The sequence below is a fragment of the Aequorivita lipolytica genome (genome assembly GCF_007997135.1).
Classification (GTDB): Bacteria; Bacteroidota; Bacteroidia; order Flavobacteriales; family Flavobacteriaceae; genus Aequorivita; species Aequorivita lipolytica.
Window position 1 is genome coordinate 115,344 of sequence record NZ_VORU01000001.1, and the last position, 57,671, is coordinate 173,014.

The window sequence follows — 57,671 nt, forward strand, 5'->3', positions numbered from 1 at the left end:
GGTTTTTCATCAAACGGAGAGCATATATCAACCCCAAACATTGACGGTCCTGCAAGAGCCATGAAAATGGCGTTGAAACAAGCAAATGTTAAAGCTTCAGAAATAGATTATGTAAATGCACATGCCACATCCACGCCAGTTGGCGATACAAACGAAGCCCTTGCAATCACCGAGGTTTTTGGAGAAAATGGCCCTTATGTTAGCTCAACTAAATCTATGACGGGCCACGAATGCTGGATGGCAGGCGCAAGTGAGGTAATTTACTCCATGTTGATGATGGAAAACTCTTTCATCGCACCAAATATTAACCTTGAAACACCAGACGAAGCTGCTTCAAAATTAAACCTTGTTAACAAAACGTTAAATAGAAAAATTGATGTATTTTTGTCGAATTCTTTTGGCTTTGGGGGAACCAATTCCGCATTAATTATTAAAAAATGCAAACATTAAAAATGAACAAAGAAGTTATAGTAGAAAAGATAAACTACTTTTTGGTAGATGAGTTTGAGGTAGAATCCGATGACATTTCACCAAGGGCCAATCTTAAGGAAACTTTGGAACTGGACAGCTTGGACTTTGTAGATTTGGTAGTTGCCATTGAAGCTAACTTTGGCGTGAAATTGACTGGTGAGGATTTCATTAATGTTATAACACTCCAAGATTTTTACGATCTAATTGAAAAGAAAGTTGCCTGAAAATTGTAATAATTATTTATGGCAGGTGAATGGGAGGGCAAAAGCAAAGGAACCGTTTTAGGGTATAAAATATTTATATTCTTTATACAAAAATTAGGTGTTCGTGCGGCATACGGTCTGCTTTATTTTGTTGCACTATATTACGTTTTCTTTGCAGGAAAGAGCACTCGCTCCATTCATTATTATTTTAAAAAAAGACTTAAATACTCCGCTTCAAAAAGTCTTATTAGCATCTTTAAAAGTTATTATACATTCGGGAAAACAATTATTGATAAGGCTGCAATTTCCTCTGGGCTTAAAAATAGGTTTACCCAAGAATGTGATGGGGTTGAAAACATTATTGACCTTTTAGATAAAAAGCAGGGCGGTATTTTAATTAGCGCACACGTGGGTAACTTTGAAATTGCTGAATTCTTTTTTGAAGAGATAGATACCCGCTCACAAATAAGTCTGGTGACTACAGATGTGGAACACCAAAACATTAAGGAATATATGGAAAAAGTAACCATACGTTCCAAAGTGAAGTTTATTTTGGTGAAGGACGACATGTCGCATATTTTTGAAATCAATAACGCCTTGACCAACGGGGAATTGGTTTGTTTCACCGGAGATAGATATATGAAGGGACAAAAAGTTATGACCGAATCGCTAATGGGCAAGGAGGCAAATTTTCCAGCAGGTCCTTTTTTATTGGCAAGCAGACTAAACGTACCAGTTTTGTTTGTTTATGTTATGAAACAAACAAACAAACATTATCATTTATACGCCCGCCGTGCCGAAGTAAAAAATCGCGACGCGCAAGGCTTACTAAAAAAATATACCGAGAGCGTTGAGTGGATGCTGAAAAAATATCCGTTACAGTGGTTTAACTATTTTGATTTTTGGGATACAAACGATTAAGAAATGAAGGAAGTACTAGTAATTTACTATTCACAAACTGGGCAACTTTTTGATATTCTGAAGAATATTTCATCATCCATTTCAGATGCAAACGTAAATATTTCCTATTACGAAATTGTTCCGAAGAAAAAATTCCCTTTCCCTTGGACAGAGACAGAATTTTATAACGCCTTCCCCGAAACTTTTCTTCAAATACCAGCACCCTTTGAAACTATTCCTGCTGAAATTCTTCACAAAAAATACGACTTGATTATTTTGGGTTATACCACATGGTACTTAACACCTTCCATACCAATCAATTCGTTTTTAAAGTCTCAAGAATCAAATAATTTACTCGCAAATACACCAGTTATAACAGTTTCAGCTAACCGGAATATGTGGATAATGGCACAGGAAAAAATAAAGAAATTACTGGTGGCAAAAAATGCACGACTAGTTGGGAATATTGCTTTGGTTGATAGAAACATCAATCACATTAGCGTTATAACCATTGTTCATTGGCTTATGGGAGGTGAAAAAACAAAAATGCTCGGCATCTTTCCAAAACCAGGAGTTTCCGATGAGGATATAGATACCGCATCTCGATTTGGGATTCCTATTAAAAACGCGTTACTTCAAAATAAGTATTCAAACCTTCAAGATAATCTTTTAGAAATAGGCGCCGTAAATGTGGAGCCGTCTTTAATTGCAACCGATATTCGAGGCAATATTGTTTTCACAAAATGGGCCAATCATTTAATAAAAAAAGAAGGCGAAGAAAGAAAGAAATGGCTCGTTTTTTTTAAATATTATTTGTTATTTGCAATATGGCTTATAGCCCCAATAGTATTTATTGTATTTTTGCTCACTTATATCCCAATGTACCGTAGAATACAGAAAGATAAAGCCTATTATTCATCAGTTGCATTAAAGCAAGATTAATGAAGAACGTATACATAACAAGGATTGCGAAGTTTTTACCTAACGAACCCGTAGATAACGAATCTATGGAAGAAAAACTTGGTGTTATCAATGGCAAAACTTCAAAGGCACGTCGTATTATCCTTCGAAACAATCAAATTACAACACGTTATTACGCCATTGATAAAGATGGAAATGTAACACACAATAACGCACAACTTGCGGCAAAAGCTGTGGAAGCATTGTGCGATGAAACTTTCAACAAAAACGAAATTGAGTTACTATCCTGCGGCACCTCCAGCCCGGACCAAATCTTACCGAGCCACGCTGCTATGGTTCATGGCTTTCTAAAGAATGGAAATCTTGAAATAAACTCCCCATCGGGAGCATGTTGCAGCGGAATGAACGCTCTAAAATACGGCTTTATGGCCATAAAATCTGAACAAGTAAATAATGCCGTTTGCACAGGTTCCGAAAGAACATCTTCTTGGATGAAGTCTGATATTTTTGAAGACGAAGTAGCGCATTTACAAGAAATAGATGAAAACCCAATATTGGCCTTCAATAAAGAATTTCTGAGATGGATGCTTTCTGACGGAGCGGGAGCATTTCTTTTGGAAAGTGAGCCAAACGGAGAAACACCATTGAAAATTGAGTGGATGGAGGGCTATAGTTACGCCTTTGAGCTTGAAACTTGTATGTATGCCGGCGGTGATAAACTTGAAGACGGCAGCCTAAAACCTTGGAGCGAGTACCCAGCGGATGTTTGGGGTAAAAAATCGCTTTTTGCAATGAAGCAGGATGTGAAATTACTTGGAGAAAACATCCTTCAAAAAGGAGTTGCAAGTATGAAGCTGGCTATGGAAAAGCACAACATAACCGAAGACGATATTGATTATTATTTGCCACATATATCTTCCTATTATTTCAAGGAAAATCTTTACAACGAAATTGAACGCCAAGGCCTTCATCTGCCTTGGGAAAAATGGTTTTTAAATCTCGAAAAAGTGGGAAATGTTGGCGCCGGTTCCATCTATTTAATGTTGGAAGAATTAGTGCATTCCGGAAAACTTAAAAAAGGCGATAGAATTTTTCTTCAAGTACCCGAGAGCGCACGTTTTGCATATTCTTACGCTTATTTGACGGTTGTGTAAATGAATACTTTCACCGAAAAAATAACGGACAAAGATTTCATCGGAAAACTGATTCCGCAGAAATTTCCTTTCGTTATGGTGGACAAACTGCTTCATTTTGAAGAAAAAAAAGTAGTTGCTGGTTTGACCATTTCCGAAGAAAATATTTTCACACAAAACAATAAATTCACTGCGCCAGGCTTGATTGAGCATATGGCACAAACCGTTGCACTTTACACAGGCTACCAATTTTTTCTAAAAAAAGAAGATCCCCCAACTGGCTACATTGGTGCAATTAAAAAGGCTGAAATCTTTGAATTTCCTTCAGTCGGAAAAGAGTTGAAAACCACGGTAATAATTCTTCACGATATTATGGGGGTTACTTTGGTAACCGCTGAAACCGAGTGCGATGGAAAGATAATTGCTTCCGGTGAAATGAAAACCGTATTGGCCAATTAAGGATGAAAGCAATGGATATTTCAAGTCTCGATATTTCCAACTTTCTACCGCATCGTGAACCAATGCTGATGGTTACTTCGGTACTGGAAATTGACGAAGATTCAGTTGCCACCCAATTTTATATTTCTGAGAATTGTGTTTTTTTGAAAGAGAGAAAACTTTCTGAAACAGGATTGATTGAAAATGCTGCCCAAGCCGCTTCCGCGGTGGTGGGACAAAGTTTTTTTGAAAAGGATGATTTGGAAGGAAAGGGAAACAAACTTGTTGGTTATATAAGCGCCATTAAAAAGGTTGAAATTTTTCAACAGCCAAAAGCTGGTGAAACTATTATTACAAAAGCAAAACTCCTGTCACGATTTGACACAGGCGGAATGACAATGTGTAGCTTAGAAACCGAAACATTCCTCGCTGAAATATTAATTGTATCTTCTACGATGAATTTTTTAATCCATGAAGTCTGATTATGAAGAAAAAAGAAGTGCCACAGGACAAAAGCAACCTAGAGTCCGCAAATTTCCGCGAGCTCTGTTACGCCGTTGATGAAAATGGCGAATATATCACTGAAAACAGCAGCGGTTGGGAACCAAAAACTGTAGCATTAAACAATGCAATCGAAGAAATAAACGAACGTATTGAAGACGCAAAAAAACGTGTAATCGCAGGCGAAACAAGCCCCATTGAATATTATATGGAACTCCACAAAATGGACGTTGGCATCTTGGCAAGTTATGTAGGTTTTTGGCAATGGAAAGTGAAACGACATTTCAAACCTTCCGTTTTTAAAAAATTGAGCGATAAAAAATTGAGTAAGTACGCTGAGGTTTTTGAGATTTCAATTAATGAACTTCAGAACATTTCAAAATAAAGAATGGAAATAGACTTCACCCACCACCAATCAGCCCACTGCGAAAACGGCGTGGTTTCAAACTTGATGAAACACAATGGTTTCAGCGTTAGTGAACCTATGGTTTTTGGTATTGGCAGTGGCTTGTTGTTTTGCTATATTCCGCTGCTGAAAGTGAATCACGCACCCGTTATTACCTATCGCGCGTTGCCAGGACATATTTTTAAGAAGTTCGCGAAGCGCACTGGCGTTAAAATGAAACGCGAAAAATTCAGTAATCCAAAAGAAGCAAAAGCACGTTTGGATGAAAATCTTGAGAAAAATAATCCTGTTGGATTACAAGTTGGAGTTTATAACTTGGTGTATTTCCCGGATGAGTATCGTTTCCATTTCAATGCGCACAATATGGTGGTTTACGGGAAAGAAGGCAATCGTTATTTAATCAGTGATCCGGTAATGGAAAATGTTACTTCTCTTTCTGATAAAGAACTGGAAAAAGTGCGATTTGCAAAAGGTGCCTTCGCACCAAAAGGGCATATGTATTATCCAATCGCTTTTCCAGAAAAACTGGAACTTGAAAAAGCAATTGTAAAAGGAATTAAAGATACTTGCAAAGCAATGTTAGCGCCAGTTTCATTTGTTGGAGTGAGAGGAATTCATAAAATAGCTGGTCTAATTAGAAAATGGCCAAAGCAAAAAGGCATTAAAACCGCTAATCATTATTTGGGACAAGTGGTTCGGATGCAGGAAGAAATTGGCACCGGCGGTGGAGGTTTCCGTTATATTTATGCAGCATTTTTACAAGAGGCTGGGAAGTTGCTCGTGAACGAAAAGTTAATTGAACTTTCCAAAGAAATGACCGAGATTGGCGATTTGTGGCGCGATTTCGCTCTTGAAGCATCACGAATCTACAAAAATAGAAGCGCCCAAACTGATAGTTATAATAAAGTAGCAGATCAACTTGACCGTATTGCAGATTTGGAAAAAGTGTTTTTTAAGAAGCTAAAGAAGGCAATTTGAAAAAGGGTTAATGGTTATTGAGTTATTAGTTAATATGAAAAACAATTATATAGTACTGAATCTGAAGGATTCAAATATTTATAGAAATAAAATTTAGCAAAAGATACGACCCCGTCGGGGTAGAACACGCTTTTTTGAAATCCTTTCTATAAATATTAAATCGCATCGGGATTAAAATAAATAATAAAGTCCCCCTTTGGGGGATTGAGGGGGACAATGATAGAAATAAACCAACTTTCAAAAAAATACAAAGGCGCCGAATACTTTTCGGTTAAAGACCTTAATTTGAAAGTTGAAGATGGCGAAATATACGGCTTGCTCGGCCCGAATGGTGCGGGTAAAACCACGCTAATTTCAATGTTGACTTCACTTTTAAAACCTACTTCGGGTTCTTTTACTATAAACGGATCAAATTTTAAGGAAAACAAAAATCAATTAAAACAATTGATTGGTATTGTTCCTCAGGAATATGCACTTTACCCGACGCTTACTGCTTTTGAAAATTTACAATATTTCGGAAGTATGTATGGGATTAAGGGCGAAATTCTTAAAGAATCCATCAATGAGCATCTCGAAGTAATGGGTCTTTCAAAATTTGCCCATAAAAAAACCGATACGTTTTCCGGCGGAATGAAACGGCGCGTAAACTTGATTGCTGGAATTCTTCACCAACCAAAAGTTTTATTTCTTGATGAGCCAACGGTTGGTGTTGACGTACAATCAAAAAACGTGATTATTGACCATTTGAAACTACTGAACAAACAAGGAACAACAATAGTTTACACTTCACACCATTTAAACGAAGCGGAATTTTTCTGCACCCACGTCGCCATAATTGATAATGGAGAAATCATTATAAAAGGTGTCCCTTCAGATTTGATAAAAAACCAAAGCGGAGCCCATAACCTTGAAGATGTATTTTTGGCAAAAACTGGCAAAGCCCTTCGCGATCATGCATAAACTTTGGGCGTCAACATATAAAGAATTACTGCTGCTGATACGCGATTTGGGCGGAATTGCAATTCTTTTTATTATGCCAATCTTGCTTTTAATTGTCATCACTTTAGTGCAGGATAGTACTTTCAAAACCATCAGTGACGTAAAAATTCCGGTGCTTTTGGTTGATAATGACAAAGGCGAAGTTTCAAAAAATATAATTGAAAATCTTTCCGAATCCAATTCGTTCGAAATTCTTCAGAAATCTTCCGAAGAAGAGGCCAAAGAAGCTGTTTTCTCTGGAGAATACCAACTTGCAATTGTGATTCCGGAAAATCTTTCCGCATCACTTCAAAAGAAAGTGGATCAAAATGTAGAGGGTATTTTGTCAAAATTCGGCTTGGAAGAAGATACTTTGGTAGTTACAAAAGAAACGATTCCGCAAAAAGAAGTTCGATTATATTTTGATCCCGCAACGCAGGTTAGTTTTAAATCTTCGGTTAAAAACGGCATTGATAAAATGATTTCAAAAATTGAAACCCAAAGCATTTACAAAGCATTTCAAACCGAATTGGGCGAAGATGATGCAGAACCTATTTTTGATACCGAAAACTTTATCGCTTTCAAAGAAATTCTACCCACAAGAAACAACGAAGAAATCATCCCAAACTCAGCCCAGCACAACGTTCCGGCGTGGACGCTGTTTGCTATTTTCTTCATTATTGTTCCGCTTTCCATTAATTTGGTAAAGGAAAAAAATCAGGGAACTTTTGTGAGGCTTCGGACCAATCCCGTGAGTTACGCCACAGTTTTAGGCGGAAAAACTATTGTTTATTTGTGTGTTTGCTTGATACAATTTACGTTGATGCTGCTTGTTGGAATTTATCTTTTCCCAGCCATCGGCCTTCCGGGAGTTGATGTTTCGGGAAAATTACCGATGCTTTATGTAGTCGCGCTTTTCTCTGGTTTGGCCGCAATAGGTTTGGGATTGCTTATGGGTACAATCGCAAAAACACAGGAACAGGCCGCGCCATTTGGAGCAACTTCGGTCGTTATTTTGGCGGCACTCGGTGGTGTTTGGGTTCCCGTTTTTGTTATGCCGAAATTTATGCAATTGGTTTCCAAAATTTCCCCGATGAATTGGGGCTTGGAAGCGTTTTACGATGTATTTTTAAGAAATGTGGATTTTGCTAAAATCCTTCCTGAAATTTCGTTATTATTGTTGTTCTTCCTCGCAACAACCGCAATAGCAATAATTTATAATAGAAGAAAAAATGCCGTCTGAAAATAAAAATGAAATAAGCTTTACTTCTGAAATTCGCGTTCGGTTTACCGAAACAGATCCTTTGGGAATTGTATGGCACGGCAATTATATTCAGTATTTTGAAGATGGTCGCGAGGCTTTTGGACGTGAGCACGGTATTTCCTATTTAGAACAAAAGGCAAACGGATACACTTCGCCAATTGTGAAATCTTCCTGCGAGCACAAGTTACCGTTGCGTTATGGCGATGTGGCAACGATTAAAACAACATTTATTCCTTCGCCGGCGGCAAAAATGATTTTTCATTATCGAATTTTTGACCCAAAAGGTAGACTTGTTTGCTTAGGTGAAACCATCCAAGTTTTTTTAAATGAACAAGGCGAGCTTTCACTTACAAAACCTGAGTTTTTTGCTAATTGGAAGAAGAAAATGGGACTGTAGAAAATGGCCAAAACATTCGTTTCATATAACAATATTTTAAGCAGTCTTGGTTTTGACAGCGAAACGGTAGTTGAAAATATTTCTAAAGGCATTTCGGGGCTTGAAAAATATGAAGACACTTCGTTGTTGCCCGAACCTTTTTGTGCTTCCTTAATTTCTTCGGAAAAAATAGAGAGCGAATTCAATAAAATTGGAGATACTTCAAAATTTACGAAGCTGGAGCAAATGATGATCCTTTCGTTGAAAAAAGTAATAACTGCTTCAAATATTCCTTTAAATGAAAGAGTAGGATTGCTGATTTCAACAACAAAAGGAAATATCGATGTACTTGAAAAAGATAGCAATTTTCCCGAAAGCCGCGCCTATCTAAGTGAACTTGGGAAAACAATCCAAAACTTTTTCGGCTTTAATAATGAAGCAATTGTACTCTCAAACGCCTGTGTTTCGGGTGTTTTGGTAATTTCAGTAGCGAAGCGATTTATTTCTGAAGGAAAATACGATCACGTTTTTATAACCAGCGGCGATTTGGTGACCCAGTTTATACTTTCGGGTTTCAATTCATTTCAAGCTTTATCGGCAGAACCTTGCAAACCGTACGATAAAAATAGGATTGGAATAAATCTCGGGGAAGTTGCTGCCAGTGTACTGGTTACTTCTTCAAAAGAAAACCTTTCGAAAGAAGCCGTTGAAATTTTGGGTGATGCAACCTGCAACGACGCGAACCACATTTCAGGGCCATCCCGAACGGGCGAAGGACTTTTCCGAAGCGTAAAAGCTGCGTTGAAAGAGGCAAATATCACTTCTGCAGAAATAGATTATATTTCGGCACACGGCACCGCCACGCCATTTAATGATGAAATGGAGGCAATAGCGTTCAACAGATTGGGAATGGAAAATGTGCCGCTCAATAGTTTAAAAGGGTTTTTTGGGCATACTTTGGGCGCTTCAGGATTGTTGGAAACCATTGTGGGAATGCATTCTATGGAAAAAAACACGCTTTTTATATCCAAAGGATTTGACGAACTTGGCGTTTCTAAAAAAATTAATATCGTCAAAACCAATACGCCAAAAAAGTTGAACATATTCCTTAAAACTGCATCGGGTTTTGGAGGCTGCAACTCGGCTGTGATTTTTAGCAAAACAACCAACTAACCAACCATAAATGCAAACAACAACCAAAAAAATGAGTGCTATTGAGGCTTTGGAAGAAGCGCATCGGATTGCTTTTGCGCCATTTGTTTTTCAGGCATCAGTGTCACTTCGGAAACTTGGGATTCTCGATTATATTTTCGATAACCGGGAAACGGGCGGTCCTACAATTGCAGAGATTTCCGAAAAATTAATGTTAAGCCCATATGGCGTTGGCGTATTATTGGAAATTGCGGAAACCTCGAATATCATCTCTAAAAATGAGGATGAACAGTACGAGCTGACCAAAGTGGGTTATTTTCTCAACTACAATACCACGGCTAGCGTGAACCTGAATTTTACAAATGATGTTTGTTATAAAGGTTTGTTCTATTTAAATGACTCAATTAAAAGCGGGAAACCCGAAGGGCTTAAAGAACTTGGGCAGTGGCCAACTATTTATGAAGGACTTTCACAGTTAAAACCTGCGGAACAAAAATCTTGGTTTGATTTTGACCACCACTATTCTGACGGTATTTTTGAGGATGCACTTGAAAAAATATTTCAGAAGAAGCCAAAAACACTCTTTGATATTGGCGGAAACACTGGCAAATTTTCTATTAAATGCTGTAATTTCAATGACGAAGTTAATGTGAAAATCGTCGATTTGCCTGGCCAACTGAATATTGCGTTGGCAAATGCTGAAAGCAATGGATTTAAAGATAGAATTACGGGCCATCCCATAGATTGGCTCTCTGAAAATCCACAGATTCCAAAAGATGCTGATACTATATGGATGTGCCAATTTTTAGACTGCTTTTCGGAAGATGAAATATTGAAAGTCTTGAGCACTTGCGCCGAATCAATGGATGAAAATGCTGAGTTGATTATCGTTGAAACCTTTACCGATAGACAAAATTTTAAATCAACACAATTTATTTTGGAAGCTACTTCGCTGTATTTTACGGTACTTGCTAACGGAAACAGCAAAATGTATCCGTCAAGTGTATTTTTAAAATTGATTGAAAAAGCAGGACTGCAAGTTCAGGAAGACATAAAACTTGGGGAATACCACACTATGTTAGTTTGCAAAAAGAATGTCTTAAGATCCCCCAAGGAGACTTTATGAAAAATTTGAATAAATAATATTCGTGTTGCTTCAAGAATTTCACATAAAAAGCTATTGTCATATAAAAAGCCAAACTGTTTCGGTCAATGGGCAAACTATTTTTAATGATGATTCCGAAGATTTTTCAGCTTTTATAAAGAATGCATACAAGTTTTTGAAAACGGATTATCCCAAGTTTTTTAAAATGGACAACCTAAGCAAATTGGCTTTTTTAGCGGCAGATGTATTGTTGAAAAATGAAAACCTGAACGAAGAAGAAAACAACATCGCACTCATTTTTTCAAACAAAGCTTCCAGTTTGGACACAGACCGAAAGCACCAAGCAGCGATTGAAAACGATGCTGAATATTTTCCCAGTCCTGCACTTTTTGTTTACACTTTGCCCAATATTTGTTTGGGAGAGATAAGTATAAAACACAGACTGCATTCTGAAAATAGTTTTTTTATCTTTGACCGCTTTAACGCAGAGCATTTGCAACTTTACGCCAATAGTTTATTGCGAAGTGGAAAGGCCGAAAAAGTACTCTGCGGCTGGGTAGATTTAGATGAAAACAGCTACGATGCTTTTCTCTATTTAGTTGAAAATGAAGGCGAAATTGAACATAACACTGAAGAAATAAACAGATTATATAACATATTATGAGCGACTTAAAACTAGAATTGAAAGAAAAAATCATTGAACAATTAAATCTCGAAGATGTTTCAGTTGCAGAGATTGCAGACGACGATTCGCTTTTTGGTGACGGTCTAGGCTTAGATTCCATTGACGCATTGGAACTTATTGTGATGCTGGACAAAGATTACGGCATCCGCTTGAGCGACCCAAAAGAGGGTAGAAAGATTTTTGAATCTGTACAGGTAATGGCAGATTATATTGAAGAACACCGCACGAAGTAATTTTGAATGTCAGGCTGAGCGCAGTCGAAGCCTATTTAACTTTTACAAAACCTCTTATTTTAAATGAGCAAAGGCGTAGCCATAACCGGAATGGGCATTATTTCTGCCATTGGCAACAATGTTGAAGAAAACTATAACGCGCTCATAAATGGCAAAAAAGGCATCACCCGAGTTGACAATATTGAAACCATCCAGCGCAGTGAAATTATGGTGGGTGAAGTAAAATTCACCAATGATGAATTGATTGCCCAATTAAATCTTCCGCCAGAAAATAACTATTCCCGAACCGCAATGCTCGGCGCCATAGCCGCAAAGGAAGCATTTGCAGATGCTGGAATTACCGATATAAAAAAATACAAAACAGGCATCGTTTCCGGCACCAGCGTGGGCGGAATGGATATGACCGAAAAATATTATTACGAATATCTTACCGAAAAAGCTCCCCAAAAATACATTGAAAGCCACCACGCAGGCGATTCCACACAGAAAATTGCTGAGCAATTAGGGATTGAAGAAAGCCTGGTGACAACAATTAGTACTGCTTGTTCTTCCGCAGCAAATGCAATAATGTTGGGCGCACGTTTGATTAAATCTGGAAAGCTGGACAGAGTTTTGGTCGGGGGTGCAGACTGTCTTTCAAAATTTACAATCAATGGTTTCAAAACATTAATGATTTTAAGTGATACCTACAACACTCCTTTTGATGAAAACCGAAAAGGTTTGAATTTGGGTGAAGCAGCAGCGTTTTTGGTTTTGGAAAGTGACAAAGTGGTTAAAGCCGAAAACAGAAAAGTACTTGCCTACGTAAAAGGCTACGGAAATGCCAACGACGCCTTTCATCAAACCGCTTCTTCGGATAACGGTGATGGTGCAACTTTGGCGATGGAAAAAGCATTGAAAGTTGCAGGTTTAAAAGCTTCGGAAATTGACTATATAAATGCCCACGGCACTGCGACTGGCAATAATGACCTCTCGGAAGGCAGAGCGATACTTCGCGTTTTTGGCGAAGATTTGCTGGAATTCAGTTCAACAAAAGCGTATACAGGTCACACGTTGGCTGCTGCTGGAGCCATTGAAGCGGTCTATTCAGTTTTGGCATTACAGCACAATGTTATTTTCCCAAACCTGAATTTTAAAACTCCGATGAAGGAATTTTCAATAATTCCGCAAACGGAATTGAAGCAAAAAGAATTGAATACGGTCCTTTCAAATTCGCTTGGTTTTGGGGGGAATTGTTCCACTGTAATATTTTCGAAGAAATCTTAGCTAAAAAAAAACTTGACATTAGTCTATCTTTATAGTCCAGCAATTTCCGATGAAAAGACTTTTTATTATTGCGGGTTGCAACGGAGCCGGAAAAACAACGGCATCTTATACAATTTTGCCCGACATCTTAGATTGCAACGAGTTTGTAAATGCAGATGAAATAGCAAAAGGCTTATCTCCATTCAATCCCGATAAAAGTTCATTTCAAGCTGGTAGGCTTATGTTGGAAAGAATTAGGGAGTTGATAAAAACACGAGGTAATTTCGCCTTCGAAACCACCCTGTCAACCAAAAGTTATAAAAATTTTGTCATTGAAGCTCAAAAAAGCGGATTTGAAGTAACCTTGCTTTTTTTCTATTTGCAGTCGCCAGAATTAGCCCTTAAAAGAGTTAAAACCCGGGTTGAGGAAGGTGGGCACAATATTCCTCCAAACGTAATTAAAAGACGCTATGAAAACGGTTTGAAAAACTTTTTCGGTATCTTTAAACCGATTGTTGATAAATGGATTTTTATCGATAATTCGGAGAACGGATTTAAAAAAACGATTGCAAAAGGAGATATAAAAGAAGAGCGAATCGAGAATTTAGAAACGTGGAATTTTTTAAAAGAAAAATATGATGAAGGAAAAAGATGAATTGACCGAACTGAGCCAAAAAATAGAAAAAGGTTTGAAAATTTCTTTTCAAAAGCTCATCGCATTCAAAAAATACAAAAACACACCATTTGTTTTTCAGCGAAAGGGTAAAATCGTGGAAATATCTGCTGATGAAGTGGAAAGAGAACTGAAGGAATCAAAAAAAGCCAAGTCGTATAAAACAGAAGAAAAAATCCAATTGGTAAACGAACCCGCCGAAAAAACCCACAAGAAAGAAAAAAAATAGAGATGTAAAAATAAGAATGAAGAAAGTATACATAAACAGCATCGCTTCCATTTCGCCCCAAAAAACTTTTGATAACAGTACATTTTTGGATGAAATAACCCATTACAACGATACAGTTATTTTCGCAGTTGATCCAGATTACAAACAATACATTCCGCCCGCCGCTGCCCGCCGAATGGCAAAAGGCATAAAAATGGGCGTGGTTGCTTCAAAAATCGCGATGAATGAAGCAGGAATTGAAACCGTTGACGCTATTATTACAGGTACTGGAATGGGCTGTATGATAGATTCCGAAAAATTTGTCGGCGCCATTATTGACAACAACGAACAATATTTAACGCCAACCTCTTTTATCCAAAGTACGCACAACACTGTTGCAGGACAGATTGCTTTGGGGATGGAATGCAAAGCTTACAACTTTACATACGTGCATTCGGCCATTTCCTTTGAATCTGCTTTGTTGGATGCAAAAATGCAACTTGAAACCAACGAAGCGCAGCATATTTTGGTTGGAGGTGTTGAAGAATTGGGAGAACATACTACAAAGGTTCACCGAGTAATCAATCACATAAAACCTGAGCCAGTTACTATTTCTGAAGTGTTAAATTCAAAAACCGAAGGTGCCGTTTTTAGCGAAGGAGCCAATTTTTTTGTTGTTTCCAACGAAAAAAAGCAAAGTTGTTATGCAGAATTAGTTGCTTTGGAAACATTCAATACCCTGAAAAAAGAAAGGGTTTCCAAGACCATTGAAAACTTTTTGGAAGAAAACAATTTGATGATTAGCGATATTGATGTTGTTGTTTTTGGAAACAACGGCGATGTGGATTTTGACAATTATTACAACCAACTTTCTGAAGGAATATTCAGTAAAACCCAACAGGTTTTTTACAAACATTTGGTTGGCGAAAACAATACTATTTCTGCTTTTGGGGTTTGGTTGGCATCAAAAATGCTGAAGACCCAAACCATTCCAAAAATTGTAAAAATCAACGAAATAGATTCTACAAAAATAAAAATGGTTCTTTGCTACAATCAATACCGAGGTCAAAACCACAGCCTAGTTTTACTAAAAAAATGTTGAGATTTTATACCATAAACGCCCTGGCTTTAGTAGTCTTTTTTGGACTACTGCTCGCAGGTTTCTTCGGCGATGTTCCTGCTTGGCTTTACATTCTGTTTGTTTTTATTTGGGTTTTGATTACTGTAATTGGTTCTTTTCAAATTAAATTGAACTATCACTTTAATTCTTTTAATCACAATTATAAAATTTCTGAAGACCACATTTCAATCACTTTTGACGATGGCCCACACCTAGATTTTACACCAAAAGTTTTATCACTTTTAAAAACTCACAACGCCAAAGCAACTTTTTTCTTGATTGGAAAAAACGCCGAAAAGAATCCGGAAATAGTTCGCCAAATTATTGAGGAAGGCCATACTATCGGGAACCATTCGTATTCACATTCCAAGAATTTCGGATTTTTTTCTTCCGAAAAAGTAGTTGCTGAATTGAACCGAACAAATTCAGTTTTGAAAGAAATTACTGGAAAGGAATTGAAAATGTTTCGTCCACCTTTCGGTGTAACCAATCCAAATATTAAAAAAGCGTTGAAAAACACGGAACATTTTTCAATTGGTTGGAGCAAACGTAGCTTGGACACGACAAACCTTTCCGAAGAAAAAATTTTCAAACGAATTACTTCCAACTTAAAAAAGGGAGATATAATTTTACTTCACGACAGCAGCGCAAAAACCGTTGCCGTATTGGAACAGTTATTGTTAACTTTGCCCTCGCACAAACTGCAGTCGGTTCCGGTGGACCGCTTACTAGAAATTGAAGCTTATGCGTAATTATTTTTTATTTTTATTTTTTATTTTTATTGGCAGCTCAATTCAAGCGCAGGAAACTGCAATGAGTGCTTCTGAAATTACCTCTTTCAAAGAAAAAGTAATCGCTTCCGCGAAAACAACCCAAACCATTAAAACTGATTTTACACAATACAAGCACCTCGATTTTTTGGCGGATGATGTGAAAACTTCTGGAAAAATGGTTTTTAAAGCACCTAATTTAGTAAAATGGGAATACACAAATCCCTACCAATACAGCGTGATTTTTAAGGAAGACCAACTGCTCATTAACGATGGAGGCACAAAAAGTAAAGTAGATATTGGAAACAGCAAACTTTTCAAAAAACTGAACCAATTAATTGTGAGCAGTGTGAAAGGAAATATGTTTAACGATGCAGATTTTACGGTTTCGTTTTTTAAATCTTCAAAATATTATAAAGCTGTTTTTATACCGAAAGACAAGAAAATAGCGGGTTATATAGCTTCGTTTGAGTTACTTTTCAATAAAGATGACGCACAAGTTTATGAAGTGAAAATGGTAGAACCATCGCAGGATTTCACCAAAATAGTCTTCAATAATCGCACATTAAATACAGCAGTAAATGATTCGATTTTTAGCAATTAGTCTTTTAATTATAGCTGTTCTGACTTCATGTTCACTTAAAACAACTGAGGGATTAAGACAGGTACACTTCAATCGAATGGAGGTTGAAAACCCTTATTTTTCGAATGCCAATATTGATTATGTGTACAAGGCGAAAATTGAAGTTTATAAAAAGAATTTTGGCGGAATATTAATCATAAAAAAAATTGGACCAGCAAACCATCGTGTTGTTTTTACTACTGAATTCGGCAGCAAGCTGTTTGATTTTGAGTTTGAAGGTGAAACTTTTACGAAGCATTTTATAGTAGAAGATTTAGACAAAAAACTAATTATCGATATTTTGCAGGATGATTTTAGGGTATTGGTAAACGAAAGCGCTAAGGTTTTGTCGGTTTATGAATCGAAAAATCAAAGGATATACAAAACAGAATCTAATGAAAGATTCAATTTTTATTTCTTGGAAGACGAGTCCGAAAAATTGGAAAAGATTGTAAATACGACAGAATCAAGGGAAAAAGTAACAATAGATTTTACTTCTGCCGAAGCGGGTATAGCCCAAACTATTGCTATAAAACACAACAATATCAAGCTAACAATTGACTTGGAAAAATTCAAAAAAGAATAATATGCTCATCGAAGGATTATATAAAGTTATTTCCACCGAAAAGACAGCCGAAGGCATTTTGGTAAAAGTCCATTTAAACAAAGATCACGCTATTTTTAAAGGGCATTTCCCCGGAAACCCTGTAATGCCAGGTGTTTGTATGATTCAAATTATAAAGGAACTGACTGAGGAAGCAACGGGAAAAAATTTGTTTTTGTCCGTTTCTTCAAACATAAAATTTATGGCGATTATCAACCCTGAAAAAAATCCCGATTTGCAGATTGTTATTGATATTACTGAAGAAAATGGCGAAGTGAAAGTAAAAAACACATCTTCTTTCGATGAAACCGTAGCGCTTAAGTTGAGCGCTACTTTTGAAATTGTTTAAGAAATAAACGGCTTCTAAACCTGACGGGTTTTTAAAACCTGTCAGGTTTGGGTTAAAAGATAAAATGTATGTTTAAGGAATTATTTATTTTCTGTGCGCTTTTATTTTCAATTATAGGAAGCGCGCAAGAGTTAAAAGAAATCCGCACGCTATATCCAAAAGCAGTGGAAAGTACTGAAATCACTAATAAACTTGATGGAGAGCTTGCAAAAGTAACTTCTTCAAACAAATCCGTTTTGCTGGCTTATAAAGGCGCGGTTTTAACGCTGAAAGCAAAATTTGCCAAATCAAAAAAAGACAAAAAAGAGTTTTTTAAAGAAGGAGTTTTTTTAATTGAAAGTGCAGTAAAAGCGGAGTCTTCAAATATTGAAATCCGTTACCTTCGTTTAAGTGTGCAAGAAAATTCGCCTCGGTTTTTGGGTTATCATAAAAATATTGAGGATGACAAACAGTTTGTTTTGAAAAATTACGCATCAATTTCTTCCGCGGAATTAAAGCAAATTGTGAAAGATTTTGTGATGACGTCTGAAAATTTTGATGAATCTGAAAAAAATTTGCAATAAATCATGAAATATTTTTACATTATTTTTTTATTATTCTTTACAAATGCATTTTCCCAAGATATAATTGTAATGAATGATGGAGATAAAATAGAAGCAAAAGTTAAAGAAATTACGGATTCCGAAATATCTTATCTACGATTCGATAATCTCGAAGGACCTGTTTTTATTGCAAAAATCAACAAACTAAAAGAGGTCGTTTTTGAAAATGGTACTTCTCTTAATTTTTCAGATAAAGAAAATATAGAAGCAATGTCAATAGAAGAAACGAAAACTTTTATTGTTCAAAGCATAAATGATTTTGCATTCGAAAGAGACGGTGATAATGCATATCAATCAAGTTTTGAAGATAAATATTTAAAATTATCGCGTAGAGATATTGAGACAAATGAAATATCAGAGAAGTATAGATTGTTTGATTTTACAGCCGAATGTGAATTCCACAATCTATCAAAAAGAGGAAATGAAATATGCTATATTAATGTATATGTTCCGCGAGTCTTATATGGAGAAAATAGAGATGGAATAAAATTAGTTATACTTGTAAAAGGCCATGACAATGGACGATTATTGTTGGATGCTTTAAAGAGATACAATCAATTTTTCCAAAAAGATAAATAATATATTTGCTCTGTACCCTCTTTGCCTCTGTGGTGCAAATTTAACCACAGAGGCACAGAGAACACAGAGAACCAAATTCCCAAATGAACCAAAAACTAATTTCAGAAAAATTCAAAACCCTGAAATGTTGCGTAATTATTCCTACCTATAATAATTACAAGACCTTGCAGCAGGTAATTGAAGGCGTTTTGGTTTACACCGAAAATGTGATTGTGGTGAACGATGGTTCCACAGATTCCACTGCTGAAATTCTAGTTCGGTTTCCACAAATTCAGCAAATTCATCTTTCAAAAAATAAAGGCAAGGGCAACGCCCTACGACAAGGTTTTCAGCACGCCGATAGTCTGGGCTATCACTATGCAATCACGATTGATAGCGATGGGCAGCATTTTCCTGAAGATATTCCCATTTTTATTGAAGTTTTGGAGAATGATGCAAACAGGGAAATTTTACTTATTGGTGCACGTAACATGACGCAATTGGGTGTTCCAAAAAAAAGTAGCTTTGGCAACAAGTTTTCCAACTTTTGGTTTTGGGTAGAAACTGGAACGCGCTTGCAGGACACACAATCTGGTTTTCGATTGTATCCGCTTTTTGCTATGAAAAGGTTAAAATTTTACACTAGCAAATTTGAATTTGAAATAGAAGCTATCGTAAAAGCTGCTTGGAGTGGCATTGAAGTGAAAAACATTCCAATCCAAGTTCATTACGAAATGGAAAATCGAGTTTCACATTTCCGCCCGTTTAAGGATTTCACGCGTATTAGCATTTTAAATACTTGGTTCGTTTTCGTCACTTTTCTATACATAAAACCTCGAAATCTTTTCAGAAAACTAAAAAAAAAAGGTCTCAAGCGGTTTATAATGGAAGACTTTTTGGGCAGTGATGATTCTGTCGAAAAGAAGGCTTTCTCCATTGCTTTGGGCGTATTTATTGGTCTTTCGCCAATTTGGGGTTTTCATACCATAGCAGTTATTTTTTTGGCATTGCTCTTAAATTTGAACAAAGTAATTGCTTTTGCTTTTTCAAACGTAAGCCTTCCGCCTTTTATACCCCTAATCCTATATTTCAGCTTAAAATTGGGAAGTTGGATTTTGGGCGAGAATTTTGTACTCTCCGTGAGCGAAATTGATCCAAGTATGGAGCTCGTGAAATATTTAAAATCCTATATTGTCGGTAGTTTAGCACTTTCGGTCACCGCAGCGGTTTTTTGCGGGTTATTTGGCTACGTTTTCTTGACGTTGTTTGAACGGAAAAAGATTCTCGATAATGGGTAACTGGTTTTTTAAAACGCATCAATTTCTTCTGAAGAATAAAATAGGCAGTGCATTGTTACTGCTTTTGGTGCTTTTGGGGCTTGTGTTTTTGGTTTCAAAAATTCGTTTTGAAGAAGATATTTCTAAATTGATACCTATAAACGAGGATTCTCAAGATCTTCAAAAGGTGCTCAAAACTGTCAATTTCACAGATAAAATTATTGTAAACATTCACCGAAGCGATTCCGCTGAAGCTGATAATCTTACCGAATACGCAACGGAATTTTTAGATAGTCTGGAAGTCAATTCTGGAGAATATATCAAAAACATTCGCGGAAAGGTAAACGAGGATGATTTACAGCGAACGATGAATTTTGTGTATGAAAACTTGCCGCTGTTTTTAGACAAACAAGATTATAAAATCATTTCGGGAAAACTTCAAAAAGATAGTATTTCTGCAATTACCGAAACAAATTACCGAACGCTTATTTCACCATCGGGCATTGTTTCAAAAGAGGTTATTCTGAAAGATCCGTTGGGACTCTCTTTCATCGCTTTGAAGAAACTGCGGCAACTCGGCGTTGCAGATGACTTTATTTTGAAAGACGGTTTTTTGGTGAGTAAGAACGAAAAAAACATTCTACTTTTCATAAGTCCGAAATTTGCAAGTAGTGAAACTGCTGAAAACAGTGATTTCGCTGAAAAGCTCTATTCCCTTCAAAATTCACTGAATCAAAAGTATTCCGGAAAAGTAAGCAGCGAGTATTTTGGTGCGGCACTCATTGCCGTTGCCAATGCGCAACAGATAAAGAGTGATATTCAGTTTACCGTGGGCATTGCAATGTCGCTACTCATTTTAGTTTTCATCTTTTTCTATCGAAAACTTTACGTACCTATAATTCTGTTTGTGCCTACTGTTTTTGGCGGGCTGCTTGCCGTTGCCTTGCTTTATTTAATTCGCGCAGAAATTTCGGCTATTTCTTTGGGTATCGGCTCGGTTTTATTGGGCGTGACGCTGGATTATTCACTTCATATTTTAACGCACATCCGTAACAATGAAACGCTGGAAAGTCTTTATAAAGACGTAACCGAGCCTATTTTGATGAGCAGTCTAACCACGGCTTTGGCATTTTTATGCCTGCTGTTTTTAGATTCACAAGCCTTACAGGATTTGGGAATTTTTGCTGCGGTGAGCGTTTTGGGAGCTTCGGTTTTTGCACTTTTCTTTATTCCGTTAGTTTACAAAAATCCGCTTTCGCGGAAACAGCAAATCAACGTTTTGGACAAAGTTGCGGACTATCCCTTTCATAAAAATAAATGGCTGCTGATTGGCTTAGCGGCAGTTTTAGTTGTTAGTATTTTTACCTATCAAAAAGTGGAATTCAATAAAGATATTTCAAAATTAAATTATGAACCTGCGGAAATAAAGGCCGCGATGCAGCATTTGGATGAATTGACTGATATTTCTTCCAAATCTGTTTATTTGGCAACCTACGGAAAATCTGTGGAAGGTACACTTCAGCTCAACGATTCCATCCACGAAACCTTGCAATTGCTTAAAGAAGAAGGAAAAATAAGCAGTTTTAGTTCTATTGGCGCTTTGGTGCATTCGCAAAAAGACCAACGTGAAAAAATTGCAGTGTGGAAACAATTTTGGAATGAAACCCGAAAGGACAGCACAAAAAATAGTTTAATTGAAAGCGGAGAAATCCGTGGTTTTAAGCCAACGACTTTCGAGAGGTTTTTTACTTTTTTAAATAAAGATTTTGAAACCCTAAAACCCGAAGATTATCAGCAAATCCCATCAGTGCTTTTAGAAGATTACATCACGACGGAAGCCGATTTCACTACAATTACAACGCTTATAAAGCTGGAAGATGACAATGCTTCACAAATAAAAGATGTCTTCAAGGAAATTCCGAACACGCTCGTAATAGACCGTCAAGAAATGAACGAAACTTTTTTGGGCAATCTTAAAAACGATTTCAATAGCCTAATTGGGTATTGTTTAATAGTGGTTTTATTAATACTTTTTCTCTTCTTCCGAAGCTTTTCACTCACACTGGTTACCGCCGTTCCTATATTTCTTACTTTCTTTTTGACGCTCGGAATTATGGGGCTTTTCCATATTCAGTTTAATATTTTCAATATAATTATTTCCACGTTCATCTTTGGTTTGGGCATTGATTACAGCATTTTTATGACCAAAGGTTTATTAAAGGAATTGCGCACGGGCCAAAAAGTAATGGTGACGCACAAAACCTCCATTATGCTTTCAGTTTTGACTACAATTTTGGGCGTTGGCGTTTTGGTTTTCGCTAAACATCCTGCGTTGTATTCAATCTCTATTGTTTCCATCATTGGAATTTTTTCAGCAATGATTACAGCTTTTACTGTACAGCCGCTTTTATTCAAACTTTTTATCGGCAGCAGTAAAAAACGCCCTATAACCCCTAGAATGTTTGTGCATTCGTTGTTTTCATTTGGTTACTTCGGATTGGGCGGAATTTGTCTTTCACTTTACAGCGTTACATTAATGCCTTTACTGCCAATCAGCAGAAAAATTAAAATGGGCTGGTTTCATAAAGTGATTTCAAAATTTATGAAATCGGTACTTTACACAAACCCGTTTGTAAAGAAAAAGGTCATTAATGAAACTAATGAGGATTTCTCAAAACCTGCCGTGATTATTGCGAATCACACGTCGTTTCTCGATATTCTTGCAGTTGGAATGTTGCACCCAAAAATTTGTTTTTTGGTGAACGATTGGGTTTATAATTCGCCAGTTTTTGGAAAAGCCGTGCAGCGCGCAGATTTTTATCCAGTTTCCAGCGGGATAGAGAATAGTTTGGAACCACTAAAGAAAAAAATAAAACAGGGCTATTCGCTCATGGCTTTTCCCGAAGGAACGCGGAGCGAAAGCAACAAGATAAAACGTTTTCATAAGGGTGCATTTTATTTAGCGAATGAATTCAACTTAGATATTCTGCCAGTATTAATTCACGGAAACAGCGACGTGAATCCCAAAGGAAGCCCCATTATTAAAGACGGAAGCATAACCGTTAAAATTTTACCGCGGATAAAAGCTGAAGATAATTCTCTTGGTAAAAATCATACACAACAGGCAAAGCAAATAGGAGCATATTTTAAAAGTGAATTTGTTAAACTGCGCGACGAGATGGAGGGTCCTAAATATTTCCACAGAATTGTTTTGGAGGAATACCGTTATAAAGGCGATGCGCTTTACAGAAACGTAAAAACGGATTTACGGGAAAATCCTGAAAGTTACTTTGAAATCATGCGTCGCGCTGATAAAAGAGGGAATATTGTCCACATTTCGGAAGATTCTGGACAGTTGGATTTCCTTTTGGCACTCGATGGTCCAGAAAGGCAAATTTTCAGTTTCATTGAAGATGTAGAAATGCGAACCATACTTCAAAATAGTTATATAACCCAAACATACGGAAGACTTCATTTTAAAGATTCTGTTTCTGAAACTTTACCTCCGAGCATCGAAACCTTGATTATTTCTTCCGAAAAAAAGGTTTTGGAGCTGCTTGAACAACTGCCAAATCTTTCCGTAAAAACAATTGTTTTATTAAAAGAATGTGTTTCTTCACAAACTGAAAATATTAGTACCTTAGGCTATCAAAACGTGTATGCAAATACTAATATTAGTATCTTTAAACAATCGGGAAACCCAGCCAAATGAGTGAAAAATATGATGTAGTTATCATCGGTAGCGGCCTTGGCGGGCTGGTGTCGGCGATTATTCTTGCCAGGGAAGGTTACAGCGTTTGTGTGCTTGAAAAAAACCAACAGTTTGGCGGTAACCTCCAAACTTTTGTGCGGGACAAGACTATTTTTGACACCGGCGTTCACTACATTGGCGGTCTTTCTGAAGGACAAAACCTTTACAGATATTTCAAGTATTTGGATATTCTAGATGATATCACTCTCAAAAAGATGGACGAGGATGGTTTTGACAGAATTACTTTTGACAACGATCCAAAAGAATACAGACACGCTCAAGGCTACGAAAATTTCAAAAAAACACTGCTTGAAGAATTTCCCGAAGAGGAAAAAGCTATTGATGCCTATTGCCAAAAAATGAAGGATACCTGTAGTTTTTTTCCACTTTATGGACTAAAACTTGGAAAGCCATATTACGAAAACACATCGCTTTTTGAATTAGGAGCAAAGGATTTTATAGATTCCATAACCGAAAACGAAAAGCTGAAAGCTGTTATGGGCGGTAGCAATTTGCTTTATGCGGGTGAAGGGGAGCGCACACCGTTTTATATGCACGCACTTTCGGTAAACTCATATATTGAAAGCTCGTACCGCTGTATTAATGGCGGAAGCCAAATAACAAAAGCCTTGCTGGCCCGACTTCGTGAAAAGGGCGGAAAGGCATACAAACGCCACGAAGTAACAAAATTTGAAACTGAAAATGGTGTAGTTACGGCCGTTCAAACCGCGAATGGAAAAACTATATATGGCGACATATTTATATCAAATGTAGACCCGAAGATGACGCTCGAAATGATTGGCCATGAAAATTTCAGAAAGTCATATGCAAGCCGCATCGATAATATAGAAAGTACAGTGGCAGCGTTTAGCCTTTATTTAGTATTAAAGCCAAATACCTTTAAATATCGAAATCACAATTATTATCATTTCAAAGATTACCGCACTATTTGGGATGTTCATAATTATTCCCAAGAAAGTTGGCCCGAGGCCTATATGTTTTCCATGGGCATAAAAAAAGATATGGAGGAATATGGCGACAATATTACGGTGATGACCTATATGCATTTTGATGAAGTGGAACCATGGGCGAATACCTTCAACACCGCAGCACAAAAAAACGATAGGGGCCAAACCTATGAAGAATTCAAAGCCTATAAATCTGAGATTATAATTAAAGAACTCGAGAAAAAATTTCCAGATCTTCGCAATTGCATAGAGTCGGTTTATGCCTCTACACCTTTGTCCTACCGAGATTACATAGGCTGTAATAAAGGTTCAATGTACGGTTATGTGAAGGATGCTAACAATCCTTTGAAGTCCTTTGTTTCACCACGTACCAAAATCAAAAACTTATATTTTACTGGGCAGAGTTTAAATATGCATGGTATTTTGGGCGTTACAATTAGTGGCGTGGTAACGTGTTCAGAAATTTTGGGCGGCGAATATTTACTGGATAAAATATTGAAAACCACGGAAGAGGAAAAAATCACTTAATATCTTTGAAACATGGGGCAAATCAAAACATCACCTATTGAAAAGGTTCGGAATATTTCAAAAAAGGATTTTGTTGAAAATTATTATAAGCCCCAAAAGCCCGTTTTAATTGAAGGGTTGACAGAAAATTGGGCAGCATTTCAAAAGTGGAATTTGGACTATATTCAGCAACAAGCCGGCGACCAAACCGTTCCACTTTACAACAATGAGCCCACGAAAGGCAAACAAAATTCCGCAGAGCCTGCCACCAAAATGAAAATGGCAGATTATATTGAATTGATTAAAACAAAACCAACCGACCTGCGCATTTTCTTTTACGATCTAAAAGTGAAATTGCCCGAACTTTTAAAGGATTTTGAATATCCAGACATCGGCTTGAAATTTTTCAAACGGCTTCCGGTACTTTTTTTCGGCGGCGAGGGGTCTAAAGTATTGCCGCACTACGATATGGATTTGGCAGATTTAGTGCATTTTCACTTTCACGGCACAAAAAGCGTGATGCTTTTTTCTCCAAAACAGACAAAATATTTATACAAAATACCGTTCGCTGTCCACAATTTGGAAACTATAGATTTGGACAATCCAGATTTTAAAAAATATCCCGCGCTGCAATATCTGGAAGGCTTACAAGTAACGATGAAACACGGCGATGCGCTTTATATGCCAAGCGGCTATTGGCATTTTATTAAATATCTGGATGGTGGTTTTTCAATGACGCTTCGTGCTTTTCCGCGCCAGCTTGACCGCTTGGGAAATATGCTTTACAACGTATTTTTTATGCGAAATTTTGAAAATGTAATGCGGAAATCTTTTGGTCAGAGATGGATAGATTATAAGGAAAACAAAACTTTTAGAAAGACCAATGAACGTGCTGCAAAACTGAATAAACAAAATAGTTAAAATGAAATATTTGGAAAGGTTTTTTGCATTTACGCTGCTTATAATTTTTCTGAATTCATGCGGCGTTTCAAAATTCCTTTATAATCGACCCGATGTTAGTAGTTATGATGCTACAATTCCTCAAAAAATAAAAATAAACGATTCCACTTTTGTTGCTGGAAATAATTTTCTTTCAAAAAATAAACAGGGCCAATGGGAACTCTATGTGGAAGGAAATCCGTTACAGATTGGTAAAATAACAGGGAGCCTCACACAGGATTTGATGCAAAAACAGGAAGCCATTTTTTTCAATAAAGTGGAAGATTTGGTGCCTTCAAAAGCGCAACAGTATTTGCTCCGAAAGTTTTTGGCGTATTATAATCGAAAAATGCACCTCCATATTCCAGAAGAATACAAAGCTGAAATCTACGGACTTTCGCAATATTCTTCTTCAAGCTTCGGCGAAATTGGCGAACCATATTTACGCTTGCTATATCTGCACGGCGCGCACGATATTGGACACGCATTGAAGGATTTGATGCTCGTGGGCTGTTCTTCTTTTGCGGTTTGGGGCGATAAAACTCTGGATGGAGAATTATTAATTGGAAGAAATTTCGACTTTTATGCGGGAGATGATTTTGCCAAAGAAAAAATAATAGCATTCGTAAATCCTTCTGAAGGCCACAAATTTATGTCGGTTACTTGGGGAGGAATGATGGGTGTGGTTTCCGGAATGAACGATCAAGGCTTGACGGTAACTATTAATGCGGGAAAATCTGAAATTCCGCTGGTTGCAAAAACACCAATTTCTATTGTAACCCGCGAAATCTTGCAATATGCTTCAACCATTGAAGAAGCCGTTGCCATTGCAAAAAAGCGCGAAGTTTTTGTTTCCGAAGCCATTTTTGTGGGCAGCGCGAAAGATAAAAAAGCTGCAATTATAGAAGTTGCACCGGATAATTTCGGTGTTTATGAAGTTGAAAATATGGATGAACTGATTTGCAGCAATCATTTTCAAAGTGAAGCGTATAAAAACGACGAACGAAATTTAAAGTGGATTGCCGAAAGCCATTCGATGTATCGTTTTGAAAGAATGGAAGAACTTATTTCGGAAGACACAAAGATGAATGCTCTTGATGCCGTTGCGATACTTCGGAATAAGGGGGGATTAAATAATAAAGAAATTGGGTTTGGAAATGAAAAAGCCTTGAACCAGCTTTTGGCGCATCACGGCATTATCTTTAGACCTGAAAGCAAAGAGGTTTGGGTTTCTTCAAATCCGTATCAGCTTGGTGAATTTATTTCGTATAATTTAGATGACATTTTCAGAAATAGAGAAGGAAACCCTGCAAAAACTTCCCTTTCAAATCCAAAACGAAACATTCCCGAAGATCCTTTTGTGCATTCCAAAGAATACAAAGATTACGAAGAATACCGAATTTTGGAGCGGGAAGTGGAAACGGCAATTGAAAGCGGAGAAACTATTTCCACAGAAAAACTTTCCGCTTTGCAACAAAAAAATTCTGAGTATTGGAAACCCTATTATTTAACAGGAAAGTATTACTTTGAAAAAAAGTATGATGCAGCGGCCAAAAAAGCTTTTGAAACAGCTCTGAGTAAGGAAATAACCACCGTTCCGGATAAAGAACAGATTGAAAACTACATTCATAAATTAAGAAAATAACTCTGTGCCTCTGTGGTTTATAATCCACCACGAAGGCACAGAAAATACAGAGAAAACAAATAGAAATGACCCCAGAAATAGAAAAAGCATCCAAAGAAGAAATAAAAACTTTTCAGGAAGAAAAACTGAAGGAAATGCTTCGATATTTGGAGAATAATTCACCATTTTACCAGCGCTTTTTCAAAGAGAACAGCATTCATATTTCTGAAATAAAGACGTTGGAAGACCTTAAGAAAATTCCTGTAACCACAAAAGACCATCTTCAGCAATTCAACAATGATTTTATCTGTGTTCCCAAATCTGAAATCATAGATTATGTAACAACTTCGGGCACTTTGGGTGATCCTGTAACTTTTGCTTTGACCGATAATGATTTAGAACGTTTGGCTTACAACGAAGCAATTTCGTTTGCTTGTTGCGGGGTTGGCAAAGAAGATACTTTGCAGTTAATGACTACAATGGACCGCCGTTTTATGGCCGGGTTGGCGTATTTTTTGGGTGCGCGAAAACTGGGCTCGGGTATCATTCGCGTGGGTTCGGGTATTCCGGAGCTTCAGTGGGATACCATTTTGAAGTTTAAACCAACGTATTTAATCACCGTTCCGTCCTTTCTTTTGAAATTGATTGAATACGCGCAACAGCACGAAATCGATTTAAAAAACACGGGCGTTAAAGCTGTTATCTGCATCGGCGAGCCTATCCGCGAGCAGGATTTTTCATTGAACATTTTGGCGAAAAAGATAAAAAAGGATTGGGATATTGAACTTTTTTCAACTTACGCTTCCACCGAAATGAGTACGGCTTTCAACGAATGTGAAATACACAATGGCGGCCACCATCACCCGGAACTTATAATTGCTGAAATTCTGGATGAAAATAATTTACCGGTTTCCGAAGGAGAAGTAGGTGAGTTGACAATAACAACTTTGGGCGTTGAAGCTATGCCGTTGTTAAGATTTAAAACTGGCGATATGGTTCAGGCTTACAATGAACCGTGCAAATGTGGCAGAAACACTTTGCGTTTGGGCCCCGTTGTGGGTCGTAAAAAGCAGATGATAAAATACAAAGGGACGACGCTCTATCCGCCTGCTATGTATAATATTCTCAATGATTTTTCTGGAATTGAAAACTATGTAATTGAGATTTTCCACAATGAATTGGGCACCGATGAAATATTGATAAAGATTGCTGCCGACTCTATTTCAGAAGAATTATTGTTGGAAATAAAAGATCATTTCCGAGCAAAATTACGCGTAGCACCGAAGATTGAATATGCTACTTTAGAAGAAATTCAGGCGCTTCGTAACCCGCCATTAAGTCGCAAACCGATTGAGTTGATTGATAGAAGAAAATAATATTATTCTTCAATGGGAACGCTTTCCTGCATGAGTTTCCAACTGTATTTTTTCTCGCTCTTTCTGTCCATATTAAAAACCGAATAATAACGAAGCAGTTGCGTACTGTCTTTTTGGTTATTGATAATTGGCACTAAAGTATCCATCATATTGCTCTTATGGATTGCAAAGCGGTTTACTGGTTGTGTCCAGATAGAGTCATTCCAAACGAAAAGATAATATTCATTAAAATTTGTATCCTTAAGTTTTGCGTTTACCAACAGAACATCTTTTTTAAAATTCTTAAGCTTTATAACTTGCAGTTCGGCGCCAATACTCTCGGGAATGATTATTTCAGGCAATTTTTTTTGTTCAAATTGAACACGAGTAGTTTCATTAACCGTGTCAATATGCTTCACATAGGCATAAATAGAATCTTGGGTTCCAAAAAAATCTGCTTTCAGCGCACCCTTCGGAAGTACAGGGTGTTTATCTATAATAACGAGAGGCTTCTCTACAACAAAATCTGTTGCTGGTTCTTTTCTATCGTTAAGTTTTTTACAGCCTAGAAACAAGGAGAGTATTGATATAAGAAAATACTTCATTTAAATTTTAAAAGTAATGACCGGCATATTGGCGTGGTTTACCATGTCTTCACTGATGCTTCCATTAAAAAAATGTGAAATCCCTTTACGTCCGTGTGTGCCCATACCAATAAGTTGCGCGTTGATGTGTTTCGCAAAGTTCAAGATTCCTTTTTCCACGGCAGTATCATTGTAAATGTTAAGGGTGTAGTTTTCAACCGCCATTCCGCGAACAAAATTTTCCATAATTTCTTGGGCTTGAGCAGAGGTTTTAAATCCTGCAGGTGTGTTTACAAAAAGTAAGTGCATCCTGGCTCCAACCTTTTCAGCAAAACTTTGGGCTTTTCTCAATGCAATACGCCCTTCTTCAGAAAAATCTGTAGCGAAGACAAAATCCTTAATATCAAATTCCTGATGATTATTTTTAATTACAAGAACTGGTATTTTAGAAGTGCGAACCACTTTTTCAGTATTACTGCCCACAAACATTTCCTTAAAACCGCTGGCGCCATTGGAACCCATCACTATAAGATCTATATTATTTTTCTTGCAGGCCTCTTCAATATCTTCGTAAATCTCGTTGTGGCCAATAGCTTCATTAAGTGTAATGCCATTTAAATAGGGTTTTTGCCTAAGATCAATGAACCTTTTTTCAGCGAGTTTTATAAAAAATAAAGATTCTGGAAGGCTGCCCGAATCACTTGAGGTAGCCAAATGCAGTGGCATTTCCATTGAGTGGAGTACGAAGATTTCACTGTTGTGTTTATTCGCAATTTTTAGAGCAACTTTCAGCGCGTTTTCAGCTTGTTCGGAAAAATCTGTTGGGACGAGGATACGTTTCATAAATAATGGTTGTTTAGTTTTTTTTGAAGCATTAAATTACAAAAATAAATCGTTTGCCCTTGGTTTTTATAATATTAAAAAATATAGTATATTTGCACCGAATTTGATACGAAAATATCTGAGGGGACTAAAGTCCCCTCTTTTTATAGCTAAAAATGATGCGTGAAAAAGTAGCAGAACTGCTGAAAAATGCGCTGGAAGAGAACGAGTCACTGTTTTTGATCGACCTAAATATTTCTGAAGACAATCAAATAAGGGTCATTCTGGACGGCGATGAAGGCGTTACAGTGGAAGATTGTATTGGCGTAAGCCGTCAAATAGAGCATAATCTTGATAGAGAAGAATACGATTTTTCTTTAGAGGTTATGTCTGCCGGCGTTTCAGAACCATTGACTTTACCAAGGCAGTACAAAAAGAATTTGGGCAGAAACCTAAAGATAAAAACCAAGAACGGCGAAAAAATTGAAGGCGAATTAACCGCTGTAAACGACGAGGACTTTACCTTAAAATGGTCTGCGCGCGAGCCCAAACCAGTTGGTAAAGGAAAGATTACCGTTCAAAAAGAGGCAACCTTGCCTTATAAAGATATTATGGAAGCAAAAGTGATGATAACATTTTAATTGGATTGATATGGAAAATTTAGCACTAATCGATTCTTTTTCAGAATTTAAGGACGACAAGCAAATAGACCGAGTAACGCTTATGGCGATACTGGAGGAAGTTTTCAGAAATGCACTGAAAAAAAAGTATGGAAGTGATGATAACTTTGATATAATTGTAAACCCAGATAAAGGCGATCTTGAAATTTGGAGAAACCGTATTGTGGTTGCAGATGGAGAAGTGGAAGACCCGAATGAGGAAATATCCCTATCGGCCGCCCAAAAAATAGAGCCGGATTTTGAAATTGGCGAGGACGTTTCTGAAGAAGTAAAACTTATTGACCTTGGCCGTCGTTCTATTTTGGCGCTGCGTCAAAATCTTATTTCGAAAATTCACGAGCACGACAATACCATTATCTATAAGCAGTTTAAAGATTTGGAAGGTGAAATTTACACTGCCGAAGTACATCACATTCGTCATCGTGCCGTTATTCTTTTAGATGATGAAGGTAACGAGATAATTCTTCCGAAGGAAAAACAAATTCCTTCAGATTTTTTCAGAAAAGGAGATAACGTTCGCGGTATTATTGAAAGTGTAGATCTTAAAGGAAACAAGCCTACAATTATCATGAGCCGTGCCGCACCAGTTTTTCTTGAAAAATTATTTGAACAGGAAATCCCAGAAGTTTTTGACGGTTTGATTACTGTTAAAAAAGTAGTTCGTATTCCAGGCGAAAAAGCCAAAGTTGCTGTAGATTCTTACGATGATCGTATTGACCCAGTAGGCGCTTGTGTTGGGATGAAAGGATCTCGAATTCACGGAATTGTTCGCGAACTAGGCAACGAGAACATAGACGTAATTAATTATACCAGTAACCTTACCTTGTATATAACGCGGGCGCTTAGCCCTGCAAAGGTTACTTCGGTTAAAATTGATGAAGTTAAAAAACGCGCTGAGGTAATTCTTCGCCCAGAAGAAGTAAGTAAAGCAATCGGTCGTGGCGGACACAATATACGCTTGGCTGGACAGTTGACAGGTTATGAAATAGACGTGCTTCGTGAAGGCGCGGAAGAAGATGTGGAGTTGACTGAATTCTCTGACGAAATAGAAGGCTGGATTATTCAAGAATTCAGCAAAATAGGTTTAGACACCGCAAAAAGTGTATTGGAACATGACATCAACGATTTGGTAAAACGTACCGATCTTGAAGAAGAAACAATACGTGATGTAATAAATATATTAAAAGAAGAATTTGAAGAGTAGTTGAAACTTAACTACTTTTATACAAATTTTTTAAAAAGACAAAACAGGAAAAAGCATTTATGGCTGAAGTAAAATCGATAAGGCTAAACAAGGTATTGCGCGAATTCAATATTTCGTTGGATCGTGCTGTGGAATTCTTAAAGGACCAGGGTTACGAAGTTGAAGCACGTCCTACCACAAAAATTTCCAACGAGGAATACGAAGTTCTTTTTGAAGAGTTTGAAACCGACAAGAGTAAAAAAGTAGCTTCCAAGGAAGTAGGTGAAGAAAAACGCAAGGAGAAAGAAGAATTGCGCTTGGAACGCGAGCGTGAGCTTGAAGAAAAGCAGAAGAAGGAGGAAGCTTCCCGCGTTATAAAAGCTGAAGCAAAACTGGATGGCCCAAAACAAGTAGGCAAAATCGACCTTGATGGCGGAAAGGCCAAAAAAGCAGAGCCGAAAACTGAAGAAAAACTAGTTGAAGCCAAGAAAGAAGAAAAGCCTGAAGTTATAATTGAAAAGCCTAAGGTTGAGAAACCTGAGAAAGAGAAACCTGAGGAAGAGAAGAAAGAAACCGAAGAAGCTAAAACAGTTGCTCCAGCTGCGAAAGAGGAAAAGGTTGAGAAACCTGCTGAAAAAGTGAAAGAAGCCCCTGTCGTAAAGGAAGAACCAATAGAAGAGCCAAAAGCAGAAGCTTCCAAAGAATCAGATACGGTAACAACCCAATATCGCAAACTGAACGGCCCTAATTTTACGGGTCAAAAAATTGATCTTACCCAGTTTAAAAAACCAGAAAAGAAGAAGGATCCCAAGGCTGACGATAAAAAAGACAAAAAAGGGAAAAGACGTCGCATAAGTAAGGAAGCTCCGAAAAATGGGCCTCCAGGGGGCGCGAACACTAGAGATAATCGTGGTGGTGGTTTAGCCAGAAAAGGGCGTAGCAACACGCCTAAAGAAGAGCCTAGCGAAGAAGATGTACAAAAACAAGTACGCGAAACCTTGGAAAAACTTCAAGGTAAATCCTCAAAAGGAAAAGGTGCAAAATACCGTCGTGATAAACGTGATACACACCGCCAAAAATCTGAAAGCGATTTAGCACAGCAAGAAGCAGACAGTAAACTCATTAAAGTTACTGAGTTTGTTACCGCGAGTGAAATGGCAACGATGATGGATGTTCCCGTTACAAAAATTATTTCAGCTTGTATGAGTTTGGGAATGATGGTAACAATGAACCAGCGTCTAGATGCAGAAACCTTGAGTATAGTTGCTGATGAATTTGGTTACGAAGTAGAATTCGTCAATGCAGATATTGAAGAATCTATCGATCGAAATGTAGATGCTCCGGAAGATCTTAAGCCCCGTGCGCCAATTGTTACCGTAATGGGTCACGTTGACCACGGTAAAACATCGCTTTTGGACTACATACGGAAAGAAAACGTAATTGCTGGTGAATCCGGTGGAATCACACAGCACATCGGTGCTTATGGGGTTGAGCTGGAGGGCGGACAAAAAATAGCGTTCCTAGATACACCAGGTCACGAAGCGTTTACAGCGATGCGCGCACGTGGAGCACAGGTTACTGACCTTGCAATTATCGTGGTTGCGGCAGATGATGATATCATGCCACAAACCAAGGAAGCCATAAGCCATGCGCAAGCGGCGGGTGTTCCAATAGTTTTTGCTATAAACAAGATAGATAAGCCCAGTGCAAATCCGGAAAAAATAAAAGAAGGACTTGCCCAAATGAACCTATTGGTTGAAGATTGGGGCGGAAAAATACAATCGCACGATATTTCGGCTAAAACTGGAGATGGTGTAAAGGAGCTACTTGAAAAGGTATTGCTGGAAGCCGAATTGCTAGAGCTACAAGCAAACCCTAATCGCCGAGCCAATGGCACCGTTGTGGAAGCATTCCTAGATAAAGGCCGTGGCTATGTTTCAACAGTATTGGTGCAGGGCGGAACCCTAAAAGTGGGTGATTACGTTCTTGCCGGTCAGCACAGCGGAAAGGTAAAAGCAATGCAGGATGAGCGCGGCAATAACGTGAAAGAAGCGGGTCCATCAACCCCGGTTTCAGTATTAGGTTTAGATGGAGCGCCACAAGCGGGTGATAAATTTAACGTGTTTGACGATGAACGCGAAGCAAAAACCATAGCTACAAAACGTACACAACTTCAGCGTGAGCAGTCTGTGAGAACGCAGCGCCACATTACGCTTGATGAAATTGGAAGACGTATTGCACTTGGTGACTTTAAGGAATTGAACATCATCCTTAAAGGTGACGTTGATGGTTCTGTGGAGGCACTGACAGATTCATTATTGAAACTTTCAACCGAAGAGATTCAAGTGAACATAATTCACAAAGCAGTTGGTCCTATCACCGAAAGTGATGTGCTTCTCGCTTCAGCTTCAGATGCTATTATTATTGGCTTCAACGTTCGCCCTATGGGTAACGCACGCCAGATTGCAGATAAGGAAGAAATTGATATCCGCACCTATTCTATCATCTACGACGCTATAAACGACGTAAAAGATGCGATGGAAGGAATGCTTTCACCAGTAATGAAGGAGGAAATTACCGGAACTGCTGAAATTCGTGAAACATTCAAAATCTCTAAAGTGGGAACCATTGCGGGATGTATGGTCTTAAGCGGAAAAATATTCCGAAACTCTGGCATCCGTCTTATTCGAGAAGGTGTAGTAATTTATACAGGAGAACTTGCTTCATTGAAACGTTTTAAAGACGATGTGAAGGAAGTAGCAAAAGGATATGATTGTGGTATTCAGGTTAAAAACTATAATGATATTTATCAGAACGATATTATTGAATCGTTCCAAGAAGTTGCGGTGAAGAAAAAGTTGAAATAATTCAATCTTTTTTCAAAAGATAAACGACCTAAAGAATTAATTTTTTAGGTCGTTTTTTATTTCATGCTTTTTCCGCATTTAGTTAAATGTAGAAAAAACTACTCATTCTTTTATAAACTTCTTTATTTCTACATTTCCACTTTCATCTTCAATATTTAAAAAATAAATACCGTTGACAAGGCTTGAAACATCAATGGAAACCTGCTTCTCAAATGTTGTATTTTGGGTGCTTAATAGTTTGCCTTCTATGTTGAAAATTTTGATGTTTAAGTTTCCTATATTTTCATCTGAACTTAAAAATAAGTTATTTTTTACCGGGTTGGGATATAGCAGAAATTCATTTTTTTGAAAGTTGGATGCGGATAGTGAGTAGCTTTTAAAAACTGCATGACCAAAAACGCCATTTTCAAGTGTAAGAACTTTACCTTGACCATCTTGGGTAATAGTATACCAGAACTTATCAGATATAAAACTAAAATATTCATTTTCGAAAAAATTATGCTGCTGTATGCCACAGTCAATTGTAGTTGCAGTAAAATTTATGGAACTTAACTCCTCTGGGGGTAAAAATTCATAAGTGCCGCTAAAAATATTGCAGGCACCTTCACCATTATAATTTAAATTTGGTGGTATGGTTAAAGATGGAGAAATGGGTGGATTTATAAGGGAAACATCATAAAAAGTGCCGAAATCTGAACTTTGTACTTCATATAAATACCAAATATTATCAAATAGTTGCGGATCCTGTGCAAAAGAAATTGCGCTTATGTTAAATGCCAAAATATATAATAATGTTCTCATGATTATAAAAATTAAGAGGTTGTTGTTTTGCAAGGTTTTATTGCGAGCCTGCCTGCCTTTTTGGTAGGGCACAAAGCAATTACCTTTTAGGTATTCTTATCAGCTTTAACCGCAAACTATTTTATAAAGCTTACCTTCTTATTCCTTAATAAATTTCTTAGTTTCCACTCTCCCATCATCTTCTTCAATATTTAAAAAATAAATGCCGTTAGAAAGATTTGAAACATTTATGGAAACCTGCTTCTCAAATATTGTATTTTGAGTGCTTAAAAGTTTTCCTTCTATGTTTAGGATTTTTATTTTTAGATTAGCTGTAGGGTTTGTAGTGTTTATATACAATCTGTTTTTTGCGGGGTTGGGGTGGACTGAAAATTGAGAGGCGGAAAAATTTGGAGTGGCTAATGGTTGGTTGCCATAAAATGCTTTGTTTCCCAAATCGCTTGTTAAAACTAAAGACAAGTCACTGCCTTGACCTTCTATTATGTATGCGAAGGTTTTATTAGTTGATTGCCATTCAAAAAAGCCATTGTAATACAGATTTTCAAAATCATTATTTTCGGGTAAAACACAAGGATCATCGGGTAATATTATAAATTCAAATACGTTTATATCTGTATTTGAAATTGTTAATTGATAGCCAGATAGTCCCAAACAAACAATAGTATCAAAAACGTCTTGATATATGTTTAATTGAATAAAATCTATTTCACTGTTTTGCGGTGCTTGGTAGTTTACACCATCAATATTTATCTTTTGTAGATACCAAGTGTTATCAAAAAGTTGTGGGTCTTGAGCAAAGGATAAAGCGCTGAGGCTAAATGCTAAAAAATATAGTAGAGTTTTCATAATTTAATGATTTATGGGGTTATTGTTTTGCAAGGTTTTTGGAATCCACAATTTCGCCATCACAGACAAGAGCTACGGAATAAAGGCCCGAAGTATATGTTGAGAGGTTTAGGTTAATTGCGGTGGCATTAACGTCCAGAATATAATTGTTTGATATTCCCGTAGCGGTACTAACCACCATTAGATATGCAGAAGTAGCCTCGTCTGTAATGTAGTTAACGGTAGCCTGGCTGGTTGCAGGGTTTGGTATCATGCTTTCAAGTGTTTATATGGATTCACAGTTACTTCTACCTCATCATAGTCCTTATAGCCATCAGTGTCCGTAATAATTTCCAGCCTATATAGCTGGGTAACGTTGGGTGATACCGTTAAGTCGGGCCCCGTGTAAATAAGATTACCATTGGGATCGTACCAATTATAGACGGCCGCCTCATTTATTTGGGCTGCGCTTATTGTTACGCTCTCGCTTCTGTCTATAGATTCATCGTCACCCGCATCGGCACCAAAAACGGGTCGTGGTTTTTTTGAAACCTTATAGGTTTCGCCCCCAATTACGGCATTAGTGGCAGCGTCATGCTGTATCACGTGGAACGTAAAATTATTTTTGGCGGTTAGCTGATTGGTCAAGAAGTTAAAACTTACGTATAAGGTGCCGATCTCATTGGGATATAACTGAATATTGTTTAAGGTTGCATTATTTGTCGCTACGATTTTCTTGTTCGGAACGTTTGTGGAATCTACATAGGTGGCACTGTTGCCACCCCGTACCCAAGCATCGTAAAGGATGTTGTCCATTTCAATACTTACTTCGGCCTCTTCATATATCGGTTTGCCCAGTTCGGCATCGCCTTTTTTGAACTGAAGATCAAAAGTGTGGTTTGAGGCATAGGGATTGCCAACAGCCACAACGCCACCAATCTCTGATGTAATGTTGGGAACCATCTCTATAACGGTCATATTTTTCCAAACAATATTATTGTTGTTCTTTACATTTTCCGTTATGATCATCCCTTCGGGAAAGGTCATTGGGTCATTTGGCGAGTCTATACGTGCAAGCAAGCAAAAATGCCAAGGGTTTGGATTGATGCCCACATAATCCTGTGGATTTGGGACCAACCATTGGAATTCAAGTATCTTGCTTTCGCCCGGACCCAAAACGGGGATATCAAGTGTGCCTATTTCATCACCTGCCAATACGGGATTTGGATTTGATGGGTCTGGCATGTAGAGGGTGCCGTTCCAGTGGTCTGGCCAGTAGAGTGCAGTGCTTGCCTTGGCCCAATATAGTTTTAGGTCGTCCGTGCCGGAAGAGGTTTCGCAGCTATTGTTTGTTACGCGAACATATACAAAACTGGGGCTTACAGCATTATATATTGGATTTTGGTGGGTGTCTATATAACTGCCATCATTTTGGTTGCGTACCCAGATATCGTCACTTAGCCATTGTATTTCGGTATTTGTATCTGGCTCTACAAAATTATCCAAATCGGAATTTTGCATTGCAAGGTCCAAGCCGGGGATGGGGTTTAACATACATTGTGCCGTCTTTACCGCCCTAAAGGCGTTTATTCTTCCTGTGCCCAGCTGGCCAATATAAGACTGATTTTGGGGGATGGAATAAATATCATCGGCGGTGTTTTTTATAATATCCTTTACTTCATAAGCCGTCAAGTTAGGGTTTATCGCAAAAATCAAAGCTGCCAAACCCGACACGATTGGGGCTGATGCTGATGTGCCAATTCCTACTCTATATCCTAAAGGATGGCTTGCATAATCATCTTCTGCCATCATAACTAATTGTCCTGGGGCACAAACATCCACTTTATCATTGTGGGTATGGGATCCATATTCAGGATAGGGCGGATAAAAAGAATGGCAATCTTTCCAAGACCTATGCCAATATGGAGAATATGTGGAACCAATATCATACCTGCTGCCTACACTCGTAACCGAAAGTACACTATCATATGATGCAGGGTACATATATCCATTCCCATCTGTCCCACAATGTGTTCCAGTTATCCCATTTCCTGCACTTGCTACAACCAAAATATTTCTTGAAGCGATTTCAGAATAGACCTCATTATCATATGGATTAGAACTACAACTACTTTTCCAACTGCAATTTATTACTTTACACCTTGAATTTGAGATACTTGCCACACCCTGCTCGAATTCCCATATTGATCAGCTGTTACTAACTTGGTGTTGAACCCAATGCTGGGGATTCCAATTCCATTATTTGTTTTTGCTGCCACCAAACTAGCTACACTTGTTCCGTGTGATACACCACCACTACTGTCATCTAAATCCAGTACAATTTGTCCTATCAAATCTTCATGATTTAAATCGAATTTGGAATCCACTACCCCTACCAGTATATTAGGATCTCCTTGGGTTATTGTCCAAGCAAGGGGTGCATTTATTAATTCCATTGCTGTATTGGGCAAATTTTCTAATAATATTTCGGTATAATCATTTGGATAAAATCCTGCCAATTCTGGTTTTTCCAACAAAAGAATATTTTCAACTTCACTTCTAAGCATAAAATCCGTAAAAATTTCATTCTCTTCAAGTATTAATAAATAGACTTTCTGTAAAATAGAAGATACAGCACCGGGAAAAGCTTTATCAAAATGATATACTTCTTTGGTATTTACAAAATTTGAAAAATTATTAATATTTGTAGTAATTGTAATAGTGCCATCAATGTTGTTAGTTTTTTGAATCGTGCCTAAATCATATCCAGTTTTTATTTCAAGATAGTATTCCGCTGTATTTTGCGCTGTTAGCAAAACAGAAGAAAAAGCAACTATAATCCAGATGATAACTTCGTGGGCGAGTGAATGCTTGGGAGTGTGGGCGTGTGTTTTCATAATTTCATCGATTAAAGTTAATTAATTTATTAAAATTATGCTAAAATATTTAAATAAAAAACAAGTTTTTCCCTGTTTTTGGAGGGGGTTTTCCCTGTTTTACAAAAGGGTTTTACCCTTTTTTAATGAAAATATCTATTAACAAAGAATAGGTTTTATAAATGATAAAAAATGTTTTCCTACTCTGGAAGAAAGTTACAATAAAAAAGTAAAATTTTAAGGGAAAAATTTTATCGCAAAAAACAATTGCCGCAGAATTTCAAACCAAGGTCTTAAAAGAAAAAAAAATATGTTCCGGAAAAGAAAGCTAAAGTATTAAAGGCATCATTTCCGTCTTTCCGGTTTTAAAATAAACGCAGCAGAAAAACTCTTTTGAATTTCTATTAGCGCACGCTCTGCTTCAATTCTCGCGGAAAAGTTTCCTGCCCAAACTTTATAGTTTGGTGTTTCATATTCAATAGATGCAGGCCAGTTGCCATAACTGCCGCGGTACTTGCGAAGAGTTTGATTAGCTTTGTCCAATTCGCCGTAATAGAGTTGTATTGTATAACCGTCAGAAAGTTTGTTTTCCTTTTCCAAATCTTTCTTGAGGTCTAGGAGTTGGGTAATTTTAGAATCAACATTAACGGTCAATGTAGCGCTTTGGGCAAGACTTTTACCGGATAGCAAAGTGATTAAAATACTGGTAATAAAAAGTTTAGAATACGTTTGTAGGCTCATAAGCAAATTTCTTTTAGTACAAAGGTAAAACTTAATAACTCTGTGTACACTCTAAATATTATTTAGAACAAATATAAATTAATAGTTAACACTTTGTTTGCATTTTCAAAATCGACTTTATAATGTACTTTTGTGCCTTTATTTGTGGTACGGAATGAGCATTGAGATTTCAGAAATTCGTAATTAATTCTGTTCCAAATCTATCGATAATAAATTAATCATTAGCAATGAAATGAGCACTTCAAAAAGTTTCGAAAATAGCCGAAATGATTTTTATGCGAATTCCACTGATCAATAAAAAACAATATATTCAACAGATGAAAAAGGTGAATTTTACACATCTACGCTCAAAATTGCCACTTCTTTTGTTAGTGTTTTTACTAACTTTTTCAACTTCTATACACTCTCAAGATGCACCAGTAGCAGATACTGCGGTTGCTTCTGATAGTGCTGGGGGTGATGTTGCAGCAGGTGAGTCTTTGTTTAAGGCCAATTGTGCGGCTTGCCATAAGATGGACAAAAAGGCTGTTGGGCCTGCTCTTAGAGGTGTCGGGGAAAAATATGATCGTGACTGGTTATACAAATGGATCAACAATAGTCAAGCACTTATCGCTTCTGGTGATGCGCTAGCGGTAAAATTGTTTGAAGAGAATAATAAAGCCGTGATGACAGCTTTTCCAGCGCTTTCTGAAACTGATATTGACAATATTCTTGCTTATACTGATCAGCCTAAAGCTGAGCCTGTTGCCGCTGCGGGTGTAGAGACTACAACCACGGCTGCGTCAAATGACGGGGGGTCAGTTTCAAACACGCTCGTTATTGGCGCCTTATTGCTTATTTTCTTGTTGTTGGTTATTATGCTTTTCTTAGTTACCAATACACTTAAAAAAATTGCGGAGGCAAATGGCGTTGTTTATGAAGAAAAAGAAAAGCGCACTCCTATTTGGAAAGCCTTTATTCAAAACCAATTCTTGGTTTTGGTGTTTTCAATATTTCTTTTGCTCTCTGGCGCTTACTTCGGTTATGGTTATTTTATGCAAGTAGGCGTTGACCAAGGATATGCTCCAGTGCAACCTATTCATTATTCACATAGAATTCACGCTGGTGAGAACCAGATAGACTGTAATTTCTGCCACAGTTCAGCAAGAAAAAGCAAGCATTCAGGTATTCCTTCTTTGAATGTTTGTATGAATTGCCACAAAAATATTGCGGAAGTTGCTCCTGAAACGGCTACCGAAGAGTATTCAAAAGAATTTTACGACGGCGAGATAGCAAAATTATACAAAGCCGTGGGTTGGGACGCAGAGAATCAAGAATATACTGGAAAGACTGAGCCCGTTAAATGGATTCGTATTCACAACTTACCAGATTTTGCTTATTTTAACCACTCACAGCACGTTACTGTTGCTGGAATTGCTTGCCAGACCTGTCATGGAGAAATACAGGAAATGGAAATTGTGGAGCAGTTTGCGCCACTTACAATGGGCTGGTGTATTAATTGCCACAGAGAGACCAACGTTAACTTGGCGACAAATGATTATTACGCAAAGATACATGAGGAGCTCTCCAAGAAATATGGAATTGAAAAGCTGACAATCGCCGAAATGGGTGGATTGGAATGTGGCAAATGTCACTATTAATTAATTAAAAAGATTATTATAGATACTAATATGGCATCAAACAAGAAATACTGGAAAAGTGTCGAACAGCTTAACGAAGACAGTGCCATTGTTAAGGCGCTTCAGGATAATGAGTTTGTAAACGAAATACCTACGGACGACTTTCTTGGCAATAAAGAAGCGTTAGAGTCTTCTTCCACCACACGTCGTGATTTCTTAAAATATATGGGTTTCTCAACAGCTGCAGCAACTTTAGCAGCTTGCGAGGGTCCAGTGGTTAAATCAATCCCATACGTTGTTCAACCAAATGAGATTGTGCCAGGGGTAGCAAATTATTATGCTTCAACAATGGCAGATGGGTTTGATTTCGCAAACATTTTGGTAAAGACCCGCGAAGGTCGCCCAATCAAGGTAGAGAGAAACGATTTAGCGGTGAATGCTGGTGGTAGTGCCAATGCGCGCGTACACGCCTCAATACTTTCATTATACGATAAAAATAGAATGTCCGGACCAATGGTCGATGGAGCTGTGGTTAGCTGGCCAGAATTTGATACTGCCGTAGCGCAGCAGATGAATGAAATGGCTGGGAAAGATGTTGTGCTGCTTACTCAAACATTTGCCAGTCCATCTACTTCAAAATTAATTGCTGAATTTACCGCAAAATATCCAAACGTACGTCACGTAGTTTATGATACTGTGTCCTATTCAGCGGCTTTGGACGCTTTTCAGACCAAATACGGAACACGTGCATTGCCAGACTATGATTTTTCAAAGGCCGATGTAATTGTTTCTGTGGGTGCAGATTTCTTGGGCGATTGGCAAGGTGGAAGTTACAGCAAGGGATACGCCCAAGGCAGAATTCCAAAAAACGGAAAAATTTCTAGACACGTTCAGTTTGAAGCCAACCTAACTTTAAGTGGAGGGAAGGCAGATAAGCGCGTTCTTGCAACCCCTTCGCAACAAATGCAAATTGTGAAGGCGTTAACTGGTGGGAGTGCTTCTGGTCTGCCTGCTAATTTAGCAGACGCAGTAAATAAAGCAAAAGCACAACTTCAGAAAGCTGGAAGTAAAGCCTTGCTTGTAACAGGACTTCCAGATGTTGAATCGCAAACTGCTGCATTAAATTTTAATGCAAACAGTGAAGCTATGGATTCAAACAAACCGTTGCTTATAAGACAATCGAGCAATAGTGAAGTTATGAACGTTGTTAATGGCGTTGTTTCAGGTAGCATTAAAGGCATGATCACAGTGGGTGTAGATCCTGTTTATTCTTTCCCAAATAGTAAGGAATTTACAGAAGGTTACAAAAAACTTGACATGACCCTTGCATTTGCAATGAAGCAGGATGCAACCGCTTCCCTTGCAAAATTGGTCGCTGCCACACCGCACTATCTTGAATCATGGGGTGATATGCAACTTAAAAAAGGGACATACAGCCTTGCGCAGCCTACCATTCGTCCAATGTTCAATACGCGTCAATTTCAAGACTGCTTATTGAAATGGACAGGTAATTCAAAAAATTATTACGATTATATAAAAGAAAGTTGGACTGCTTCTATACTGCAAGGAAGCTCTTGGAACAAAACTCTTGAGGCTGGCATTTTAATTAGCGATGTTGAAGTAAACATGGAAGAAGGTATGCCTGCAAAAGGTATAACCTTAATGGAAGATAGCACTTCAAATGGCGCTGTTTCTTCACCTTCACTAGAAGGCGATTTTGAGCTTACACTTTATACCTCTACAGGATTAGGTGATGGCCAACAAGCCAACAACCCTTGGTTGCAAGAATTTCCAGATCCAATAACTCGAGCTTCTTGGGATAATTACTTGACAATTTCTGCAGCCGATGCGGAAGCTTTGGAGCTAGAAAATTTTCACGTATCCAATGGTGCCTTGAACGGTAGTTATGTAAATGTGAAATTGGGTACTGTGGTAATTGAAAACGTGCCTGTAATTGTCCAGCCCGGACAGGCTAAAGGATCGGTCGGTTTAGCTTTGGGGTATGGAAAAACGGCTGCCATACAAGAAGAAATGCAAACCGGTGTTAATGCCTACCCGCTCTACCAAAACTTTTCTGAGATCCAAAAAGTGAATTTAGAAAAGGCTAGTGGAATGCACGAGTTTGCTTGCGTACAGCTACAAAACACAATGGCAGGGCGCAGTGACGATATTATCAAGGACACAACTTTAGAAATATTCAACACAAAAAATATTAGCCATTGGAACGCAGTTCCTGTGGTAGATTACGATCATGCTCCTATTGAGGTGCGTGACAAAAAAGCAGATATCTGGACTCCTTTTGATGATACCATTGGGCATCATTTTAACCTTTCCATAGATCTTAATGCCTGTACCGGTTGCGGTGCTTGTGTTATTGCTTGCCACGCCGAAAATAATGTTCCTGTAGTTGGGAAAGAAGAGGTTAGAAAGTTCCGTGATATGCATTGGTTGCGTATTGATAGATATTATTCAGCAGGTGAGACTTTCCAAGAAGAAATTGATACTCTCGAAAATCTTCCTGCATTTGACTTTTATGATGTTGTAGAAGAACCAGCTTATCTGAATCCACAAGTTGCCTTTCAACCGGTAATGTGCCAGCATTGTAATCACGCACCTTGTGAAACTGTTTGTCCCGTAGCGGCTACATCTCACGGGCGGCAAGGCCAGAATCAAATGGCTTATAACCGTTGTGTAGGTACGCGTTACTGCGCAAACAACTGTCCATATAAAGTACGAAGATTCAACTGGTTTTTATATAATGAAAACGATGAGTTTGACTATAATATGAACAATGACCTTGGAAGAATGGTACTTAACCCGGATGTTGTAGTGCGTTCACGTGGTGTTATGGAAAAATGCTCTATGTGTATCCAAATAACACAAAAAACAATTCTCGATGCTAAGCGTGATGGGAGACCTGTTAAAGATGGAGAGTTCCACACAGCCTGTTCAAGGGCTTGCCAAACAGAAGCTCTCGTTTTTGGAGATGTAAATGATAAAGAATCTGAAATTTTGAAGATGAAGGATAATGACCGTATGTATCATTTGTTAGAGAATGTAGGAACACGGCCAAATGTTTTCTATCAAATGATTGTTAGAAATACATCCGAAGCATAAAAAATTTAATCAAGAACCAATTTTTAAGAATTATATATGTCGTCACATTACGAAGCACCTATTAGAGAGCCTTTGGTTCTGGGAGAAAAGTCCTATCATGACATTAGTGTAGATGTTGGGGCTCCCATTCTAGGGAAGGCCAATAAATCTTGGTGGATAGTTTTTACCATTGCCCTAGTAGCATTTTTGTGGGGATTGGGATGTATTATCTATACAGTCTCAACCGGAATCGGAGTATGGGGATTGAACAAGACCATTGGATGGGCTTGGGATATTACTAACTTTGTTTGGTGGGTAGGTATTGGTCACGCAGGAACACTTATTTCTGCGGTATTGTTGCTTTTCCGTCAAAAATGGAGAATGGCAGTTAACCGTTCTGCGGAAGCGATGACAATTTTCGCTGTTGTTCAGGCAGGTCTTTTTCCAATTATACACATGGGGCGTCCTTGGTTAGCATATTGGGTACTTCCAATTCCGAACCAATTCGGATCATTGTGGGTAAACTTCAACTCACCACTTCTTTGGGATGTTTTTGCAATTTCAACCTATTTATCCATATCATTAGTATTCTGGTGGACGGGCCTGCTACCAGATTTCGCAATGATTCGTGATAGAACAAACAGCCCATTTCAAAAGAAAATATACGGAATACTTAGTTTTGGATGGAGCGGTCGTGTAAAAGATTGGCAACGTTTTGAAGAAGTATCCCTTGTGTTAGCAGGTTTAGCAACGCCACTGGTACTTTCTGTACATACCATTGTATCTTTTGACTTTGCTACATCTGTTGTGCCGGGATGGCACAGTACAATCTATCCTCCCTATTTTGTGGCAGGTGCAATCTTCTCTGGCTTTGCGATGGTGCAAACACTACTCATAATTATGCGAAAAGTTTCGCATCTCGAAAGTTACATAACAGTACTACACATTGAGTATATGAACAAGGTAATTCTACTAACGGGTGGAATTGTGACCGTGGCCTATGCCATAGAGTTCTTTATAGGTTGGTATTCTGGAGTACCTTATGAAAACTATACGTATTTATCCTTCGGCGCTGCTACAGGGCCCTACTGGTGGGCATTTTGGGCATTGATCATTTGTAACTTCGTGGTGCCACTTACCCTATGGGTTAAAAAGCTTAGAAGAAACATCGTGTATACATTCTTTGTGGCGTTAATAATAAACATCGGGATGTGGTTTGAACGTTTTGATATTATTGTGGTGAACGTTAGTAAAGATAGACTTACATCTTCTTGGGCTATGTTCCAGCCTACCTTTGTAGATATCGGTACTTTTATTGGAACTATCGGTTTCTTCTTTGTACTCTTTTTATTATACGCCCGTACATTCCCAGTAATTGCACAGGCAGAAGTAAAAACAATTTTGAAGTCATCTGGTGAGTCTTTTAAAAGATTGCGTGCGGAACATGGAGATGATTCCAGTCACATTCAAAAAGTAGAAGAATATCCAGCAGATGCGGGACCTGCCGCCAATGTGGAAGGAAAACATTTTGATACCGTCTTTGATGATTCGGATGAAGAAGATTTAGAAAATAACAGCGTGGATTTAGAACTTCACAAAGGTAAAATTGATACTTTGCTTAGTGGGGTAGGTACTTTTAATCCTGAAGTTCAAAAGCAGGATGATCTTAAGAAAATTAATGGAATTGGGCCAGTTATGGAACAAAAACTTCATCAAATTGGAATTTTCACCTTTGACCAAGTAAGCCGAATGACCGACCGCGAATACGATTTACTGGATGAGATAATTAGTGAATTCCCTGGAAGAGCCAAACGCGACGATTGGGCTGGGCAGGCACTAATGCTAAAAAACAAGAACTAATTATGGCTTCAAGAAAGATACACGCAATTTATACAGATGATGACCTGTTGATGCAGGCCGTTAAACAAACCCGTGCGGCAAATTATCATATTTCAGAGGTTTTTACACCCTTCCCAGTACACGGTCTAGACCATGCTGTAGGAATAGCCCCAACCCGAATAGCTATCACTTCATTCTTGTATGGTCTTCTGGGCTTATCTGTTGCCGTATTGATGATGAATTATATAATGATACAGGACTGGCCGCAGAATATAGGAGGCAAGCCAAGCTTTACATTTTATCAAAACATGCCTGCATTTATTCCTATTATGTTTGAGCTTACCGTATTTTTTGCTGGGCATTTAATGGTGATCACTTTCTATATGAGAAGTAAGTTATGGCCATTTAAAAAAGCTGAAAATCCAGATCTGCGCACAACAGATGATCATTTTCTTATGGAAGTTGATGCCGATAACCACGATGTTGAAAAGCTTACCAAGTTCTTATATGATACGGGTGCATCGGAAATTAGTTTAATTGAAAACGAGCAAGACCATTAATATGAAAACATTAATAAACATAGTAATTGCCATTATTGCTTCTGCAACCATGGTTTCTTGTTTTAACGATAAAAAACCGAATTATCAATATTTTCCCAACATGTACGAGCCAGTTGGCTATGAAACATACGGGGCTTATGAGATTTTTCCAGACCAACAAGAGGCAATGCGCCCGCCAGACAATACTGTACCTCGTAATTATTCGCCTTATGATTATGAAAACAGCACGGCGGGACTGGAGCTTGCTAAGGCGGAATTATCAAACCCATACCCAGTTACCGAAGAAAATTTGGCAGTAGGAAGCCAACTCTATACATACTACTGTGCCGTTTGTCATGGAGATAAAGGAGACGGTAAAGGAATTTTGGCAACACGAGAAAAATTTCTTGGTATCCCTAGTTATGCAGACGCTGGACGTAATATTGTACCGGGAGGTATTTATCACGTGCAAATGTACGGTTTGAATGCTATGGGCTCTTATGCTGGACAAGTGAGTGAAAAAGAGCGTTGGCAAATAGCCATGCATGTAATGAATCTGAAAGCCGCCCTTAACGGTGAGCCAGGAATTCTGGAAACTACAAGTGCAATGAAGGATTCAACAAATGTTTCAGAAGAAAAAAATACGGAAGCTGTTACTGCCTCCGAAGTAGAAAAAAAGTAAGCAATTAAAGAGAATGGCTAAAGATATGTACACGCTACCTAGTAAATTAAAACTGTTTTCTATCATTATAATGGTTCTTGGACTTGTAGGAATGACCTATGGTTTTCTCACGACCCCCAAGACTATTGAAGATGTTAAAGAGATAATGGCCGCGCAGGAAGGTCATCACAGTGAGGGGCACGAAGTTGCTGGAGACGGCGAAGAACATACTGCAAATTTTGTAGATACTGCCCGCGGCGAAGAGGGCTATTCGGAAAATGCCATGGAGCATGCAACCGATTTGAAGCCCGAAGGCCATGGAGTCGCTTCCCACGAAGAGCATCTTTTACACCAATTACAAACCAGACCTTGGTCGGCAACTCTTGTTGCTGCATTCTTCTTTATGATGATTGCACTGGGTGTATTGGTATTTTATGCAATTCAATTCGCTTCTCAAGCTGGTTGGTCTCCTGTGCTCTATAGAATTATGGAAGGGATTACTTCCTATTTATTGCCCGGTTCAATAATTGTCTTTTTGATTGTTGTATTTGCAGGAACCCATTTTTTTCCTTGGCAAAATGAAGAATTGGTAGCCGGAGATAAAATTCTACAGGGGAAAGCTGGATATTTAAATTTTCCCTTTTTTGTAATTCGTGGGGTTATATATTTACTGGGATGGAACCTATATCGTTATTTTTCGAGAAAAAATTCGTTGGCACAGGCTGAGTCTAATAACTACGCATCATATAGAAAAAATTTCAAGGCTTCAGTATTTTTCCTTATATTCTTTTTAATAACGGAAGCAACAATGTCGTGGGACTGGTTTATGTCTATGACGCCGCATTGGTACAGTACACTTTTTCCTTGGTATATTTTTGCAAGTATGTTCGTTTCGGCAATTACAGTTCTTGCTTTAACAACAATACATTTAAAGAGCCTTGGACTCATCCCTTTTGTAAGCGATAAACACTTGCATGATTTAGCTAAATATATGTTCGCCTTCAGTATCTTTTGGACTTATTTATGGTTCAGTCAGTTTATGCTTATCTGGTACGCAAACATACCTGAGGAGGTAACCTATTTTATTATAAGAATACAAGAATATAAATTGTTGTTTTTCGGTATGCTTATACTTAATTTTGTATTCCCTATTCTAGTTTTGATGAATAGTGATTATAAGAGAGTGCCTTGGTTTGTTGTTATTGCTGCTGTATTCATATTGGTGGGTCACTATATAGATATTTTCTTATTAGTGATGCCTTCCACAGTAGGCCATAATTGGTATTTCGGTATACCAGAGATTGCAGCATTGTTGTTCTTTATGGGGTTATTCATTTTCGTTGTAGGTACAGGACTTGGGAAAGTTTCTTTAAGACCGAAAAATGATCCGTTCATTAAAGAAAGTGAAAACTACCATTTTTAATAATTTAGTTTAAAGAAGATATTTTAAGATGACCGCATTTTTAGTTGTATTAGTAATTATTCTTTTTGGAATTTCTGTTTGGCAAATGAGCAGGATATTTCAATTGGCGCAGGTTAAGCCTTCTGTTAATTCCGAAATAGCTTCGGATAAGGACAACAATACTCAAGGTTACTTGATGATGGGCTTTTTGGCATTTATTTACATTCTGACCATTGTTTCCTTTTGGTTGTGGTCAGACACCCTTTTGCCGGATTCTGCCTCTGAGCACGGATCGAGAATAGACAATCTCATGTTGATCTCGATGATCCTCATTTTCTTTGTCGGAATTATAACCCAAGGAGTTCTGCATTACTTCGCTTTTATATATCGTGGCAATAAAGTGAAAAGAGCCACTTTTTATGCCGATAACGATAAATTGGAATTTATTTGGACTATTATTCCGGTAATTGTACTTGCTGGTCTCATTATTTATGGTCTTTTTACTTGGACCGACATAATGAACGTTGATAAAGATGACGATCCGTTAATTGTAGAGTTATATGCACAGCAGTTTAACTGGAAAGCACGTTACGGCGGAAATGACAATACACTGGGCGAGGCGAACGTTCGATTAATTGAAGGTGTTAACCAACTAGGGGTTGACCCGGCAGATCCGAACGGGCAGGATGACAAAATAGTTACCGAACTGCATTTGCCAGTGGGAAGAAAAGTTTTGTTCAAAATGCGCTCCCAGGATGTACTGCACTCCGCATATATGCCGCACTTTAGAGCACAGATGAACTGCGTTCCGGGGATGATAACCCAGTTTGCATTTACCCCTACAGTAACAACGGCTGAAATGAGACAAAATGATCATATTGTTGAAAAGGTTGCAAACATTAACAACATCAGAAAAGAAAAAAGCGCAGCGCTTGCCGTTAACGGCGAAGAGCCTTTGGAAACTTATGAATTTGACTACGTACTTTTATGTAACAAGATTTGTGGTATTAGCCACTACAATATGCAAATGAAGATAATAGTAGAGTCAGAAGAGGATTATAATTCTTGGTTGGCAGAACAGCCATCTCTTGCAGAACAACTTACAAAATAAATAATATTAGCTTAAAAAGATATGTCAGCACACGCACAGGTCCACGCAGTAGAAGATCACAACGACGATCACGGGCATCATCATAAACAAACCTTTGTAACTAAATATATATTTAGTACAGATCATAAAATGATCTCAAAGCAATATATGATTACCGGTATATTCATGGGTGTCGTCGGTATCTTGATGTCGTTATTTTTCAGATTGCAGCTGGCTTGGCCAGATCACAAATTTACCATTTTTGAAATATTCTTGGGCAAATGGGGAACAGACGGAGTAATGGATCCAAGCGTTTACTTGGCCTTGGTTACCATTCACGGAACTATAATGGTTTTCTTTGTATTGACTGCAGGACTGAGTGGAACATTCAGTAACCTATTAATTCCTTTACAGATTGGAGCAAGGGATATGGCCTCAGGATTCCTGAATATGGTTTCTTATTGGTTGTTCTTTATCTCGAGTTTTATTATGATGTGCTCACTATTTGTTGAAGCAGGACCGGCATCTGCAGGTTGGACTATTTATCCGCCACTTAGTGCATTGCCCCAGGCTATTCCAGGATCTGGTGCTGGTATGACACTTTGGTTGATCTCTTTGGCAATTTTCATTGCATCTTCCTTGCTTGGCTCTCTTAACTTTATTGTTACTGTTATAAACTTGCGAACCAAAGGAATGTCTATGACGAGACTCCCCCTTACTATTTGGGCCTTCTTCATAACCGCAATGATTGGCGTTGTTTCTTTCCCTGTTCTCTTTTCAGCAGCTTTAATGTTGATAATGGATAGGAGTTTTGGTACGTCATTTTTCCTATCAGATATTTATATAGCAGGTGAAGTCTTGCACCATCAAGGAGGTTCTCCTGTATTGTTTGAACATCTTTTCTGGTTTCTTGGCCACCCGGAAGTTTATATCGTGATTCTTCCCGCAATGGGAATCGTTTCCGAAGTTATGGCAACCAACTCCCGAAAACCTATTTTTGGATATCGTGCCATGGTAGCCTCCCTTTTAGCCATTGCTTTCTTATCTACTATCGTTTGGGGTCACCACATGTTTATTTCAGGTATGAATCCATTTTTGGGATCGGTATTTACTTTTACAACACTTTTGATTGCAATTCCTTCCGCAGTAAAATCTTTCAACTGGATCACTACACTGTGGCGCGGTAAACTGCAGATGAACGTAGCCATGCTTTGGTCCATTGCTTTCGTTTCTACGTTTATAACTGGAGGTCTAACAGGAATTATTATGGGTGATAGTGCATTAGACATTAACATTCACGATACTTATTTTATCGTGGCTCACTTTCACTTGGTAATGGGTATTTCGGCTGCTTATGGATTTTTGGCAGGTGTGTATCATTGGTTCCCAAAAATGTTCGAAGGAAGAATGATGAACAAAAAATTGGGCTATATCCACTTTTGGGTAACAGCAATAGGTGCTTACGGAATTTTCTTCCCAATGCACTTTGTCGGATTAGCGGGACTTCCACGTAGATATTACAGTAACACGAGCTTCCCTTATTTTGATGACTTGGCAGATATAAATGTGGTTATGACTATTTTCGCCATCATTACGATTGCTGTTCAAGTGGTATTTCTTTACAATTTCATATACTCTATGTTCTATGGGAAAATGGGGTCTAAAAACCCTTGGAATGCAACAACTTTAGAATGGACAACCGAGTTGAAGCACATTCACGGAAACTGGGATGGTCCTATTCCACACGTTTATCGCTGGTCTTACGATTACAGTAAGTTGAATAAAGACGAAAGCGATTACGTAATTCCTGGTCAGGATTTTATTCCACAGAACGTTCCGCTTCAGGATAATGAGGATGAACTGGATCATTAACAGTGCAAAAAATAGCTAGATTACAAAGCCCTTTCAAAGTTGAAGGGGCTTTTACTTTCTACGTATATATTGCGTAGTACTACGTAGTAAAATTTTACTCCATTTGCATTATCTTTACACTATTGAGTTAATAATATGTAGGAAGTGAGGAATCTACAGTTTATTTCGAAAGCCGTACTGAAAAGTATGGCTTTCTTTTTTTAATAGCAATCCTTAGTATTGCTATATTTGTGATATGAACGAAAACCTTGATCCCACCGGAGAAAATCTATCACCACAGGAACTTGATATTGAAAAAAAACTACGTCCTCTTAGTTTTGATGATTTTACGGGGCAGGATCAGGCCTTGGAGAATCTTCAAATTTTTGTACAAGCAGCAAATCAGCGAAGTGAGGCGTTAGATCATACCTTATTTCACGGCCCTCCCGGATTGGGAAAAACAACACTTGCCTATATTCTTGCAAATGAGCTAGGTGTAAACATTCGCGTAACCTCAGGCCCAGTGCTAGATAAACCTGGAGATCTTGCAGGATTGCTGACTAATCTTGAAGAGCGTGATGTATTGTTCATAGATGAAATACACAGACTAAGCCCCATTGTTGAAGAATACCTCTACTCCGCAATGGAAGATTATAAAATTGATATTATGATTGAATCTGGACCCAATGCGCGTTCGGTTCAAATAAATCTAAATCCATTTACACTTATTGGAGCGACCACGCGTTCAGGTTTATTGACCGCACCCATGCGTGCTCGATTCGGAATTTCTTCAAGGTTACAATATTATACCACGGAATTGCTTACCACTATTTTGCAAAGAAGTGCAGGAATTTTAAATGTTCCCATCACGATGGAGGCAGCAATTGAAATAGCTGGCAGGAGTCGTGGCACCCCTAGAATAGCCAACGCACTTTTACGCAGAATCAGAGACTTTGCCCAAATAAAAGGAAACGGAAAAATAGATATCCAAATTGCGAAATATGGTTTGGAAGCCTTACACGTGGATGCCCACGGTCTGGACGAAATGGACAACAGAATCCTCAGAACAATAATTGATAAATTCAAAGGCGGCCCAGTCGGGATTACAACGATAGCCACCGCAGTTTCCGAAAGTCCCGAAACTATTGAAGAAGTTTACGAGCCTTTTTTAATCCAGCAAGGTTTTATAATGCGCACGCCACGCGGGCGTGAAGTAACCGAAGCCGCATACAAGCACCTCGGCAAATTAAAAGGCCCAACCCAGGGCGGATTATTTTAAATAAAAATATGGAAGCAAAGAAAATTCCCTCGGTGTCTGCTTTCCGGTTTCTGATTCACTCCACACAGATACTCAAAAACCCTTTACCGTTTCACCATAAAAATTTTGAAACCAAAGGCGATACTTTTCGCTTAAAACTTGGTTTTGGAAAATCTGTTGTCTTTTCGCGCGATGCGGGTTTTGCCCAATATGCACTTCAGAAAAATCATAGAAATTATACAAAATCGCCTATACAAACTCGTGATCTAGTAAAGTATGTGGGTCGCGGACTTCTAACTTCGGAAGGTGAACTTTGGCAAAAACAGCGAAAACTTATCCAGCCGGCGTTTCATAAAAAACAATTGATAAATTTACTGGATACGCTACAGGATGCCATAAAGGCTGAGTTGGTTAAAATTGAAACTGGAAAGCCGAAGGATATTTTCCCCGTTTTCAACGACCTTGCTTTTCAAACGGTTGTAAAATCACTTTTTAGCAGTGCTGTAGACCAAACTGAAATTAATAAACTTCAGCATATAACAGAGGCTGCGCAGCAAATGCTGGTTAAGGAATTGCGCCAGCCTTATTTAGGATGGTGGTTTAAACTAACCGGACAAATTAAAAAACACGTTTCTGAATCTGACGAGGCACGTAATATTCTGAAAAAACTTGTAAACGAAAGACGGAAATCCGGAAATCGCGAGGATGATTTGCTGGATATGCTTTTGGACGCTAGATATGAGGATGGAAGCGCGATGGAAGACGGACAGCTTATTGATGAAATACTAATTCTATTCACAGCAGGTCACGAAACAACTTCAAATGCGCTCACATTTACTTGCGAATTATTAGCCCGAAATCCTGAAATTCAAGAAACGCTTTTTGCTGAAGTAACAAAGGCGAAGAGCAATTCTGAATCTTTAATGGATTTTATAAAAAATTGTCCGTTTACGAAAAACGTGATAGAAGAATCACTTCGCCTTTATCCGCCAGCCTATTTTATAGACCGCGTAAATATTGAGGAGGATGAATTTGGCGGTTTGTTTATACCGAAGAATTCCAGCCTTTTGTTTTCATTGAAAGAAATACATACAGATCCAAAAAATTGGGACGAACCCCAAAAGTTTAAGCCTGAACGTTTTTCCAAAGTAAACCCCAATCATTTTTCAGGTCAGTACTTTCCCTTTGGTGCGGGACCGCGAATGTGCATCGGCAATAATTTTGCGATGTACGAAATGATTTTAGCAATTGCAGAAATCACAAAAACCTATAAAATTTCTGAAAAGAAAACGCCAATTCAAATAAAACCACTGATTACCCTTAAACCGAAAAACGCTATTTTGGAATTTAATTTCAGATAAAATTTGATTCAGAATACTTCAAAATATACACAATTGATAAAAGCCGAAGCAAAGCGTTTAGGCTTCCTTTCCTGCGGAATAAGCAAAGCCGAATTTTTGGAAGAAGAAGCGCCACGCCTGGAAAACTGGCTTAAAAAAAACATGAATGGCGAAATGGCCTATATGGAAAACCATTTTGACAAAAGGCTAGATCCCACAATTTTAGTTCCCGATTCAAAAAGCGTTATTTCTTTATTGCTGAATTATTTCCCTTCAGAAACGCAAACTTCAGAAACCTATAAAATTTCAAAATACGCGTACGGCACCGATTATCATTTAGTTATAAAAGACAAATTGAAGCAGTTGATGAACTTCATTTCCGAAGAAATAGGCGAAGTCCACGGTCGTGCATTTGTAGATTCAGCGCCAGTTTTAGACAAGGCTTGGGCTGCAAAGAGCGGTTTGGGCTGGATTGGAAAACACAGCAATTTGCTCACCAAACAATTGGGCTCATTTTATTTTATTGCAGAATTGATACTAGATTTGGATTTGGAATATGACAGTCCCGTAACCGACCATTGCGGCAGCTGCAACGCTTGCATAGACGCTTGCCCAACAAATGCGATTGTTGCGGATAAGGTTGTTGATGGCAGCAAATGCATCTCCTATTTTACGATTGAATTGAAAAACGAAATCCCCACATCGCAAAAAGGCAACTTTGAAGATTGGATGTTCGGTTGCGATATTTGTCAAGATGTATGTCCTTGGAACCGTTTCAGTAAACCTCACAACGAGCCGCTTTTTAATCCAAATCCCGAATTGCTTTCCATGAGTAAAAAAGACTGGGAAGAAATTACCGAGGATGTTTTTCAAAAACTATTTCAGAAAAGTGCGGTCAACAGAACTAAATTTTCAGGACTTAAAAGGAATATACAGTTTTTGAAAGATTAACCATTAAAATTGCTTCCTTTCGGTGAACCTACTAACTTTGTAGGTTACAAAATTTAAATTTATGAGCAATCAAAGCAAACGTCGCGAGGCCTTACTATATCACGCAAAACCAAAACCTGGTAAAATTCAGGTTGTTCCCACAAAAAGTTATTCCACCCAACGTGATCTTTCTTTGGCATATTCGCCTGGGGTTGCAGTTCCCTGTTTGGAAATTGAAAAAGACGTGGAAAACGTCTATAAATATACCAACAAAGGAAATCTTGTAGCCGTAATTTCAAACGGAACCGCCGTTTTAGGCTTAGGAAACATTGGTCCCGAAGCCTCTAAACCTGTTATGGAAGGAAAGGCGTTGCTTTTTAAAATATTTGCAGATATTGACGTTTTCGATATTGAAGTAAATACAGAGAATATTGACGAATTTGTTGCAACAGTAAAAAATATTGCACCCACTTTTGGCGGAATAAATCTTGAAGATATAAAAGCGCCCGAAGCTTTCGAGATTGAAAGAAGACTGAAGGAAGAACTGGATATTCCAGTAATGCACGACGACCAGCACGGCACGGCAATTATTTCCGCGGCAGCATTACTCAATGCCTTGGAGATTTCTGAGAAAAAAATTGAAGAAGTTAAAATTGTAATTAGTGGTGCCGGCGCTGCGGCAGTTTCGTGTACCCGACTTTACAAAGCCTTTGGCGCCAAGCCTGAAAATATTGTAATGCTGGACAGTAAAGGAGTTATCAGAATAGACCGCGAAAGTCTTACCGATGAAAAAGCAGAGTTTGCTTCCCACAGAAAAATTGATACTCTGGACGAGGCCATGAAAAATGCTGATGTGTTTGTAGGCCTTTCGGTTAAAGATATTGTTACGCCCGAAATGCTGCTAAGCATGGCGCCAAACCCCATTGTATTCGCAATGGCAAATCCCGATCCAGAGATCGAGTACGATTTAGCTATTAGAACACGCGAAGATATCATTATGGCCACGGGCCGTAGCGACCATCCCAACCAAGTTAACAATGTGTTGGGATTCCCTTTTATTTTCCGGGGAGCACTGGATGTTCGCGCAACAAAAATTAACGAAGCCATGAAAATGGCTGCCGTAAAGGCATTGGCAGATCTCGCCAAAGAACCTGTACCAGAGCAGGTAAACATTGCCTATGGCGAAACAAAACTCAATTTTGGGAAGGATTATATTATTCCAAAACCTTTTGATCCACGTTTGATTGCTACCGTTCCGCCCGCCGTTGCAAAAGCTGCGATGGAAAGTGGTGTTGCAACAACAAACATTACCGATTGGGAAAAATACCAAGATGAGCTTTACGAACGTATGGGCAGCGATAATAAAATTGTACGATTATTAATGAATCGCGCAAAATTAAAACCAAAGCGTATTGTTTTTGCAGAAGCAGACCATTTGGATGTTTTGAAAGCCGCTCAGATTGTTTTTGAAGAAGGCATCGGTACCCCTGTTTTATTGGGAAGAAAAGAAGTGATTCTTGAATTGATGGAGCAGATTGATTTTGAAGCTGAAATTGAAATCATAGATCCAAAAAACGATGAAAATTCAGAAAAACTTCAGCACTATGCCCAAAAACTTTGGGAAAAGCGAAGAAGAAGCGGGATCTCACTTTATACCGCTGAAAAGCTAGTTCGAGAAAGAAACTATTTTGCAGGAATGATGCTCAGTGAAGGTGATGTGGATTGTATGATTTCTGGTTACGCACGTTCGT

53 protein-coding genes and 1 pseudogene (2 of these 54 cut by a window edge) are annotated in these 57,671 nt (G+C 38.1%); 47 read left to right on the forward strand and 7 right to left on the reverse strand.

What is annotated here, in order from left to right:
- The 32 genes from ESV24_RS00440 to flxY form a co-directional block, all read left to right on the forward strand.
- Positions 1–450, forward strand: partial view of a beta-ketoacyl-[acyl-carrier-protein] synthase family protein gene (locus ESV24_RS00440; protein WP_111813355.1) — the 3' portion only. 771 nt of this gene lie to the left of the window's left edge; the window shows 450 of its 1,221 coding nt (coding positions 772–1,221); its start codon lies off the left edge, out of view; its stop codon occupies positions 448–450.
- Positions 451–452: 2 nt separating this feature from the next.
- Complete coding sequence (locus tag ESV24_RS00445) at positions 453–695, forward strand: acyl carrier protein (protein ID WP_111814084.1); 243 nt, start codon at positions 453–455, stop codon at positions 693–695.
- A gap of 18 nt (positions 696–713) precedes the next feature.
- On the forward strand, positions 714–1,595 hold the full coding sequence (locus ESV24_RS00450) for a lysophospholipid acyltransferase family protein (RefSeq protein WP_111813357.1): 882 nt from the start codon (positions 714–716) through the stop codon (positions 1,593–1,595).
- 3 nt (positions 1,596–1,598) lie between these two features.
- A complete protein-coding gene (locus ESV24_RS00455; protein ID WP_111813359.1) occupies positions 1,599–2,516 on the forward strand; it encodes a hypothetical protein in 918 nt (305 codons plus the stop codon).
- Positions 2,516–3,649 carry a dialkylresorcinol biosynthesis protein DarB gene (darB, locus tag ESV24_RS00460; protein WP_111813361.1) on the forward strand — a complete coding sequence of 378 codons (1,134 nt, stop codon included), beginning with the start codon at positions 2,516–2,518 and terminating at the stop codon, positions 3,647–3,649. The genes ESV24_RS00455 and darB overlap by 1 nt, the downstream gene beginning before the upstream one ends.
- Positions 3,650–4,087 carry a hotdog family protein gene (locus ESV24_RS00465; protein WP_111813363.1) on the forward strand — a complete coding sequence of 146 codons (438 nt, stop codon included), beginning with the start codon at positions 3,650–3,652 and terminating at the stop codon, positions 4,085–4,087. It abuts the gene before it with no gap.
- A gap of 11 nt (positions 4,088–4,098) precedes the next feature.
- Positions 4,099–4,548 carry a hotdog family protein gene (locus ESV24_RS00470; RefSeq protein ID WP_235003957.1) on the forward strand — a complete coding sequence of 150 codons (450 nt, stop codon included), beginning with the start codon at positions 4,099–4,101 and terminating at the stop codon, positions 4,546–4,548.
- Positions 4,549–4,550: 2 nt separating this feature from the next.
- The gene (gene DarG, locus ESV24_RS00475) at positions 4,551–4,952 is read left to right on the forward strand and encodes a flexirubin biosynthesis protein DarG (protein ID WP_111813367.1); all 402 of its coding nucleotides are present in this window, start codon (positions 4,551–4,553) and stop codon (positions 4,950–4,952) included.
- Positions 4,953–4,955: 3 nt separating this feature from the next.
- Entirely contained in the window at positions 4,956–5,951 is a 996-nt protein-coding gene (gene darH, locus ESV24_RS00480) for a BtrH-related acyltransferase DarH (protein WP_111813369.1), read from the forward strand.
- 216 nt (positions 5,952–6,167) lie between these two features.
- Positions 6,168–6,911, forward strand: a complete 744-nt coding sequence (locus ESV24_RS00485; RefSeq protein ID WP_111813371.1) for an ABC transporter ATP-binding protein — start codon at positions 6,168–6,170, stop codon at positions 6,909–6,911.
- A complete protein-coding gene (locus ESV24_RS00490) occupies positions 6,904–8,172 on the forward strand; it encodes an ABC transporter permease (protein WP_111813373.1) in 1,269 nt (422 codons plus the stop codon). The genes ESV24_RS00485 and ESV24_RS00490 overlap by 8 nt, the downstream gene beginning before the upstream one ends.
- A complete protein-coding gene (locus ESV24_RS00495; protein ID WP_111813374.1) occupies positions 8,162–8,590 on the forward strand; it encodes an acyl-CoA thioesterase in 429 nt (142 codons plus the stop codon). Before ESV24_RS00490 ends, ESV24_RS00495 begins: the two co-directional genes overlap by 11 nt.
- A gap of 3 nt (positions 8,591–8,593) precedes the next feature.
- Positions 8,594–9,742 (forward strand): beta-ketoacyl synthase N-terminal-like domain-containing protein, encoded by a 1,149-nt coding sequence (locus ESV24_RS00500; RefSeq protein WP_111813376.1) that lies wholly within the window; start codon positions 8,594–8,596, stop codon positions 9,740–9,742.
- 10 nt (positions 9,743–9,752) lie between these two features.
- On the forward strand, positions 9,753–10,847 hold the full coding sequence (locus tag ESV24_RS00505) for a methyltransferase (protein WP_111813379.1): 1,095 nt from the start codon (positions 9,753–9,755) through the stop codon (positions 10,845–10,847).
- A 25-nt stretch (positions 10,848–10,872) separates the two neighbouring features.
- Positions 10,873–11,490 carry a 3-oxoacyl-ACP synthase gene (locus ESV24_RS00510; protein ID WP_111814086.1) on the forward strand — a complete coding sequence of 206 codons (618 nt, stop codon included), beginning with the start codon at positions 10,873–10,875 and terminating at the stop codon, positions 11,488–11,490.
- Positions 11,487–11,744, forward strand: a complete 258-nt coding sequence (locus tag ESV24_RS00515; RefSeq protein ID WP_111813381.1) for a phosphopantetheine-binding protein — start codon at positions 11,487–11,489, stop codon at positions 11,742–11,744. Before ESV24_RS00510 ends, ESV24_RS00515 begins: the two co-directional genes overlap by 4 nt.
- Before the next feature lie 63 nt (positions 11,745–11,807).
- Entirely contained in the window at positions 11,808–13,010 is a 1,203-nt protein-coding gene (locus tag ESV24_RS00520) for a beta-ketoacyl-[acyl-carrier-protein] synthase family protein (RefSeq protein WP_111813383.1), read from the forward strand.
- A 49-nt stretch (positions 13,011–13,059) separates the two neighbouring features.
- Complete coding sequence (locus ESV24_RS00525) at positions 13,060–13,644, forward strand: ATPase (RefSeq protein WP_111813385.1); 585 nt, start codon at positions 13,060–13,062, stop codon at positions 13,642–13,644.
- A complete protein-coding gene (locus ESV24_RS00530; RefSeq protein WP_146743118.1) occupies positions 13,625–13,891 on the forward strand; it encodes a hypothetical protein in 267 nt (88 codons plus the stop codon). The genes ESV24_RS00525 and ESV24_RS00530 overlap by 20 nt, the downstream gene beginning before the upstream one ends.
- 16 nt (positions 13,892–13,907) lie before the next feature.
- Entirely contained in the window at positions 13,908–14,972 is a 1,065-nt protein-coding gene (locus tag ESV24_RS00535; protein ID WP_111813389.1) for a beta-ketoacyl synthase N-terminal-like domain-containing protein, read from the forward strand.
- Positions 14,966–15,742: a polysaccharide deacetylase family protein gene (locus ESV24_RS00540; RefSeq protein ID WP_111813391.1), complete on the forward strand. Its 777-nt coding sequence runs from the start codon at positions 14,966–14,968 to the stop codon at positions 15,740–15,742. Before ESV24_RS00535 ends, ESV24_RS00540 begins: the two co-directional genes overlap by 7 nt.
- Entirely contained in the window at positions 15,735–16,364 is a 630-nt protein-coding gene (gene lolA2 / locus ESV24_RS00545) for a flexirubin biosynthesis/transport protein LolA2 (protein WP_111813393.1), read from the forward strand. Before ESV24_RS00540 ends, lolA2 begins: the two co-directional genes overlap by 8 nt.
- Entirely contained in the window at positions 16,342–16,968 is a 627-nt protein-coding gene (gene lolB2 / locus ESV24_RS00550) for a flexirubin biosynthesis protein LolB2 (RefSeq protein ID WP_111813395.1), read from the forward strand. The genes lolA2 and lolB2 overlap by 23 nt, the downstream gene beginning before the upstream one ends.
- A gap of 1 nt (position 16,969) precedes the next feature.
- On the forward strand, positions 16,970–17,335 hold the full coding sequence (locus ESV24_RS00555; protein WP_111814088.1) for an ApeI family dehydratase: 366 nt from the start codon (positions 16,970–16,972) through the stop codon (positions 17,333–17,335).
- Positions 17,336–17,403: 68 nt separating this feature from the next.
- Complete coding sequence (locus tag ESV24_RS00560) at positions 17,404–17,898, forward strand: hypothetical protein (RefSeq protein WP_111813397.1); 495 nt, start codon at positions 17,404–17,406, stop codon at positions 17,896–17,898.
- 3 nt (positions 17,899–17,901) lie between these two features.
- Positions 17,902–18,516, forward strand: a complete 615-nt coding sequence (locus ESV24_RS00565; protein ID WP_111813399.1) for a hypothetical protein — start codon at positions 17,902–17,904, stop codon at positions 18,514–18,516.
- Between the two features lie 83 nt (positions 18,517–18,599).
- Positions 18,600–19,793, forward strand: a complete 1,194-nt coding sequence (locus ESV24_RS00570; protein WP_111813401.1) for a DUF2062 domain-containing protein — start codon at positions 18,600–18,602, stop codon at positions 19,791–19,793.
- Complete coding sequence (locus tag ESV24_RS00575; protein ID WP_111813403.1) at positions 19,786–23,484, forward strand: MMPL family transporter; 3,699 nt, start codon at positions 19,786–19,788, stop codon at positions 23,482–23,484. Before ESV24_RS00570 ends, ESV24_RS00575 begins: the two co-directional genes overlap by 8 nt.
- A complete protein-coding gene (locus ESV24_RS00580; RefSeq protein ID WP_111813405.1) occupies positions 23,481–25,019 on the forward strand; it encodes a phytoene desaturase family protein in 1,539 nt (512 codons plus the stop codon). The genes ESV24_RS00575 and ESV24_RS00580 overlap by 4 nt, the downstream gene beginning before the upstream one ends.
- Positions 25,020–25,031: 12 nt before the next feature.
- Positions 25,032–25,919: a cupin-like domain-containing protein gene (locus tag ESV24_RS00585; RefSeq protein WP_111813407.1), complete on the forward strand. Its 888-nt coding sequence runs from the start codon at positions 25,032–25,034 to the stop codon at positions 25,917–25,919.
- A gap of 1 nt (position 25,920) precedes the next feature.
- Positions 25,921–27,582: a C45 family autoproteolytic acyltransferase/hydrolase gene (locus ESV24_RS00590; RefSeq protein WP_111813409.1), complete on the forward strand. Its 1,662-nt coding sequence runs from the start codon at positions 25,921–25,923 to the stop codon at positions 27,580–27,582.
- A 65-nt stretch (positions 27,583–27,647) separates the two neighbouring features.
- Complete coding sequence (gene flxY, locus ESV24_RS00595; RefSeq protein WP_111813411.1) at positions 27,648–28,937, forward strand: flexirubin biosynthesis putative acyl-CoA ligase FlxY; 1,290 nt, start codon at positions 27,648–27,650, stop codon at positions 28,935–28,937.
- Between the two features lie 2 nt (positions 28,938–28,939).
- On the opposite strand, the gene ESV24_RS00600 is transcribed toward flxY, so the two are convergent.
- Complete coding sequence (locus ESV24_RS00600; RefSeq protein WP_111813413.1) at positions 28,940–29,521, reverse strand: hypothetical protein; 582 nt, start codon at positions 29,519–29,521, stop codon at positions 28,940–28,942.
- The gene (locus tag ESV24_RS00605; protein ID WP_111813415.1) at positions 29,522–30,343 is read right to left on the reverse strand and encodes a universal stress protein; all 822 of its coding nucleotides are present in this window, start codon (positions 30,341–30,343) and stop codon (positions 29,522–29,524) included.
- Between the two features lie 155 nt (positions 30,344–30,498).
- Here ESV24_RS00605 and rimP point away from each other — a divergent pair, with 155 nt between their 5' ends.
- The 3 genes from rimP to infB are packed head-to-tail and all read left to right on the forward strand — an operon-like array spanning position 30,499 to position 35,052.
- Positions 30,499–30,963, forward strand: a complete 465-nt coding sequence (rimP, locus tag ESV24_RS00610; protein WP_111813417.1) for a ribosome assembly cofactor RimP — start codon at positions 30,499–30,501, stop codon at positions 30,961–30,963.
- Positions 30,964–30,973: 10 nt separating this feature from the next.
- Entirely contained in the window at positions 30,974–32,206 is a 1,233-nt protein-coding gene (nusA, locus tag ESV24_RS00615) for a transcription termination factor NusA (RefSeq protein ID WP_111813419.1), read from the forward strand.
- A 59-nt stretch (positions 32,207–32,265) separates the two neighbouring features.
- Complete coding sequence (infB, locus tag ESV24_RS00620) at positions 32,266–35,052, forward strand: translation initiation factor IF-2 (RefSeq protein WP_111813421.1); 2,787 nt, start codon at positions 32,266–32,268, stop codon at positions 35,050–35,052.
- A gap of 102 nt (positions 35,053–35,154) precedes the next feature.
- Here infB and ESV24_RS00625 read toward each other — a convergent pair whose 3' ends face one another.
- From ESV24_RS00625 to ESV24_RS00650, 5 genes and pseudogenes are all read right to left on the reverse strand, one after another.
- Positions 35,155–35,853, reverse strand: coding sequence for a T9SS type A sorting domain-containing protein (locus ESV24_RS00625; protein WP_111813423.1), 699 nt, complete (start codon positions 35,851–35,853; stop codon positions 35,155–35,157).
- 138 nt (positions 35,854–35,991) lie between these two features.
- On the reverse strand, positions 35,992–36,699 hold the full coding sequence (locus tag ESV24_RS00630; protein ID WP_111813425.1) for a T9SS type A sorting domain-containing protein: 708 nt from the start codon (positions 36,697–36,699) through the stop codon (positions 35,992–35,994).
- Between the two features lie 19 nt (positions 36,700–36,718).
- Entirely contained in the window at positions 36,719–36,952 is a 234-nt protein-coding gene (locus ESV24_RS00635) for a T9SS type A sorting domain-containing protein (protein WP_111813427.1), read from the reverse strand.
- Positions 36,949–39,575 (reverse strand): annotated as a pseudogene (locus ESV24_RS00640) (S8 family serine peptidase). The gene ESV24_RS00635 and the pseudogene ESV24_RS00640 overlap by 4 nt, the downstream one beginning before the upstream one ends.
- Before the next feature lie 324 nt (positions 39,576–39,899).
- A complete protein-coding gene (locus ESV24_RS00650; RefSeq protein ID WP_111813433.1) occupies positions 39,900–40,295 on the reverse strand; it encodes an SPOR domain-containing protein in 396 nt (131 codons plus the stop codon).
- A 317-nt stretch (positions 40,296–40,612) separates the two neighbouring features.
- On the opposite strand from ESV24_RS00650, the gene ESV24_RS00655 reads away from it, so the two are divergent.
- The 12 genes from ESV24_RS00655 to ESV24_RS00710 all read left to right on the forward strand — a co-directional run.
- Entirely contained in the window at positions 40,613–41,935 is a 1,323-nt protein-coding gene (locus ESV24_RS00655; RefSeq protein WP_111814090.1) for a c-type cytochrome, read from the forward strand.
- Between the two features lie 30 nt (positions 41,936–41,965).
- Positions 41,966–45,031 (forward strand): TAT-variant-translocated molybdopterin oxidoreductase, encoded by a 3,066-nt coding sequence (locus tag ESV24_RS00660; protein WP_111813435.1) that lies wholly within the window; start codon positions 41,966–41,968, stop codon positions 45,029–45,031.
- A gap of 36 nt (positions 45,032–45,067) precedes the next feature.
- Positions 45,068–46,870, forward strand: coding sequence for an NrfD/PsrC family molybdoenzyme membrane anchor subunit (gene nrfD / locus ESV24_RS00665; protein WP_111813438.1), 1,803 nt, complete (start codon positions 45,068–45,070; stop codon positions 46,868–46,870).
- 2 nt (positions 46,871–46,872) lie between these two features.
- Positions 46,873–47,409 carry a DUF3341 domain-containing protein gene (locus ESV24_RS00670; RefSeq protein ID WP_111814092.1) on the forward strand — a complete coding sequence of 179 codons (537 nt, stop codon included), beginning with the start codon at positions 46,873–46,875 and terminating at the stop codon, positions 47,407–47,409.
- 1 nt (position 47,410) lies between these two features.
- Positions 47,411–48,070 (forward strand): c-type cytochrome, encoded by a 660-nt coding sequence (locus tag ESV24_RS00675; RefSeq protein ID WP_111813440.1) that lies wholly within the window; start codon positions 47,411–47,413, stop codon positions 48,068–48,070.
- A gap of 25 nt (positions 48,071–48,095) precedes the next feature.
- Positions 48,096–49,472: a quinol:cytochrome C oxidoreductase gene (locus ESV24_RS00680; RefSeq protein WP_111814094.1), complete on the forward strand. Its 1,377-nt coding sequence runs from the start codon at positions 48,096–48,098 to the stop codon at positions 49,470–49,472.
- A 28-nt stretch (positions 49,473–49,500) separates the two neighbouring features.
- Positions 49,501–50,562: a cytochrome c oxidase subunit II gene (locus ESV24_RS00685; RefSeq protein WP_111813442.1), complete on the forward strand. Its 1,062-nt coding sequence runs from the start codon at positions 49,501–49,503 to the stop codon at positions 50,560–50,562.
- A 21-nt stretch (positions 50,563–50,583) separates the two neighbouring features.
- Positions 50,584–52,413 (forward strand): cytochrome c oxidase subunit I, encoded by a 1,830-nt coding sequence (locus ESV24_RS00690; protein WP_111813444.1) that lies wholly within the window; start codon positions 50,584–50,586, stop codon positions 52,411–52,413.
- A 235-nt stretch (positions 52,414–52,648) separates the two neighbouring features.
- The gene (gene ruvB, locus ESV24_RS00695) at positions 52,649–53,671 is read left to right on the forward strand and encodes a Holliday junction branch migration DNA helicase RuvB (RefSeq protein ID WP_111813446.1); all 1,023 of its coding nucleotides are present in this window, start codon (positions 52,649–52,651) and stop codon (positions 53,669–53,671) included.
- A gap of 8 nt (positions 53,672–53,679) precedes the next feature.
- A complete protein-coding gene (locus ESV24_RS00700; RefSeq protein WP_111813448.1) occupies positions 53,680–55,011 on the forward strand; it encodes a cytochrome P450 in 1,332 nt (443 codons plus the stop codon).
- A 3-nt stretch (positions 55,012–55,014) separates the two neighbouring features.
- Positions 55,015–55,941: a tRNA epoxyqueuosine(34) reductase QueG gene (gene queG, locus ESV24_RS00705; RefSeq protein ID WP_111813450.1), complete on the forward strand. Its 927-nt coding sequence runs from the start codon at positions 55,015–55,017 to the stop codon at positions 55,939–55,941.
- Positions 55,942–56,002: 61 nt separating this feature from the next.
- Positions 56,003–57,671: the 5' portion of an NADP-dependent malic enzyme gene (locus ESV24_RS00710; protein ID WP_111813452.1), read on the forward strand. The gene runs 614 nt beyond the window's last position; the window shows 1,669 of its 2,283 coding nt (coding positions 1–1,669); its start codon is at positions 56,003–56,005; its stop codon lies beyond the right edge, outside the window.

Coding starts and splice junctions, on each gene's coding strand:
- ESV24_RS00445 (WP_111814084.1), top strand. CDS start 453: ATGAACAAAGAAGTTATAGTAGAAAAGATAAACTACTTTTTGGTAGAT.
- ESV24_RS00450 (WP_111813357.1), top strand. CDS start 714: ATGGCAGGTGAATGGGAGGGCAAAAGCAAAGGAACCGTTTTAGGGTAT.
- ESV24_RS00455 (WP_111813359.1), top strand. CDS start 1,599: ATGAAGGAAGTACTAGTAATTTACTATTCACAAACTGGGCAACTTTTT.
- darB (WP_111813361.1), top strand. CDS start 2,516: ATGAAGAACGTATACATAACAAGGATTGCGAAGTTTTTACCTAACGAA.
- ESV24_RS00465 (WP_111813363.1), top strand. CDS start 3,650: ATGAATACTTTCACCGAAAAAATAACGGACAAAGATTTCATCGGAAAA.
- ESV24_RS00470 (WP_235003957.1), top strand. CDS start 4,099: ATGGATATTTCAAGTCTCGATATTTCCAACTTTCTACCGCATCGTGAA.
- DarG (WP_111813367.1), top strand. CDS start 4,551: ATGAAGAAAAAAGAAGTGCCACAGGACAAAAGCAACCTAGAGTCCGCA.
- darH (WP_111813369.1), top strand. CDS start 4,956: ATGGAAATAGACTTCACCCACCACCAATCAGCCCACTGCGAAAACGGC.
- ESV24_RS00485 (WP_111813371.1), top strand. CDS start 6,168: ATGATAGAAATAAACCAACTTTCAAAAAAATACAAAGGCGCCGAATAC.
- ESV24_RS00490 (WP_111813373.1), top strand. CDS start 6,904: ATGCATAAACTTTGGGCGTCAACATATAAAGAATTACTGCTGCTGATA.
- ESV24_RS00495 (WP_111813374.1), top strand. CDS start 8,162: ATGCCGTCTGAAAATAAAAATGAAATAAGCTTTACTTCTGAAATTCGC.
- ESV24_RS00500 (WP_111813376.1), top strand. CDS start 8,594: ATGGCCAAAACATTCGTTTCATATAACAATATTTTAAGCAGTCTTGGT.
- ESV24_RS00505 (WP_111813379.1), top strand. CDS start 9,753: ATGCAAACAACAACCAAAAAAATGAGTGCTATTGAGGCTTTGGAAGAA.
- ESV24_RS00515 (WP_111813381.1), top strand. CDS start 11,487: ATGAGCGACTTAAAACTAGAATTGAAAGAAAAAATCATTGAACAATTA.
- ESV24_RS00520 (WP_111813383.1), top strand. CDS start 11,808: ATGAGCAAAGGCGTAGCCATAACCGGAATGGGCATTATTTCTGCCATT.
- ESV24_RS00525 (WP_111813385.1), top strand. CDS start 13,060: ATGAAAAGACTTTTTATTATTGCGGGTTGCAACGGAGCCGGAAAAACA.
- ESV24_RS00530 (WP_146743118.1), top strand. CDS start 13,625: ATGATGAAGGAAAAAGATGAATTGACCGAACTGAGCCAAAAAATAGAA.
- ESV24_RS00535 (WP_111813389.1), top strand. CDS start 13,908: ATGAAGAAAGTATACATAAACAGCATCGCTTCCATTTCGCCCCAAAAA.
- ESV24_RS00540 (WP_111813391.1), top strand. CDS start 14,966: ATGTTGAGATTTTATACCATAAACGCCCTGGCTTTAGTAGTCTTTTTT.
- lolA2 (WP_111813393.1), top strand. CDS start 15,735: ATGCGTAATTATTTTTTATTTTTATTTTTTATTTTTATTGGCAGCTCA.
- lolB2 (WP_111813395.1), top strand. CDS start 16,342: ATGATTCGATTTTTAGCAATTAGTCTTTTAATTATAGCTGTTCTGACT.
- ESV24_RS00555 (WP_111814088.1), top strand. CDS start 16,970: ATGCTCATCGAAGGATTATATAAAGTTATTTCCACCGAAAAGACAGCC.
- ESV24_RS00560 (WP_111813397.1), top strand. CDS start 17,404: ATGTTTAAGGAATTATTTATTTTCTGTGCGCTTTTATTTTCAATTATA.
- ESV24_RS00565 (WP_111813399.1), top strand. CDS start 17,902: ATGAAATATTTTTACATTATTTTTTTATTATTCTTTACAAATGCATTT.
- ESV24_RS00570 (WP_111813401.1), top strand. CDS start 18,600: ATGAACCAAAAACTAATTTCAGAAAAATTCAAAACCCTGAAATGTTGC.
- ESV24_RS00575 (WP_111813403.1), top strand. CDS start 19,786: ATGGGTAACTGGTTTTTTAAAACGCATCAATTTCTTCTGAAGAATAAA.
- ESV24_RS00580 (WP_111813405.1), top strand. CDS start 23,481: ATGAGTGAAAAATATGATGTAGTTATCATCGGTAGCGGCCTTGGCGGG.
- ESV24_RS00585 (WP_111813407.1), top strand. CDS start 25,032: ATGGGGCAAATCAAAACATCACCTATTGAAAAGGTTCGGAATATTTCA.
- ESV24_RS00590 (WP_111813409.1), top strand. CDS start 25,921: ATGAAATATTTGGAAAGGTTTTTTGCATTTACGCTGCTTATAATTTTT.
- flxY (WP_111813411.1), top strand. CDS start 27,648: ATGACCCCAGAAATAGAAAAAGCATCCAAAGAAGAAATAAAAACTTTT.
- ESV24_RS00600 (WP_111813413.1), bottom strand. CDS start 29,521: ATGAAGTATTTTCTTATATCAATACTCTCCTTGTTTCTAGGCTGTAAA.
- ESV24_RS00605 (WP_111813415.1), bottom strand. CDS start 30,343: ATGAAACGTATCCTCGTCCCAACAGATTTTTCCGAACAAGCTGAAAAC.
- rimP (WP_111813417.1), top strand. CDS start 30,499: ATGATGCGTGAAAAAGTAGCAGAACTGCTGAAAAATGCGCTGGAAGAG.
- nusA (WP_111813419.1), top strand. CDS start 30,974: ATGGAAAATTTAGCACTAATCGATTCTTTTTCAGAATTTAAGGACGAC.
- infB (WP_111813421.1), top strand. CDS start 32,266: ATGGCTGAAGTAAAATCGATAAGGCTAAACAAGGTATTGCGCGAATTC.
- ESV24_RS00625 (WP_111813423.1), bottom strand. CDS start 35,853: ATGAGAACATTATTATATATTTTGGCATTTAACATAAGCGCAATTTCT.
- ESV24_RS00630 (WP_111813425.1), bottom strand. CDS start 36,699: ATGAAAACTCTACTATATTTTTTAGCATTTAGCCTCAGCGCTTTATCC.
- ESV24_RS00635 (WP_111813427.1), bottom strand. CDS start 36,952: ATGATACCAAACCCTGCAACCAGCCAGGCTACCGTTAACTACATTACA.
- ESV24_RS00650 (WP_111813433.1), bottom strand. CDS start 40,295: ATGAGCCTACAAACGTATTCTAAACTTTTTATTACCAGTATTTTAATC.
- ESV24_RS00655 (WP_111814090.1), top strand. CDS start 40,613: ATGAAAAAGGTGAATTTTACACATCTACGCTCAAAATTGCCACTTCTT.
- ESV24_RS00660 (WP_111813435.1), top strand. CDS start 41,966: ATGGCATCAAACAAGAAATACTGGAAAAGTGTCGAACAGCTTAACGAA.
- nrfD (WP_111813438.1), top strand. CDS start 45,068: ATGTCGTCACATTACGAAGCACCTATTAGAGAGCCTTTGGTTCTGGGA.
- ESV24_RS00670 (WP_111814092.1), top strand. CDS start 46,873: ATGGCTTCAAGAAAGATACACGCAATTTATACAGATGATGACCTGTTG.
- ESV24_RS00675 (WP_111813440.1), top strand. CDS start 47,411: ATGAAAACATTAATAAACATAGTAATTGCCATTATTGCTTCTGCAACC.
- ESV24_RS00680 (WP_111814094.1), top strand. CDS start 48,096: ATGTACACGCTACCTAGTAAATTAAAACTGTTTTCTATCATTATAATG.
- ESV24_RS00685 (WP_111813442.1), top strand. CDS start 49,501: ATGACCGCATTTTTAGTTGTATTAGTAATTATTCTTTTTGGAATTTCT.
- ESV24_RS00690 (WP_111813444.1), top strand. CDS start 50,584: ATGTCAGCACACGCACAGGTCCACGCAGTAGAAGATCACAACGACGAT.
- ruvB (WP_111813446.1), top strand. CDS start 52,649: ATGAACGAAAACCTTGATCCCACCGGAGAAAATCTATCACCACAGGAA.
- ESV24_RS00700 (WP_111813448.1), top strand. CDS start 53,680: ATGGAAGCAAAGAAAATTCCCTCGGTGTCTGCTTTCCGGTTTCTGATT.